This is a genomic window from Amycolatopsis sp. (genome assembly GCF_035546795.1).
In the GTDB taxonomy this organism is placed as follows: Bacteria; Actinomycetota; Actinomycetes; order Mycobacteriales; family Pseudonocardiaceae; genus Amycolatopsis_E.
Genome location: NZ_DASZWC010000020.1, coordinates 112,707 through 170,239, shown reverse-complemented (window position 1 = coordinate 170,239; position 57,533 = coordinate 112,707). Strand labels below are relative to the sequence as shown.

51 protein-coding genes (2 of these 51 cut by a window edge) are annotated in these 57,533 nt (G+C 71.1%); 37 read left to right on the top strand and 14 right to left on the bottom strand.

The features are described from left to right. Positions 1 to 754, top strand: partial view of a winged helix-turn-helix domain-containing protein gene (locus VHD82_RS14335; RefSeq protein WP_325702584.1) — the 3' portion only. It extends 449 nt beyond the left edge of the window; 754 of the gene's 1,203 nt are visible here — the last part of the coding sequence; the start codon falls outside the window, past its left edge; its stop codon occupies positions 752 to 754. A 56-nt stretch (positions 755 to 810) separates the two neighbouring features. Beyond that, positions 811 to 1,971, top strand: coding sequence for an epoxide hydrolase (locus tag VHD82_RS14330; protein ID WP_325702581.1), 1,161 nt, complete (start codon positions 811 to 813; stop codon positions 1,969 to 1,971). Between the two features lie 116 nt (positions 1,972 to 2,087). Here VHD82_RS14330 and VHD82_RS14325 read toward each other — a convergent pair whose 3' ends face one another. Both VHD82_RS14325 and VHD82_RS14320 read right to left on the bottom strand, forming a co-directional pair. Further along, on the bottom strand, positions 2,088 to 2,993 hold the full coding sequence (locus VHD82_RS14325; RefSeq protein WP_414637510.1) for a DUF4097 family beta strand repeat-containing protein: 906 nt from the start codon (positions 2,991 to 2,993) through the stop codon (positions 2,088 to 2,090). Beyond that, entirely contained in the window at positions 2,990 to 3,517 is a 528-nt protein-coding gene (locus tag VHD82_RS14320; protein ID WP_325702575.1) for a toxin-antitoxin system HicB family antitoxin, read from the bottom strand. The genes VHD82_RS14325 and VHD82_RS14320 overlap by 4 nt, the downstream gene beginning before the upstream one ends. A 123-nt stretch (positions 3,518 to 3,640) precedes the next feature. Between VHD82_RS14320 and thyX the strand changes: the two genes are divergently transcribed. From thyX to VHD82_RS14285, 7 genes are all read left to right on the top strand, one after another. Next, positions 3,641 to 4,393 (top strand): FAD-dependent thymidylate synthase, encoded by a 753-nt coding sequence (gene thyX, locus VHD82_RS14315; protein WP_325702572.1) that lies wholly within the window; start codon positions 3,641 to 3,643, stop codon positions 4,391 to 4,393. Further along, on the top strand, positions 4,390 to 4,782 hold the full coding sequence (locus VHD82_RS14310) for an ACT domain-containing protein (protein WP_325702569.1): 393 nt from the start codon (positions 4,390 to 4,392) through the stop codon (positions 4,780 to 4,782). Before thyX ends, VHD82_RS14310 begins: the two co-directional genes overlap by 4 nt. Before the next feature lie 205 nt (positions 4,783 to 4,987). Next, a complete protein-coding gene (locus VHD82_RS14305; RefSeq protein ID WP_325702567.1) occupies positions 4,988 to 6,226 on the top strand; it encodes an Nramp family divalent metal transporter in 1,239 nt (412 codons plus the stop codon). 78 nt (positions 6,227 to 6,304) lie between these two features. Beyond that, positions 6,305 to 7,795, top strand: coding sequence for a serine/threonine-protein kinase (locus VHD82_RS14300; protein ID WP_325702565.1), 1,491 nt, complete (start codon positions 6,305 to 6,307; stop codon positions 7,793 to 7,795). Between the two features lie 129 nt (positions 7,796 to 7,924). Next, entirely contained in the window at positions 7,925 to 8,938 is a 1,014-nt protein-coding gene (gene dapA / locus VHD82_RS14295; RefSeq protein WP_325702562.1) for a 4-hydroxy-tetrahydrodipicolinate synthase, read from the top strand. Further along, positions 8,935 to 10,641, top strand: a complete 1,707-nt coding sequence (locus VHD82_RS14290; protein ID WP_325702559.1) for a ribonuclease J — start codon at positions 8,935 to 8,937, stop codon at positions 10,639 to 10,641. Before dapA ends, VHD82_RS14290 begins: the two co-directional genes overlap by 4 nt. 126 nt (positions 10,642 to 10,767) lie before the next feature. Continuing rightward, a complete protein-coding gene (locus VHD82_RS14285) occupies positions 10,768 to 12,450 on the top strand; it encodes a substrate-binding and VWA domain-containing protein (protein ID WP_325702556.1) in 1,683 nt (560 codons plus the stop codon). Here VHD82_RS14285 and VHD82_RS14280 read toward each other — a convergent pair. Both VHD82_RS14280 and wrbA read right to left on the bottom strand, forming a co-directional pair. Beyond that, positions 12,402 to 13,397: an EamA family transporter gene (locus VHD82_RS14280; protein WP_325702553.1), complete on the bottom strand. Its 996-nt coding sequence runs from the start codon at positions 13,395 to 13,397 to the stop codon at positions 12,402 to 12,404. The genes VHD82_RS14285 and VHD82_RS14280 overlap by 49 nt on opposite strands. Positions 13,398 to 13,455: 58 nt before the next feature. After that, positions 13,456 to 14,067 carry an NAD(P)H:quinone oxidoreductase gene (gene wrbA, locus VHD82_RS14275; protein WP_325702550.1) on the bottom strand — a complete coding sequence of 204 codons (612 nt, stop codon included), beginning with the start codon at positions 14,065 to 14,067 and terminating at the stop codon, positions 13,456 to 13,458. An 88-nt stretch (positions 14,068 to 14,155) separates the two neighbouring features. Between wrbA and VHD82_RS14270 the strand changes: the two genes are divergently transcribed. Together VHD82_RS14270 and VHD82_RS14265 are read left to right on the top strand one after the other, a co-directional pair. Then, the gene (locus VHD82_RS14270; RefSeq protein ID WP_325702547.1) at positions 14,156 to 15,442 is read left to right on the top strand and encodes an MFS transporter; all 1,287 of its coding nucleotides are present in this window, start codon (positions 14,156 to 14,158) and stop codon (positions 15,440 to 15,442) included. Then, positions 15,439 to 16,791, top strand: a complete 1,353-nt coding sequence (locus VHD82_RS14265; RefSeq protein ID WP_325702544.1) for an LLM class flavin-dependent oxidoreductase — start codon at positions 15,439 to 15,441, stop codon at positions 16,789 to 16,791. The genes VHD82_RS14270 and VHD82_RS14265 overlap by 4 nt, the downstream gene beginning before the upstream one ends. 10 nt (positions 16,792 to 16,801) lie before the next feature. On the opposite strand, the gene VHD82_RS14260 is transcribed toward VHD82_RS14265, so the two are convergent. Next, the gene (locus tag VHD82_RS14260; protein ID WP_325702541.1) at positions 16,802 to 17,611 is read right to left on the bottom strand and encodes a lysophospholipid acyltransferase family protein; all 810 of its coding nucleotides are present in this window, start codon (positions 17,609 to 17,611) and stop codon (positions 16,802 to 16,804) included. Between the two features lie 128 nt (positions 17,612 to 17,739). Between VHD82_RS14260 and VHD82_RS14255 the strand changes: the two genes are divergently transcribed. Beyond that, on the top strand, positions 17,740 to 20,232 hold the full coding sequence (locus VHD82_RS14255; RefSeq protein WP_325702538.1) for an FtsK/SpoIIIE family DNA translocase: 2,493 nt from the start codon (positions 17,740 to 17,742) through the stop codon (positions 20,230 to 20,232). A gap of 98 nt (positions 20,233 to 20,330) precedes the next feature. Then, a complete protein-coding gene (locus tag VHD82_RS14250; protein ID WP_325702534.1) occupies positions 20,331 to 21,224 on the top strand; it encodes an SDR family NAD(P)-dependent oxidoreductase in 894 nt (297 codons plus the stop codon). Here the strand turns inward: VHD82_RS14250 and VHD82_RS14245 are convergent. Both VHD82_RS14245 and VHD82_RS14240 read right to left on the bottom strand, forming a co-directional pair. After that, the gene (locus VHD82_RS14245; protein WP_325702531.1) at positions 21,221 to 21,844 is read right to left on the bottom strand and encodes a hypothetical protein; all 624 of its coding nucleotides are present in this window, start codon (positions 21,842 to 21,844) and stop codon (positions 21,221 to 21,223) included. The two genes, VHD82_RS14250 and VHD82_RS14245, sit on opposite strands and share 4 nt — an antisense overlap. 173 nt (positions 21,845 to 22,017) lie before the next feature. After that, on the bottom strand, positions 22,018 to 22,530 hold the full coding sequence (locus VHD82_RS14240; protein WP_325702527.1) for an amino-acid N-acetyltransferase: 513 nt from the start codon (positions 22,528 to 22,530) through the stop codon (positions 22,018 to 22,020). A gap of 87 nt (positions 22,531 to 22,617) precedes the next feature. Here VHD82_RS14240 and VHD82_RS14235 point away from each other — a divergent pair, with 87 nt between their 5' ends. From VHD82_RS14235 to VHD82_RS14200, 8 genes are all read left to right on the top strand, one after another. After that, positions 22,618 to 26,412 (top strand): AAA family ATPase, encoded by a 3,795-nt coding sequence (locus VHD82_RS14235; RefSeq protein WP_325702524.1) that lies wholly within the window; start codon positions 22,618 to 22,620, stop codon positions 26,410 to 26,412. Between the two features lie 5 nt (positions 26,413 to 26,417). Beyond that, positions 26,418 to 27,827 carry a 30S ribosomal protein S12 methylthiotransferase RimO gene (rimO, locus tag VHD82_RS14230; protein ID WP_325702521.1) on the top strand — a complete coding sequence of 470 codons (1,410 nt, stop codon included), beginning with the start codon at positions 26,418 to 26,420 and terminating at the stop codon, positions 27,825 to 27,827. Continuing rightward, positions 27,824 to 28,450, top strand: coding sequence for a CDP-diacylglycerol--glycerol-3-phosphate 3-phosphatidyltransferase (pgsA, locus tag VHD82_RS14225; RefSeq protein ID WP_325702518.1), 627 nt, complete (start codon positions 27,824 to 27,826; stop codon positions 28,448 to 28,450). Before rimO ends, pgsA begins: the two co-directional genes overlap by 4 nt. Next, positions 28,447 to 28,911: a CinA family protein gene (locus tag VHD82_RS14220; RefSeq protein ID WP_325702515.1), complete on the top strand. Its 465-nt coding sequence runs from the start codon at positions 28,447 to 28,449 to the stop codon at positions 28,909 to 28,911. The genes pgsA and VHD82_RS14220 overlap by 4 nt, the downstream gene beginning before the upstream one ends. Before the next feature lie 95 nt (positions 28,912 to 29,006). Further along, entirely contained in the window at positions 29,007 to 29,447 is a 441-nt protein-coding gene (locus VHD82_RS14215; protein ID WP_325702512.1) for a helix-turn-helix transcriptional regulator, read from the top strand. A gap of 249 nt (positions 29,448 to 29,696) precedes the next feature. After that, positions 29,697 to 30,533, top strand: a complete 837-nt coding sequence (locus VHD82_RS14210) for a PspA/IM30 family protein (protein ID WP_325702509.1) — start codon at positions 29,697 to 29,699, stop codon at positions 30,531 to 30,533. Positions 30,534 to 30,553: 20 nt separating this feature from the next. After that, the gene (pspM, locus tag VHD82_RS14205; RefSeq protein ID WP_325702506.1) at positions 30,554 to 31,465 is read left to right on the top strand and encodes a phage shock envelope stress response protein PspM; all 912 of its coding nucleotides are present in this window, start codon (positions 30,554 to 30,556) and stop codon (positions 31,463 to 31,465) included. Positions 31,466 to 31,630: 165 nt separating this feature from the next. Further along, entirely contained in the window at positions 31,631 to 33,172 is a 1,542-nt protein-coding gene (locus VHD82_RS14200) for an allophanate hydrolase-related protein (protein WP_325702503.1), read from the top strand. On the opposite strand, the gene VHD82_RS14195 is transcribed toward VHD82_RS14200, so the two are convergent. The 4 genes from VHD82_RS14195 to VHD82_RS14180 form a co-directional block, all read right to left on the bottom strand. Continuing rightward, positions 33,144 to 34,187, bottom strand: a complete 1,044-nt coding sequence (locus VHD82_RS14195; protein WP_414637509.1) for a quinone-dependent dihydroorotate dehydrogenase — start codon at positions 34,185 to 34,187, stop codon at positions 33,144 to 33,146. The genes VHD82_RS14200 and VHD82_RS14195 overlap by 29 nt on opposite strands. A 26-nt stretch (positions 34,188 to 34,213) precedes the next feature. Continuing rightward, the gene (locus VHD82_RS14190; RefSeq protein ID WP_325702500.1) at positions 34,214 to 34,771 is read right to left on the bottom strand and encodes a GNAT family protein; all 558 of its coding nucleotides are present in this window, start codon (positions 34,769 to 34,771) and stop codon (positions 34,214 to 34,216) included. 518 nt (positions 34,772 to 35,289) lie between these two features. After that, positions 35,290 to 36,093, bottom strand: a complete 804-nt coding sequence (locus tag VHD82_RS14185) for a DNA-formamidopyrimidine glycosylase family protein (RefSeq protein WP_325702497.1) — start codon at positions 36,091 to 36,093, stop codon at positions 35,290 to 35,292. Next, positions 36,080 to 36,946 carry a ParA family protein gene (locus VHD82_RS14180; protein ID WP_325702494.1) on the bottom strand — a complete coding sequence of 289 codons (867 nt, stop codon included), beginning with the start codon at positions 36,944 to 36,946 and terminating at the stop codon, positions 36,080 to 36,082. Before VHD82_RS14180 ends, VHD82_RS14185 begins: the two co-directional genes overlap by 14 nt. Positions 36,947 to 37,010: 64 nt before the next feature. On the opposite strand from VHD82_RS14180, the gene VHD82_RS14175 reads away from it, so the two are divergent. The 3 genes from VHD82_RS14175 to VHD82_RS14165 all read left to right on the top strand — a co-directional run bounded on the left by VHD82_RS14175 (position 37,011) and on the right by VHD82_RS14165 (position 39,655). Beyond that, entirely contained in the window at positions 37,011 to 37,757 is a 747-nt protein-coding gene (locus VHD82_RS14175) for a methyltransferase domain-containing protein (RefSeq protein ID WP_325702491.1), read from the top strand. A gap of 42 nt (positions 37,758 to 37,799) precedes the next feature. Next, a complete protein-coding gene (gene dinB, locus VHD82_RS14170; protein ID WP_325702488.1) occupies positions 37,800 to 39,050 on the top strand; it encodes a DNA polymerase IV in 1,251 nt (416 codons plus the stop codon). A gap of 215 nt (positions 39,051 to 39,265) precedes the next feature. After that, positions 39,266 to 39,655, top strand: a complete 390-nt coding sequence (locus VHD82_RS14165; protein WP_325702485.1) for a DUF3040 domain-containing protein — start codon at positions 39,266 to 39,268, stop codon at positions 39,653 to 39,655. A gap of 72 nt (positions 39,656 to 39,727) precedes the next feature. On the opposite strand, the gene VHD82_RS14160 is transcribed toward VHD82_RS14165, so the two are convergent. From VHD82_RS14160 to VHD82_RS14150, 3 genes are read right to left on the bottom strand one after another with little or no spacing between them, the layout of a single operon-like run. Then, positions 39,728 to 42,220: a transglutaminase TgpA family protein gene (locus tag VHD82_RS14160; protein ID WP_414637508.1), complete on the bottom strand. Its 2,493-nt coding sequence runs from the start codon at positions 42,218 to 42,220 to the stop codon at positions 39,728 to 39,730. Further along, positions 42,217 to 43,503, bottom strand: coding sequence for a DUF58 domain-containing protein (locus VHD82_RS14155; protein WP_325702483.1), 1,287 nt, complete (start codon positions 43,501 to 43,503; stop codon positions 42,217 to 42,219). Before VHD82_RS14155 ends, VHD82_RS14160 begins: the two co-directional genes overlap by 4 nt. Before the next feature lie 6 nt (positions 43,504 to 43,509). Beyond that, positions 43,510 to 44,592, bottom strand: coding sequence for a MoxR family ATPase (locus VHD82_RS14150; protein ID WP_325702481.1), 1,083 nt, complete (start codon positions 44,590 to 44,592; stop codon positions 43,510 to 43,512). A gap of 292 nt (positions 44,593 to 44,884) precedes the next feature. Here VHD82_RS14150 and VHD82_RS14145 point away from each other — a divergent pair, with 292 nt between their 5' ends. The 13 genes from VHD82_RS14145 to ftsW form a co-directional block, all read left to right on the top strand. After that, the gene (locus VHD82_RS14145; RefSeq protein WP_325702478.1) at positions 44,885 to 45,235 is read left to right on the top strand and encodes a hypothetical protein; all 351 of its coding nucleotides are present in this window, start codon (positions 44,885 to 44,887) and stop codon (positions 45,233 to 45,235) included. Next, on the top strand, positions 45,228 to 45,752 hold the full coding sequence (locus VHD82_RS14140; protein ID WP_325702475.1) for a DUF3558 family protein: 525 nt from the start codon (positions 45,228 to 45,230) through the stop codon (positions 45,750 to 45,752). Before VHD82_RS14145 ends, VHD82_RS14140 begins: the two co-directional genes overlap by 8 nt. 8 nt (positions 45,753 to 45,760) lie before the next feature. Continuing rightward, complete coding sequence (locus VHD82_RS14135; RefSeq protein ID WP_325702472.1) at positions 45,761 to 46,315, top strand: PE-PGRS family protein; 555 nt, start codon at positions 45,761 to 45,763, stop codon at positions 46,313 to 46,315. After that, positions 46,312 to 47,046, top strand: coding sequence for an ESX secretion-associated protein EspG (locus VHD82_RS14130; RefSeq protein WP_325702469.1), 735 nt, complete (start codon positions 46,312 to 46,314; stop codon positions 47,044 to 47,046). The genes VHD82_RS14135 and VHD82_RS14130 overlap by 4 nt, the downstream gene beginning before the upstream one ends. Before the next feature lie 298 nt (positions 47,047 to 47,344). Further along, a complete protein-coding gene (gene mraZ, locus VHD82_RS14125) occupies positions 47,345 to 47,776 on the top strand; it encodes a division/cell wall cluster transcriptional repressor MraZ (RefSeq protein ID WP_144754478.1) in 432 nt (143 codons plus the stop codon). 190 nt (positions 47,777 to 47,966) lie between these two features. After that, positions 47,967 to 48,917, top strand: a complete 951-nt coding sequence (gene rsmH / locus VHD82_RS14120) for a 16S rRNA (cytosine(1402)-N(4))-methyltransferase RsmH (RefSeq protein WP_325702458.1) — start codon at positions 47,967 to 47,969, stop codon at positions 48,915 to 48,917. Between the two features lie 91 nt (positions 48,918 to 49,008). After that, positions 49,009 to 49,689, top strand: coding sequence for a hypothetical protein (locus VHD82_RS14115; protein ID WP_325702455.1), 681 nt, complete (start codon positions 49,009 to 49,011; stop codon positions 49,687 to 49,689). Then, positions 49,690 to 51,588 (top strand): penicillin-binding protein 2, encoded by a 1,899-nt coding sequence (locus tag VHD82_RS14110; protein ID WP_325702452.1) that lies wholly within the window; start codon positions 49,690 to 49,692, stop codon positions 51,586 to 51,588. Positions 51,589 to 51,709: 121 nt separating this feature from the next. Then, positions 51,710 to 53,251 (top strand): UDP-N-acetylmuramoyl-L-alanyl-D-glutamate--2,6-diaminopimelate ligase, encoded by a 1,542-nt coding sequence (locus VHD82_RS14105; RefSeq protein WP_325702627.1) that lies wholly within the window; start codon positions 51,710 to 51,712, stop codon positions 53,249 to 53,251. Beyond that, positions 53,248 to 54,708, top strand: a complete 1,461-nt coding sequence (locus VHD82_RS14100; protein ID WP_325702449.1) for a UDP-N-acetylmuramoyl-tripeptide--D-alanyl-D-alanine ligase — start codon at positions 53,248 to 53,250, stop codon at positions 54,706 to 54,708. Before VHD82_RS14105 ends, VHD82_RS14100 begins: the two co-directional genes overlap by 4 nt. Continuing rightward, entirely contained in the window at positions 54,705 to 55,784 is a 1,080-nt protein-coding gene (gene mraY, locus VHD82_RS14095; RefSeq protein WP_325702446.1) for a phospho-N-acetylmuramoyl-pentapeptide-transferase, read from the top strand. The genes VHD82_RS14100 and mraY overlap by 4 nt, the downstream gene beginning before the upstream one ends. A 3-nt stretch (positions 55,785 to 55,787) precedes the next feature. Further along, positions 55,788 to 57,173 carry a UDP-N-acetylmuramoyl-L-alanine--D-glutamate ligase gene (murD, locus tag VHD82_RS14090; RefSeq protein ID WP_325702443.1) on the top strand — a complete coding sequence of 462 codons (1,386 nt, stop codon included), beginning with the start codon at positions 55,788 to 55,790 and terminating at the stop codon, positions 57,171 to 57,173. Next, a protein-coding gene (gene ftsW, locus VHD82_RS14085; RefSeq protein WP_414637507.1) for a putative lipid II flippase FtsW crosses the window boundary here: on the top strand, positions 57,160 to 57,533 show its start. 1,060 nt of this gene lie beyond the right edge of the window; 374 of the gene's 1,434 nt are visible here — the first part of the coding sequence; its start codon is at positions 57,160 to 57,162; the stop codon falls past the right edge of the window. The genes murD and ftsW overlap by 14 nt, the downstream gene beginning before the upstream one ends.

Here is a 57,533-nt window from a genome sequence, read left to right as displayed (position 1 = left end):
GGTCGGGGAGTCGCAGCGCACCCCGGGGCCGTGGTGGGACCGCTCGGAGGTGAAGAAGGTCTGCGAGTACCTGTTCGGCATCGGGCAGCTGACCACGGGCAGCCGGAAGTCGTTCGAGCGGCTGTACGACCTGACGGAGCGGGTCATCCCGCCGGAAGTGCTGAGTCGCGAGGTCACTCCCGAGCAGGGCGCGCGCGAGCTGATCACGCGCGCGGCCGCGGCGCTCGGCGTGGCCACCGAGCCGGATCTGCGGGACTACTACCGGCTCGGCCCGCAGATCAGCCGGCAGGCCACGGTGGATCTGGTCGAGGCCGGGGTGCTGGAGCCGGTCCGCGTGCGCACGTGGCGGGCGCCGGCGTACCGGTTCGCGGGGGCGCGGCAGCCGCGGAAGATCACCGGGCGCGCGCTGCTGTGCCCGTTCGACCCGCTGATCTGGGAGCGGGCCAGGACGGAGCGGCTGTTCGACTTCCGGTACCGCATCGAGATCTACGTGCCGGGGCCGAAGCGGGTGTATGGCTACTACGTGTTCCCGTTCCTGCTCGACGGGGAACTGGTCGCGCGGGTGGACCTCAAGGCCGATCGCGCGGAAGGCGTGCTTCGCGTGCCGGGCGCGTTCGCCGAGCCCGGTGCCGACATCGCGCGCGTGGCCCCGGAGCTGATGGCCGAGCTGCGCCTGATGGCCGAGTGGCTGCAGCTCGACCGGGTCGTGGTGGGGGAGCGGGGTGATCTCGCGCCGGTGCTGCGCAGGCTGTGACGCCGTCCGTCTATTGTGGACAGTGACCGGGCCTGTTTCCGGCTAGGCTCGCTGTCATGACGAACGCCGTACCCGAGCCGTTCACCTCGCGCACAGATCCCGCGGAGTCGGCGAACCTCCGCGCGCGGCTGCGCGCGACACGATGGCCGGACTCGCCCGAGGACGCCGGGTGGTCACTCGGCACCGATGTCGGATACCTCCGCGAGCTCGTCGCCTACTGGGCGGACGAGTTCGACTGGGCGGCGCAGGAGGCGGCGCTCTCGAAGCTGCCCCGTTTCCGTGTCACGCTCGGCGGTCTCGGGATTCACTTCGTCCACGTCCGTGCCGCGGCGGCAGGATCCGCGCTCCCGCTCGTACTCTGCCACGGCTGGCCCGATTCGTTCTGGCGGTACTCGAAGGTCATCCCGCTGCTCACCGATCCCGGCGCGCACGGCGGCGATCCCGCCGACGCGTTCGACGTGGTCGTGCCCGACATGCCGGGCTACGGGTACTCCGAACGCCCCACCGCGGAGATCCCCGACACGATCGCCGTGGCGGGTATGTGGGCCGAGCTGATGAGCGTGCTCGGCTATTCGCGGTTCGGCGCCGCTGGCGGGGACATCGGCAGCGGCGTGGCCCGTTTCCTCGCGCTCGACCACCCCGGCCGGGTTGTCGCGGTGCACCGCATGGACGCGGGATTGCCGGTCTTCACGGGCGATCCGGCGGCGCTGACGGCGGAAGAGCGCGACTTTCTCGACGAGGCCGCGGCCTGGGGTGCGGCCGAGGGTGCCTACGGCGCGATGCACCGCACGAAGCCACAAACGGCCGCCGTCGGGCTCACCGACTCCCCGGCCGGGCTCGCCGCGTGGATCGTCGAGAAGCTCCGGGCGTGGAGCGATTGCGACGGGGACGTCGAGCGGAGCTTCACCAAGGACGAGATCCTCACGAACGTCACGCTCTACTGGCTCACGGGCACGATCGGCTCGTCGATGCGCATGTACAACGTCAATTCCAGGATTCCGCGCGAGCAGCACGCCCGCCGGGTGGAGGTGCCGTCCGGCTTCTCGCTTTTCCCGGGCGACCTCATGCATCCGCCCCGGGCCTGGCTCGATCGCATCGCGAACGTCGTGCACGCGACGGAACAGCCGCGGGGCGGGCATTTCGCGCCGTTCGAGGAGCCCGAGCTGTACGTGCAGGAGTTGCGCGAGTTCTTCCGCCCCTACCGCGTAGCGACATAAGCGAGGGGTGTCCCCGAAGCCCGGCCGGCGGCTGCCGGCGATTGCGGCCTGTCCTCCGGATTCGCCGGGCGCGGCCCGGGAACTTCGGGAACACCCCCTGCCCCCTGGAAACCGCGCTACTGGGGTGCGCGGGTGAGCATTGCGGCACCGGAGCCGGTGCGGGCACGGATGCGCAGCGGCACCTCGCCCGCCGGCTGCTCCAGCTCCACGTCGAGTTCGCTGGAAACCTTGCCGCTACTGGAAGTCAGGTCCACCTCGGCGACCACGCCCGGCCGCACGCCGACCCGGATCTCGCCGGAACCGGTGATCAGCTCGAGCGAACCGGAAGCGGCGTCGGCCACGGACAGATCGCCGCTGCCGCTGCGCGCCATGATCTCGCCGGATGCCGCGCCCAGCCACACATCGCCGGTGCCGGTGGCCAGTGTCGCCGAGCCGGACAGCGAAGACGCCTCCACGTCACCGCTGCCGGTGCGCAGCTGCAGCCCGCCCAGCGTCGGGCCGAGCCGGATCGCGCCGGAGCCGGTGCGCACGATGGCCGGCCCGTCGACCCGGTCCAGCTTCACCTCGCCGGCACCGGTCAGCACGTCGGCACGCCCGCTGGCGCCGGTCACCGTGACGTCGGCCGAACCGGCCCGCACCTCCAGCCGCGAACCGGCGGGCGCGCGCACCACGACGCCGAGCGGAATGTTGCGCAGTGGCAAGGCTTTCGGCGCGCGGATCACGATGCGGTTGCCGGTCTGCTCCACCCGCGTCTCCCGCACCGCCTCGGCCGCGGAGCCGCGCAGGTCGCCGAACTGGTCGCCGAAGCGTTCGCTGACCCAGTTCAGCAGGTTGTTCATCCCCTGTGCCCACGGCTCGCGGACCTCCGGGTCGTGCCGCACTTCGACGATCGCCTCGGTGGTGTCCGGCTCCAGTTCGACGGTGATCCGGCCGAGCGTGACGCTCACGTCCAGCTCCACCGGCCCGTCCACGAGGAACACCTGGCTTTCCACCAGTTCCTCCGGTTGCTCGGTCATGGTCATCCCTTCACCCAGCCATGCAGGTGCGAGTCGGTGCTGCGGCCCTGGCGGGATTTGCGCTCACCCTTGCCGGGGAACTGGGACGAGCCGTGCAGCGCCCCCTGGACCGCCTGGGAAATGAACGTGTTCAGCGAAACCCCCTGCGCGGCGGCGGCCTGCTCGGCCTGCCCCTTGATCTGCTCGACCATGCGCAGGGTCATCCGGGCGATGTTGTCGCTGCCTTCGCCCGACATCAGCGGGTTCGGCGGTGGAGGCGGTGGCGGTGGGGGCGCCTGCTCGGCGCCCGGCGCGGAGGTGACCACGACGCGGACGTCCCGGCCGTCGAGCCGGACCTCCACGACGTGCTCCGGCAGATGCGTGGTGACCTCGGCGGCGAGGTCGGCGAGCGCGTTCATCAGCGCCAGCCGCACCGCCGGCTCCAGTGCCGCGGAGAGCACGGCCGCCGCCCGCCGGGTCTGCTCGTCACCGGCGGACGCGGTGGCGGCGAGATCCTCGCGGAGGCTGGTGATGTACGGCGTCAGATCCATGACACCACTATGACGTCACCTGTGGTGTCAGTCAAGGTGCGAAATGGTGCCGGGGCGCCTTCACCGGGACCAGGCCGGTGGCCGGTTACGCTGCTGGGGACGCAAAGGGGAAGGAGCGCGAACGTGGCCGAGACGGTTTCGCCCAAGGTGCAGTTGATCGCGAAGACAGAGTTCTTCCCGCCGGAGGATGTGCCGTGGTCCACCGACGCCGACGGCGGCCAGGCGCTGGCCGAGTTCGCCGGCCGGGCCTGCTACCAGTCCTGGAAGAAGCCCAACCCGAAGACCGCGACCAACGCCGGGTACATCGACCACATCATCGAGGTCGGCCACCTTTCGGTGCTGGAGCACGGTTCGGTCAGCTTCTACATCACCGGCATCTCCCGCTCGCTGACGCACGAGCTGATCCGGCACCGGCATTTCTCGTACTCGCAGCTGTCCCAGCGCTACGTCCCCGAGCGCAACGCCGCTTTCGTCGAGCCGGACGTCATCGCGCAGGACCCGGAGCTGCACGAGAAGTTCCTGAAGGCCGCGCAGGCCAGTGTGGACGCCTACACCGACCTGCTCGCCGGGCTGGAGGAGAAGTTCGCCGACGCGCCCAGTGCCACCCTGCGCCGCAAGCAGGCCCGCCAGGCCGCCCGCTCGGTGCTGCCGAACGCCACCGAGACCCGCATCGTGGTGAGCGGGAACTACCGCGCCTGGCGGCATTTCATCGCCATGCGCGCCACCGAGCACGCCGACGTCGAGATCCGCCAGCTGGCCGTGGAATGCTTGCGGCATCTGCAAAAGGCGGCGGGCAACGTGTTCGCCGACTTCACCATCTCGACGCTGCCCGACGGCACCGAAGTCGCTTCCAGCCCCAAGGTGCTCGAGGGGTGAAACGGCTCGCCATCGACGTTCAGCCGGGGGAGTACACCGTCGCGAGGCTGGCGCCGGACGCGGCGGTTCCGCCCGGGTTCCTCGACGGGCCCGGGTTCGTCTCGGTCACCCGCACCCCGGCGGAACTGTCCATCATCTGCGCCGCCGGGGACGTGCCGGAGGGCGCCAGCACGGAGGCCGGCTGGCGCCTGCTGACAGTGCGCGGCCCGCTGGCGTTCATGCTCACCGGCATCATCGCGGCACTGGCCAGCGAGCTGGCGGCGGCTGGGGTCGCGCTGTTCACCCTGTCCACCTTCGACACCGACCACGTGCTGGTGAAGAAGGCCGACCTCGATCGCGCCGTCCAGGCGCTGCGAGCCGCCGGGCACGAAGTGGCGCTGCCTGCCTGACAAAAGCCGCGAGCAAGCCCAGCTGTGTTTCCCATTACCAATCCGACGGCAGTGACGGCGGAAATGGGTTTCTCTGCGCAGGCCGGGCTGCGGATCCGTATCCGCCTGCTTTCGGCTGGATCGGTAACCGTCCTCTATACACGGAAGTTCGCCACGCCTAACATTTGAGTTGGGGCAGGCGACAACGGGGCGGGGAGGTGGCTCGATGGCACTGACGGAGGCGGACCGCTCGAAACCGGCGCGGTTCCGCGCCGGCACGGCGCTGCTCGGGCCTGCCTTCGTCGCCGCGATCGCCTACGTCGACCCCGGTAACGTCGCGGCGAACGTCAGCGCCGGTGCCCAGTTCGGGTACCTGCTGGTCTGGGTCATCGTGGCGGCCAACCTGATGGCCGCGCTGGTGCAGTACCTCTCGGCCAAACTCGGCCTGGTCACCGGCCTTTCGCTGCCGGAGGCGATGCGCGAGCGGATGCCGCGCGGCGGGCGGCTGGCCTACTGGGCACAGGCCGAGCTCGTCGCGGTGGCCACCGACCTGGCCGAGGTGGTCGGCGGCGCGATCGCGCTGAACCTGCTGTTCCGGTTGCCGCTGCTGGCCGGCGGGCTGATCACCGGCGTGGTCTCGATGGCGCTGCTGCTGGTGCAGGACCGGCGTGGCCAGCGGCCGTTCGAGCGGGTGGTGACCGGGCTGCTGGCGATCATCGCGATCGGCTTCCTGGCCAGCGTGTTCGTCGAACCGCCCGACGCCGCGGGGCTGTTCGGCGGTCTGGTGCCGGGATTCGACGGCTCGGAAAGCGTGCTCATCGCGGCGGCCATGCTCGGCGCGACGGTGATGCCGCACGCCGTCTACCTGCACTCCGGCCTGGCGCGCGACAGGCATGGCCACCCCGAAGGCAGCAGGCTCAAGCGAATGCTGCGGATCACCCGGGTCGATGTCGGGCTCGCGATGCTGCTGGCCGGTGCGGTGAATCTGTCGATGCTGCTGCTCGCCGCCGTCAATCTGCAGGGACTGTCCGGAGTGGATTCGATCGCCGGCGCGCACGCGGCCGTTGCCACGACGCTCGGCGGCGCGGTCGCGCTGCTGTTCGCGCTGGGCCTGCTCGCTTCCGGGCTCGCCTCCACCTCCGTCGGCGCCTACGCCGGCGCGATGATCATGCAAGGCCTGCTGCGCAAGCGGATTCCGATCCTGCTGCGCAGGCTGATCACCCTCGCGCCCGCCATCGTGGTGCTCGCGATCGGGGTGGACCCGTCGCGCGCGCTCGTGGTGTCACAAGTGGTGCTCTCGTTCGGCATCCCGTTCGCGCTCATCCCGCTGGTGCGCCTGACCAGCGACCGCCGGCTGCTCGGCGACGCGGTGAACCACCGCGTGACCACGGCCTTGGCCTGGCTGGTCGCGGCCGTGATCGTCGTGCTCAACGTCGCGTTGCTGTACCTCACTTTCGCGGGCTGACCTTGCGGGGAACCGCCCGGGCGTCCGGGTGGTCGGACTACCATCCGTGCAGTCCGCACCGAGGAAGGGCCCCGCCACGTGACCAACGAGCAGACGACGCAGCGGGCGAACACGCCCACCCCCCGGGTGATCGCGGGGCGCTACGCCTTGCTGGCCGAACTCGGCCGCGGCGGGATGGGCGTGGTCTGGCGCGGCGAGGACAGGGTGATCGGTCGGCAGGTCGCGATCAAGGAGCTCCGGCTGCCCGACGGCGCGGAGGACTCCGTACCCGCCGAACGCGTGCTGCGCGAGGTGCGCACCGCGGGCAGGCTCAACGACCCGGCCGTGGTGACCGTGTTCGACGTGGTGTCCGAGGGCGGCGGCACCTTCATCGTGATGGAACTGGTCGAGGCGCCGACGCTGTCGGAACTGGTGCGCCGCAACGGCCCGCTGCCCGCCGCGCAGGCCGCGTCGATCGGCATGCAGGTGCTCACCGCGCTGCAGGCGGCGCATGGCAACGGGATCGTGCACCGCGACGTCAAGCCCGGCAACATCATGGTCTCGGCCAACGGCCGGGTGAAACTCACCGATTTCGGGATCGCGCAGGCGATCGACGATCCGCGGCTGACCACGAGCGGGATGATCGTCGGCTCGCCGGCGTTCATGGCCCCGGAACGGGTCGAGGGCAAGGAGGCGCTGCCCGCCTCGGATCTGTGGTCGCTGGGCGCCACGCTGTACTTCGCGGTGGAGGGCGTGCTCGCGTTCGAACGGCCGACCACGGCGGCCACCCTGCACGCGATCGTGAACGAAATCCCTTACCTGACAAGGATTCAGGGCCCGCTCGCGTCGGCGATCATGGGCCTGCTGGTGGCCAGCCCGGACGGGCGGATCAGCGCGGCGCAGGCCAACCAGCTGCTCGGCATGGCCGCCACGCCGCCCGCGCAGCACACTCCGCCGGCCGGCCACACCGCGCTGTGGCCGGCCCCGATGCCGACGATGCAGGCCCCCGCGCCGCCGAAACCGGGGCGGCGCAAGCTGTTCGTCTCGCTCGGCGCCCTCGCCGCGGTGGTGCTGCTGGCGGCCGGGTTCTTCCTCGGCGACTGGTGGGGCACGCCCAGGTCCACAACGGACCCGGCGATGCTGTCCACCTTGACCTACGGCGCCGGGGGAGACCTTGCCTCGTTCGGCACGAGCAGCTCCTACAGCTGTTACAACGGCAGGCTCACCCCGGGCTACAACATCTCCTCCGACAACGCGGTCAGCTGCGACAAGGCGCACGACTTCGAGCTCTACGACACTTCCACCGCGCTCGGCAACAGCTCCAGTTCGGACGCGGTGGCCGCGAGCTACCCGGGCACCGACGCTCTGGCCCGCGCCGCCGAGGGCCGGTGCGCGATGACCTTCAACTCGAACGTGATCGACACGAAGGCCCGGCCCGAGCTGAACTTCCGCGCGCTCATCCCGACAAAACAGCTGTGGGAGCAGGCGCCCGGCGAAACCTACAGCCCGGCCGCGCGCAGCATCTACTGCGCCGTCACGCGCAAGGACTCGACGCAGCTGACCGCGGGCGTCGCCTACGACGTCAAGTAGCGGGAGAAGTTCCGGCCGCGCGGGGCGCTCGCGCGGGATTCTCCGGCCACCGCCGCCGCTCGCCTGCGGATCGTGCCGTTCCGGCAGGTCGTCGCGGAGAAGCGGCCCCGAACGAGGTACCGTCAGGGCATGTCCACTCCACCTACCGCAGCCCCCGGCAGGCCGTTCGGGCGCGTGCTCACCGCGATGGTCACCCCCTTCGACGAGCAGGGTGGCGTGGACCTGAAGCGGGCGCAGGAGCTCGCCGAGCACCTGGTGGACCTCGGCAACGACGGGCTGGTCCTCAACGGCACCACCGGCGAGAGCCCGACCACCACCGACGCCGAGAAGTCCGACCTGATCCGCGCCGTGGCCGAAGCCGTCGGCGAACGCGCGACCATCGTCGCCGGGGCCGGCACGTACAACACGGCACACAGCGTGGAACTGGTGCAGCAGGCCGAAAAGGCCGGCGCGCACGGCGTCCTGCTGGTCACCCCGTACTACTCGCGGCCTTCGCAGGCCGGGCTGATCGCGCACTTCACCACGGTCGCGGACGCGACCGGGCTGCCGGTGATGCTCTACGACATCCCGCCGCGCTCCATCGTGCCGATCGAGGTCGACACCTTGCGCCGGCTCGCCGAGCACCCGCGGATCCTCGCGGTCAAGGACGCCAAGGGCGATCTGCTGGCAGGCAGCGAGGTCATCGCGAACACGCACCTGGCCTACTACTCCGGCGACGACGCGCTTAACCTGCCGTGGCTCTCGGTCGGCGCCACCGGCGTGGTCAGCGTGATCGGGCACGTGGTCGCGGGCCGCATCCGCGCCATGCTCGACGCGTACGAAGACGGCGACACCTCCACCGCGCGCACCAACCACCGCGGGATGCTGCCGGTGTTCCGGGCGATGTCCCGGGTCGGCGGCGTGGTGTTCTCGAAGACGGCGCTCGCGCTGCGCGGCCACCCGGTGGGCGGGCCGCGGCTGCCGATCGTGCCGGCGACCGAGGACCAGGTGGAGGCTATCGCCGCGGACCTCACCCAGGCCGGGGTCCCCCTTGACGACACCCACGGCGGTGACTGGCACAGTTCGAGGGTCGCGCAAGCGGACTCGGCGGCGGCCTACGTCGCGCCGACCACCCACACCAGCGTAGGGACCATTCCTAGGTGACACAGCTTTCCCCGAAACCAGCAGGACCCGGACCGACCAACACCCCGCCCGCCCTGCCCGAAGGCGCGCTGCGCGTCGTCGCGCTCGGCGGCATCGGTGAGGTCGGCCGCAACATGACCGTTTTCGAGTACGGCGGCAGGCTGCTCATCGTCGACTGCGGGGTGCTCTTCCCCGAGGACGCGCAGCCCGGCGTGGACCTGATCCTGCCGGACTTCCGTGCCATCGAGGACCGGCTGGACGACATCGACGCCCTCGTGCTCACCCACGGGCACGAGGACCACATCGGCGCCGTCCCGTTCCTGCTGCGGATGCGCCCGGATCTGCCCGTCTACGGTTCGCGGTTCACCCTCGCGCTGCTGGAAGCCAAGTGCCGCGAGCACCGGCAGCGGCCGAAGCTGAACGAGGTCACCGAGGCCGAACGACGCACGGTGGGCCCGTTCGAGCTGGAGTTCTTCGCCGTCAACCACTCCATCCCGGACGCGCTGGCGGTGGGCATCCGCACCCCGGCGGGCGTGGTGCTGCACACCGGTGACATCAAGCTCGACCAGCTGCCGCTCGACGGCCGCCTCACAGACCTGGCCGGGTTCTCCCGGCTCGGCGACGAGGGCGTGGACCTGCTCTGCATCGACTCCACCAACGCCGAGGTACCCGGGTTCGTCACCCCCGAGCGCGACATCGGCCCGGTGCTCGACGACGTCATCGGCCGGGTCACCCAGCGGGTGATCGTGGCGTGTTTCGCCAGCCACGTGCACCGCGTGCAGCAGGTGCTGGACGCGGCGGTGCGGCACGGTCGACGGGTCGCGTTCGTGGGCCGCTCGATGGTCCGCAACATGGGCATCGCCGCGGACCTGGGGCTGCTGTCCATTCCCGAGGGCCTGCTGATCGATCTGGACCAGGCGGTGAACCTGCCGGAGACGCAGGTGCTGTTCGTGTCCACCGGTTCGCAGGGCGAGCCGCTGTCGGCGCTGTCGCGGATGGCGCGCGGGGAGCACAGGCAGATCTCCATCCGCGCCGGGGACACCGTGGTGCTGGCCAGTTCGCTGATCCCGGGCAACGAGACCGCGGTGTTCGGGGTGGTCAACGGTCTGGTGCGGCTGGGCGCGCACGTGGTACACCAGGGCAACGCGAAGGTACACGTGTCCGGGCACGCGTCCGCGGGCGAACTTCTGTTCCTGTACAACGCGATCCGCCCCAGCAACGTGATGCCGGTGCACGGCGAGTGGCGGCATCTGCGCGCCAACGGCGAGCTCGCGGTGCGCACCGGGGTGGCGCCGGAGAACGTGGTGCTGGCCGAGGACGGGGTGGTGGTCGACCTGGTCGACGGCCGCGCCCGCGCCATCGGCCGGGTCGAGGTCGGGCACGTGTACGTGGACGGCCTGTCGGTCGGTGACGTCGGCGAGTCCACCCTCTCGGACAGGCTGGTGCTCGGCGAGGGCGGGTTCATCGCGATCACCGTGGTGATCGACTCGGCGACCGGCCGCGCGGTGGGCACGCCGTCGTTGTCCGGGCGCGGTTTCTCCGACGACCCCAAGGCGCTCGACGCCGTGGTTCCGTTGGTGGAGATGGAACTTTCCCGCACCGAGGCCGAGGGCATCACCGAGAGCCACCGGATCGCCCAGGCGGTCCGGCGGGTGGTCGGCCGCTGGGTCGCCGAGACCTACCGTCGCCGTCCGATGATCGTGCCGACGGTCATCCCGGTCTAGTCCACCGGCGATCTTCGTCCTGATGGCGTAACGGGGACTGCTGCCACTGGTGCATCCGCGACGCGGTTTTCGCTCTAACCTTTACCTGGTTATCGATCCGACCGGTCGCGCGATCCGCAGGAGGCGATGCCGGTGGGCCAGCACGAGTCCGCCACCGGAGCCGGGCGACGACGTCGTAAAGCTGTCCTGGTCACCGCCCTCGTGCTGGTTCTGGGCGCCGCGAGCTGGGTGACCGTCGACGTCGTGACCCGGGACAAGGGCTGTCCCGCCACCGACGTCGTGCACATCGACGCGACCGCGGAAGTGGCCGCCGTGGTGGACCGGGTCGGCAGGCAGGTCGCCGGAGGACAGTGCTTCTCGTTCGAGGTGGACCAGCGGGACTCCGCCGCCGTGGCGCAGTCACTATCCACTTCGGACGGTTCGCGGCGGCCCGACGTGTGGATCCCGGACTCGACGGTGCGGCTGCGCGAGACGCACACCGCGGGCGCGGCCGACGTGCCCGAGTCCGGCTCCTCGATCGCCACTTCGCCCGTGGTGTTCGCGGTCACCGAGGCCGCGGCGAAAACCCTTGGCTGGCCCGGAAAACAGCCCAGCTGGGCCGGTCTGCTCGGTTCGTCGATCAGCATGGGCATGGTCGATCCCGGCCAGGACCCGGTCGGTGTCTCGGCGTTGCTCGGCGCGCAGAAAGCGCTTCCCGCCGGCGCGGACCCGGTGGCGGGAAGCGCCGCCGCGCTGCGCCGGCTCTCGCCGATCACCCTGCCCGGAGTGGACGATCTGTACGCGCGGCTGCCGTCCGCGGGCAGTTCGAAGCAGCCGATCAGCGCCCTTCCGGCGTCCGAAGTCTCGGTGCTGAACCACAACAGCCGGTCCGCGGTGGCCGCGACGACCGATCAGCTGATCGCGGTGTACCCGCCACAACCGGTGCCCTCACTGGATTTCCCGTTCACGGTGCTCGACAACGCGGGGCAGGCGCAGCGCGACGCGTCCGCGAAACTCCTGCGCGCCCTGTTGGCTCCGGACGCGCAGTCACAGCTCGCCGGCGCCGGGCTGCGCACCCCGGACGGGCGCACGCTGCTCGAACGGCCGCGGGACACGCACGTCAGCGGCCGGGATCAGCCGTTGGCCCCGATGCCTTCGGACGACGAGCTGACCGCGGTGCTCGGGCAGTGGGCCAAGATCAACCTCAGTTCGCGGGTGCGGGTGCTGATCGATGTCTCCGGTTCGATGAACGCGGTCGTGCCCGGTTCCGGCGGCCAGACCAGGATGCAGCTGACGGCCGACGCCGCCGCACGGGCGTTGACCCTGTTCAAACCCACGTCGGAGCTGGCGTCGTGGATCTTCTCGACGAACCTGGACGGGGACAGGGACTATCGCGAGATCATCCCGATGTCGCCGATCAGCGCGCAGCTCGCCGCCGGCGCGCCGGACAAGCTGCGCGCGTTGCGGGCCACCCCGGACGGGCAAACCGGGCTGTATGACTCGGTACTCGCCGCGTACCGGACCGCGCGGAGCGAATGGCAGGCCGGCCGGCTGAACCTGGTGATCGTGCTGACCGACGGGCGCAACGAGGATCCACACGGGATCACCCGCGAGCAGCTGCTGGCGGAACTGGCGAAACTGCAGGATCCCAAGCGTCCCTTGCCGATCATCGGGATCGGGCTGGGCACCGACGTCGATCCCGGCGAGCTGCGGGCGATCACCGCGGCGACCGGCGGGCACACGTTCGTCGCCCCGGACGCGACCAGGATCTCCGACGTGTTCTACGGGGCGCTGGCCGGTCTTTCCTGTGCCACGCCGAGCTGTTCGTGAGCCGCGTCCCGCACGAACTGTCTACTGTGGACGTTTTGCACGATGGTCGCGCCACCGAGCAGGACGACCGCGCCGAGCAGCTGTGGCCAGGTGAGTGACTCGCCGAGCAGCGCCCACGCGGTGGCCGTCGCGACGAGCGGTTCGAGCAGGCCCACCACGGACGCGACGGATGCCGGGAGATGCCGCAGCGCCGACGTGCCCAGCGCGTAGGCGAGCACGGTGGAGAACAGGGCGACCGCGACCAGCAGCACCCACACCGGCGGCTGCCACGGCCCCAATCCGGCGGGGGCGCTCAGGACGGCGGCCGGGAGGGTCCACGGCGGCGCGACCGCGCACACGGCGATCGCGCCGATCACCATGCCCCAGGTGACCACGCCCAGCGGATCCCGGGTGGTGGCCCCGTGCTCGCCGAACAGGAAGTACCCGGCCGAGCAGACGGCGGCGCCCAGCCCCGCGAGCAGGCCCATCGCGTCCAGGCTGAGCCCTTCCCAGATCCGGGCGACGAACGCGAGCCCGGTCATCGCCAGCGCGATGCCGAACCACATCCGGCCGGGCAGTTTCGTGCCCCGCAGCCGGGTCCACAGCGCGATCAGCACCGGTGACGTGAACTCCAGCAGGATCGCGACGCTGACCGGCAACCGCCCCGCCGCCACGAAGTAGCACAGCTGCACCCCGGCCACGCCGAGCAGGCCGTACCCGGCCAGCAGTGGCCATTCGTGCCGCCGCACCCGCAGCAGCCGCGGCCGGAACACCGCGGCCACGACCACCAGGACCAGTGCCGCGAGGCCGATCCGCGCGGCCGCGACCTGCTCGGGTGAGAGCCCGGCCAGCATCGCCGGTTTGGCTATGGTGCCGGAGCTGCCGAAACAGACCGACGAGAGCACGATCAGCAGCGTCCCCCGGCCGCGGTGCGGTGCGCGGGCGGGCGTGGCGAGGTCGGTGGCCATTTGCCCCAGGCTAAGCCGTGACCCCCGGTTCGCCTAACCGGTTTTTCGCGGTTGGCGGTTATGCGCCGCGCAGGCCGGTGGCGATGTGGCCGGTGATCGTGGCCAGCCGGGTGCCCTGGATGCGCAGGGCCTCCAGCGCCTCCTTGTCCGGCTCGGCGGATTTCCGGGAGACGAACGAGCCGCCGTACGGGTTGCCGGACTCGAGCAGGTGCGGCTGCGCGTAGCCGAGCGGCACGACTATCGCGCCCCAGTGGTAGAAGATGTTGTTGATCGCGAGCAGGGTGGACTCCAGTCCACCGTGCGCCGTGGACGCCGTGGTGAACGAGGTGGCCACCTTGTCCGCGAGCTTTCCCTTGGCCCACAACCCGCCGGTGCTGTCCAAAAAGGACTTGATCTGCGCGGCGGGGCCGCCGAACCGGGTGGGGCTGCCGACCGCGAGCCCGTCGGCCCACTCCAGGTCGTCCAGGGTGGCGAACCCGGCGTGCGGGCCGGAGTCGACGTAGGCCTGCCAGCGTGGGTTGGTCGCGACGGCCGCCGCCGGTGCGGTCTCGGGGACCGTGCGCAGGCGCACCTCCGCCCCGGTTTCCCGCGCGCCGTCCGCGAGCGCGGACGCGAGCTGTGCGGTGTTACCGGTGGCGCTGTAGTAAACGACGAGAATCCGAGTGCTCACCCTTGCCAGCCTAGGCGATCATGACCTACCGTCCCAGAGTCTGGACGGTACTGTTTGACAGGGTGAAACGGCCGTACCGTTTCCGGGCGTGACGACCACAACTCCGGTTCCCCAGCGCAGCGCCCCGCGGACGGCCGCGCTCGGCAGCATGATCGGCACGACCATCGAGTGGTACGACTTCTACCTCTACGCCACCGCCACGGCCCTGATCTTCAAACCGCTGTTCTTCCCCAACATCTCCTCGACCGCCGGCACCCTCGCCACCTTTGCCACTTATGCCGCCGGCTTCGGCGCGCGACCGGTGGGTGCCGTCATCTCGGGCCATCTCGGCGACCGGATCGGCAGGCGCACGGTACTGGTCGGCGCGCTGCTGCTGATGGGCGTGGCCACCACGGCGATCGGGGTGCTGCCCACGTTCGCCCAGGTCGGCATCCTCGCGCCGGTCCTGCTGGTGCTGCTGCGGATCCTGCAGGGGCTGGCGGTCGGCGCCGAATGGGGCGGCGCCGCGCTGCTGTCCGTCGAGCACGCGCCACCGGGCAAACGCGGCCTGTTCGGCAGTTTCCCGCAGATCGGCTCGCCTGCCGGGATGCTGCTGGCCACCGGTATCTACGCCGCCGTGCGGGCGCTGGCCGGGGACGACGGGTTCGTGTCCTGGGCCTGGCGGCTGCCGTTCCTGATCAGCGTCGTGCTGGTGGCCATCGGGCTGGTGATCCGGCTGCGCCTGACGGACTCGCCGGCGTTCGAGGAAGTCAAGCAGCGCAACGAAATCGTCCGGTTGCCGGTGCTGGAGGTGCTGCGCACCCAGCCGCGGAACGTGCTGCTCACCACGGGCCTGCGACTGTCGCAGATCGGGTTGTACGTGCTGCTGACGACGTACTCGCTCACCTATCTGCAGGGGCCTTTCGGTAAACACAGCCAGGTGGGGCTGTTCGCGGTGATGGTGTGCTCGGCGCTGGGCCTGCTCAGCACCCCGCTGTGGGCGCACTTGTCCGACCGCTACGGCAGGCGGCCGGTCTACCTGTTCGGCTCTGTCGCCGGCGTGGCCGGGCTGGTGCTGTTCTTCCTCGCCGCGGACTCGGGTTCGAAGATCGCGGTGGTGCTGGCGATCGTGTTCGGCGTGAACATCGCCCATGACGCGATGTACGGGCCACAGGCGGCGTGGTTCGGCGAACTGTTCGAGACCCGCGTCCGCTACAGCGGGGTGTCGCTGGGCTATCAGGTTGGCGCGGTGCTTTCCGGCGGGTTCGCCCCGCTGATCGCGGCCGCGCTGCTGGTCGCGGGCGGCGGCAGCCCGTGGCTGATCGTGATCTACTTCGCCGTGCTGGCCGTGCTGACGTTCGCGTCGGCCTTTTTCGCAAAGGAGACCGCCCGGTGAGCCGGATCTACCTCAACGCCTTCGACATGGCCTGTGCCGGGCACCAGTCGGCCGGGCTGTGGCGGCACCCGGAGGACCAGGGACATCGCTACACCGACGTGAAGCACTGGGTGGAGCTGGCGAAGCTGCTCGACGAGAGCGGGTTCGACGCGCTGTTCCTCGCCGACGTGCTCGGGGTCTACGACGTCTACAACGGCTCCCGGGACGCCGCGGTGGCCGACGCCGCGCAGGTACCGGTCAACGACCCGACGCTCGCGGTGTCGGCGATGGCGGCGGCCACGGAGCGGCTCGGCTTCGGGCTCACCATTTCGCTCACCTACGAGCAGCCGTACCTGCTGGCCCGCCGGCTGTCCACTTTGGACCACCTGACCGGCGGCAGGGTGGCCTGGAACATCGTCACGTCCTACCTGGAGAGCGCCGCGCGCAACCTCGGGCTGGACAGTCAGATCCCGCACGACGAGCGGTACGAGATCGCGGAGGAATACGTCGACGTCTGTTACCAGCTGTGGGAGTCGTCGTGGGAGGACGACGCCGTGGTGCGCGACGTCGGGCGCGGCGTGTACACCGATCCGGCGAAGGTGCACGACATAAACCACAAGGGCAGGTACTTCACCGTGCCGGGCCCGCATCTGTGCGAGCCGTCCCCGCAGCGCACGCCGGTGCTCTTCCAGGCAGGCGCGTCGCCGCGCGGCATGAAGTTCGCGGCCGCGCACGCGGAGGCGGTGTTCGTGTCGGGGCCGTCGCCGAAGGTCGTGCGCAAGTCCGTGGACCGGCTGCGCGCCGCGGTCGCCGAACGGGGCCGGGACCCGCGCTCGGTCAAGATCTTCACGATGCTCACCCCGGTCGTCGCGGAGACGAGCGAGCAGGCGCGGGCCAAACTGCGCGAGTACCAGGAGCTGGTCAGCGTGCCGGGCGCGTTCGCGCTGTTCGGCGGCTGGACCGGGGTGGACCTGGCCGAACTGGACGTGGACGAGCCGCTGACCTACACCGATTCCGACGCCAACCGCTCGGCGCTGGCGTCCTTCACCACCGCCGACCGGGCGTGGACGCCGCGCGAGCTGGCGGGGTTCATCGGGCTCGGCGGCCGCGGCCCGGTCATCGCAGGTTCGCCCGCCGAAGTCGCCGACGAGCTGGAACGCTGGGTGGACGAGGCCGACGTGGACGGATTCAACCTCGCCTACGCGACCACGCCGGGCACCTTCGCCGACTTCGCCCGCTGGGTGATCCCCGAGCTGCGCCGGCGCGGCCGGGTTCCCGGGCACACGGAGCCGGCCACGCTGCGGGAACGCCTCGGCTCCCCGTCGCCGCGGCTTTCCGCGCCCCATCCCGGGGCGGCGTACCGCCGGTGACCCGCGGGCACTAAGGGCGCCAGGGGCTCACGGTGTCGGTGGGCCTCGTCGGATCGTGGAACTTCGGGCGGTCCGGCTCGGACGTGCGCAGCGGCACGAGCCCGTCGACGATCGCGCGCATGATCTTGGCGTGCGCGCGTACGCCGGCGCCCGGCCGCTCCGGGTCCACATCGGACAGATCGACCGGGCGCCCGAAATGCACCTGGAACTTCGGCCGGCGCAGGGGAGCGGTGAATCCCGAACGGGCCAGCGGCAGCAGGTCGGCGGGGCCTTCGACCTTCTCCGTGCCCCAGTAGACGGCCTCGTGCGCGCCCCACTGGCTGATCGGCAGCACCGGCACGTTCGCGGCCAGCGCCAGCCGCGCGGCGCCGGTCTTGCCACGCTCCGGCCACAGCCCGGGATCGTGGCTGATCCGGCCCTCGGGGTAGACGATGATCGGGCTCGTCGTGGTCCGCATCGCCTCGACGGCCTGGCCGAACTGCTCGATCGCGCCGGCCTTGCCCCGGTCGATCCGCAGATGCCCGCTCGCGCGCAGGGCCGGGCCGAGCACCGGGGCGTCGAGCAGCCCGCCGGCGAGCAGGAACCTCGGCGCGATGCCGATCTGCTTGCACGCCGCGATCAGCACGAACGCGTCGAACACGCCGATGTGGTTGGCCGCCATCAGCAGCGGCTTGCCGCGCAGGTGAGCGGGGATCCTGCCGGTCACCCGCAGCCTGCCGACCAGGTGCACGAGGCCGCTGTCGACCGTCGACATCGCCCGCCAGATCGGGGGCGTGCCGCGGCGTGGCGCCCCGTTTTGCTCGTCGTTCGGCCTGAACATGAGCAGAGCATGTCAGACGCCCGATCTTCACCGGGATGGCCTACTGGACGCCGTACTGTGGCGAAAGTTCGGGATGCGCCGCGAGTGGCGGGTGTGACTCATGGGTTCGGCCGGTTACCGTAGAAGGCATGGCTGGTTCGACGGCGACGAGGAGAAACACCACGAAGCGGAGCGGCAGCAAGAGCCCGGCGCGGAAATCGCGCGGGGCTTCGAAGCCGCGGTCCGGTTCGACTCGTTCCGCTGCCCGGAAACCAGCGGCGCGGCGCTCGTCGGGCGGCGCGTTCGCCAAGGCGGTCCGCGGCAGCTGGACGCTGCTCGCGCGCGGGGCCGGCGGTCTCGCGCGCACCGTCGGGCGCAGCCGGGAGCTGGAGCCCGAACACCGTCGCGACGGGCTGGGCCTCGGCCTGATCGCGCTCGCCCTGATCATCGCCGTCGGCGTGTGGTGGCGGGCGGCCGGCCCGATCGGCCAGTACCTTGAGATCGGCACCCGCACCGTGTTCGGCGCCGGGGCGGTCGCGCTGCCGCTGGCGCTGGTGGTCGCCGCCATCGCGCTGATGCGTTCGGAACCCCGGCCGGAGACCAGGCCGCGAATGGTCATCGGCACCCTGCTGGTGATGTTCGCCCTGCTGGGCCTGCTGCACCTGTTCAACCGGCAGCCGCAGAGCAACGACTACCGCATGTACGCCGGCGGCCAGCTCGGCGCGCTCTCCGGTGGGCTGCTCGCGCGCGGCGTCACCACGTGGGTCGCCGCGCCGCTGCTGGTCCTCGCGCTCGGCTACGGGGTGCTGATCTTCACCGGCACCCGGGTCCGCGACATCCCGCAGGCGCTGCGCGAATGGGGCCTGGACCCCGAAGAGCGCGAGCGGATGGCGGAGGAGCAGCGCGCGTTCAAGGAGGAGCAGGAGGCGGCGGTCACCGAGGCCGACCCGAAGGCCGTGTGGCTGCGCAAACCGTCCCGCCGCCGCCAGGCCAGCGCCGATTCCGATGGCGAGCAGCTGGACATCGAGGCCGCGCTCGCCGAGCCGCCGACGCCGGCGCGGCCGCCGAAGGTCAAGGCCGCCGAAGTCCCGGAGAAGAAGCCGAAGAAGGCGGCCGAGCCCGCGCTTTCGGTCACCCGCACCGTCGAGGGTGACTACCAGCTGCCGTCCGCGGAACTGCTCACCCTCGGGGACGCGCCGAAGACCCGCAGCAAGGCCAACGACGCCATGATCGAGGCGATCACCGGCGTGCTGGAACAGTTCAATGTGGACGCTCAGGTCACCGGCTTCACCCGTGGCCCGACGGTCACCCGCTACGAGGTCGAGCTCGGCCCTGGCGTGAAGGTCGAGAAGATCACCGCGCTCACCAAGAACATCGCCTACGCGGTGGCCACCGACAACGTGCGCCTGCTGGCGCCGATCCCCGGCAAGTCCGCGGTCGGTATCGAGGTGCCGAACACCGACCGCGAGATGGTGCGCCTCGGCGACGTGCTGCGCTCGCCGAAGGCGGTCAAGGACAACCACCCGATGGTCGTCGGGCTGGGCAAGGACATCGAGGGCAATTTCGTCACCGCGAACCTGACGAAGATGCCGCACCTGCTGGTGGCCGGGTCCACCGGTTCCGGTAAGTCCAGCTTCGTCAACTCGATGCTGGTCTCCCTGCTGGCGCGGGCGACGCCGGACGAGTGCCGGATGATCCTGATCGACCCGAAGATGGTCGAGCTGACGCCGTACGAGGGCATCCCGCACCTGATCACGCCCATCATCACCCAGCCGAAGAAGGCGGCCGCCGCGCTCGCCTGGCTGGTGGAGGAGATGGAGCAGCGCTACCAGGACATGCAGGCCAACCGGGTCCGGCATATCGACGACTTCAACAAGAAGGTCAAGTCGGGGGAGATCACCGCCCCGCCGGGCAGCGAGCGCGAGTACCGCCCGTACCCGTACATCATGGCGATCGTCGACGAGCTGGCCGACCTGATGATGACCGCGCCCCGCGACGTCGAGGACGCGATCGTCCGGATCACGCAGAAGGCGCGCGCCGCGGGCATCCATCTCGTGCTGGCCACACAGCGCCCGTCGGTGGACGTCGTGACCGGCCTGATCAAGACGAACGTCCCGTCGCGGCTGGCCTTCGCGACGTCCTCGCTGACCGACTCGCGGGTCATCCTGGACCAGCCGGGCGCGGAGAAGCTGATCGGCATGGGCGACGCGCTGTATCTGCCGATGGGTGCCGGGAAGCCGGTCCGCGTACAGGGCGCGTTCGTCGGCGACGACGAGATTTCCGCCGTCGTCAACTTCACCAAGGACCAGGCGCAGCCGGAGTACGCCGACGGTGTCACGGCCGCGAAACCCGGTGAGGCGAAGGAGATCGACCCGGAGATCGGGGACGATCTTGATGTGCTGATCCAGGCGGCCGAGCTGGTCGTGACCTCGCAGTTCGGCTCGACCTCGATGCTGCAGCGGAAGCTGCGGGTCGGCTTCGCGAAGGCGGGGCGTTTGATGGACCTGCTGGAAAGCCGTGGGGTGGTGGGCCCGTCGGAAGGATCGAAGGCCCGCGATGTCCTCGTGAAGCCGGACGAGCTGGAAGGCGTCCTGTTCATGATCCGTGGCGGCGACGCGGCCCCGGCGGACGACGAGGACTAGATACCGATCTCCGCGACGGTGACCTTGTCGAACCCGCGTTCCGGGAACAGCCGCCGTGCCGCGCCGGCCGGCGCCTGGCTGCCTTCTATTCTGCGGAGATGACGACCGCAGCCGAGAAAACCGTCCTGGTCACCGGAGGCAATGCCGGTATCGGGTACTTCGTCGCCGAGCAGCTGGCCGGAGCGGGGGCGAGCGTCGTCCTGGGAAGCCGCAGCGACGCCAAGGCGGAAGCGGCAATGGGGGCGATCCGCTCCCGGGTACCCGGGGCCCGGCTGCGCCGCGTCCGGATGGATCTCGCCGACCTGGCGTCGATCAAGTCCTCGGTGGACGCGCTCGAGCTGGACAGCCTCGACGCGGTCGTGTGCAACGCCGGCGCGTTGCTGGACGGGCCGCGCCGGCAGACCGCGGACGGGCACGAGCTGACGTTCGCCACCAACCACCTCGGGCATTTCGTTCTCGTGCGGTGGCTCCTGCCGCTGCTCGCGGCCGCGCCCGCGGGCCGGGTGGTGACGACCGGGAGTTTCGTGGGCAAATCGGCGCAGCTGGACCTGGCCGATCCGCAGAGCGCGCGCGACTACGAGCCCAAGCGTGCGTACGCCCGGTCGAAGCTCGCACAGATGCTGTTCGGCTTCGAGCTCGACCGCCGGCTGCGCGCCGGGGGAAGCACGGTGGCGAGCGTCGTGAACCATCCCGGCGGCGCGCTGGACTCGCTGACCCCGTCGCGGCCGCCGGTCCACGTGCGCACCGCCGGTCAGCGCGCGCGGAGTCTGCCCGCCGGACTTGTCTTGCAGGGCAAGGAAGCCGGGGCGCGACCAGCGGTACGGGCGGTGCTCGACCCGGCCGTCACCGGCGGTCAGCTGATCGGCCCGAGAATGTTCGGCCTGCGCGGGCGGCCACGGATCGAGCCGGTGCGCGGGCAGCTGGCCGACACGACACTGGCCGCCCAGGTCTGGGCGGCCAGCGTGGACTTGACCGGTGTGGAGCCCGTTTAGACCGGGCAGCCCCCGGCGACAGCGCCAGCCGGCGTGTCAGCGCCCGGTGCGGTGCAGCCGGTGCGCACCAGGTGGCCGTTGTGCGAAAGGTAGGTCTCCCAGTACAGCGGCGCACTGGCGAAATCCGGCTCGTACGTGCTCTGCCGGACGATCGCGTCGGGCTCGCCGTCCCCGTTCAGGTCACGGGCTTCGGCGGTGACGCCTTCCACCTTGTCCGTCACGGTGATCTTCGCGCCCAGTTGCACCGCCGCCACGGCTCCGGCGTGCGCGCCGTAGCCGAAAGACACGGTGCAGCGGTCCGACGCGCACACCGCACCGGTCACCGTCGCGTAGGGAAAGCCGTCCGTGCCCTGGACCTGGGTGCTGTCCTTCAGCGCGGCGCCGTCCCAGTACGCCAGGTACGCCGACATCCCCCTCTGCAAGCCTTCCAGCCGCGAACCGCCGGGCAGCGCAACGGAGAAAACGCTTTCACACCCCTGCTCGCAGCCCGGCACGACGGCCTGTGCCGGCGCGGCGACCGGGGTGACGGCCCCCGCCGTCGTACCCGCGGCCGCCGACGACACGGCCAGCACCGCGACCCCCGCCGCGGCGACCATCCACTTGCGATACCCCCGGATCATGCGGCCCTCTCTTCAAGGACGCGGCAAGCCGCGGCCGTGTCTTTGGCCAGCATGGTGTTTGATGATTCGGACCTGCAAGCAGTCCTCATGCGGCCCTCTCTTGATGGTTCGACCTTCTCCACCCTCAAGACGCGCGGGCCGGGGGGAGGTTGCGTAACGTCCTTAAAGGACTTTCAGAATTCGAGCAGCATACGCGAGTTGCCGAGGGTGTTCGGCTTCGCGTAGGGGAGTTCGAGGAACTCGGCGACACCGGGGTCGATCGAGTGCCGCATCTGGTCGTAGACCGGTTGCGGCACCGGGGTGCCGTCGATCTCGCGGAACCCGTGCCGGGCGAAGAAATGGGTCTCGAAGGTCAGCACGAACACCCGCCGCAGGCCCAGCTCCCTGGCCAGCTCCACCAGCCGGTCCACGAGCTTGTGCCCGATGCCCTGCCCGCGCGCGGCCTTGTCGACGGCGACGGTGCGGATCTCGGCCAGGTCCTCCCAGAGCACGTGCAGGGCGCCGCAGCCGCGCACCTCGCCGTCGACCTCGGCGACCCAGAACTCCTGCATGTCCTCGTACAGGGTGACGAGTTCCTTCTCCAGCAGCACCCGCCCGGCGTCCGCGTCGACCAATGCCTTGATCTTGCGGACGTCCGCGATCCGGGCCCGGCGGATCACGACCTCGCTGACTGGGTCCTGCTGCACTTATCGACCGTATCCGGACGGTACGGGCGTTGTCGCGGTGGGTTCCGCCACGTCCGGGCCTGCTCGTATGCTGCGGGACGGGTTGCCGTGAACGAAGAGGGGGGCGAGTTGACGCGCGCGGGGTGGGATCCGTTCTCCGAGGCCGAACGGCAGGCGTCGATGGGGCGCACGACGATGCTGGCCACGCCGGACGGGGTCGCCTGGCTGCTGGTGCCCGGCAGGCCGTGGCAGTGGCGCAGGCAGGGCCCGTGGCAGTACGGCCAGCCGCCGCTGAATCCGCAATGGCGCGCCACAGCGCGCTATCTCCCGCCGCCTCCGCCGACGCCGGCGCAGCCGATGCCGCAGTTCCAGCAGCAACAGCCCCCGCCACCCCAGCCGCGTCAGCCCCCGCCGCCCCAGCAACCGCCGCCACCGAGACCGGCGTTCGAGAAGCTGCCCAACGGCTCCTCGTTCGTGTGCGGACCGGAGTCCGCGCTGGCGTACCTGGACAAAGCGGTCCGGATCGTGCAGTGGGCCGAGGGCACCCGGCATGCCGACGATCCGCGGAAACCCAAGCCCGCCAACCCGAACGGGCCGGGCCTGCTCGACGAGGTCGCATCGGTGATGAACTCCGACGCACTGCGCTTCATCGCCCGCGCCAACCGGGTCCGCCGGTCCCGCCAGGAGCGCGAGGACGCCGCGCCACAGCCGCCCGGCGGCCCGGTCACCGTCGAGGAACCCAACCCGATCCTGCTGTTCACCGGCCCGCCGCACAGCGGGCATCGCCGTCTCTACCGCGCGGTGCACGACGAGCTGGCCAACCGGGACGTCACCTTCAGCGGCTACATCACGTGGTCCGGTCCGGAGATCCTGCAGAGCGCCGAGAGCACCGGGCAGCCGGTCGACGTCGGCCTGAAGAACGCGATCGACGCCGAGGAGAGCCAGAGCAACCCGCTGCTGTTGCTGATCGAGAACGTCGACGCGCTGCTGGACGCGAACGCGCCCGGCGTGGCCCGCGTGCTCGACCAGCTCGCGCACGACCAGAAAAGCTGCCGTCTGCTGGTGCTGGCCGGTTCCGAGCGTGTGCTGTCCACGCTGACCACGGAGTCCCCGCGGCTGTCGTCCCGGCTGCTCACCTACCGCACGCCCGATTTCGCCCAGCCCGCCAACGGTGCCGTGCTGCTCGACGTCCTGCTGGCCGAGCGCAACGCCGCGGTGTCACAACCGGCCCGCGAGGTGCTCAGCCGCGTCGCGCGCGAACTGCGCGAGCCCGACGCGCGTGAGATCGAGGCGCTCGTCGGCACCGCCGCGCAGAACGCGATCGGCCGTGGCGCCGTGCTCGCCGGCCGCCCGCAGATCGACCTGCCGGACGTCGAGGGCCTGGGCGCGCGCCGTGCCGAAGGCGCGCCGGACGTGGAGCAGCTGCTGGCCGAACTCGACGCGATGATCGGCCTCGACGCGGTGAAACAGCGGGTGCGCGCGCTGGTCGCCGAAATGAACGTGGACGCGCAGCGCCGCGCGGCGGGCCTCAAAGTCGCCACCCGCAGCCGCCACCTCGTCTTCACCGGGAACCCGGGCACGGCCAAGACCACCGTGGCCCGGCTGGTCGCGCGGATCTACCAGGCGCTGGGCGTGCTGCCGAAGGGGCAGATGATCGAGGTGGGCCGCGCCGAGCTGGTCTCGGAGTACGTCGCGCAGACCCCACAGAAGACCCGTGCGGTGGTCGAGCGGGCGATGGGCGGGGTGCTGTTCATCGACGAGGCGTACAACGTCGTGCAGGAGTCCGAGGAGGACCACGGGCACGAGGCGATCGCGGAACTGCTGGTGCAGATGGAGAACCACCGCGACGATCTGGTGGTCTTCGCCGCCGGCTACCCGAAGGAGATGGACGAGTTCCTGGAAGCCAACCCCGGGTTGCGCTCGCGGTTCTCCGGCCGGGTGGATTTCCCGGACTACACCAACGACGAGCTCGCCGGGATCTTCGCGCTGATGGCCGGCCAGCAGGGCTACGAACTGTCGCCGGGCTTCCGCGAGGCCCTGCCGGAGGCGATCCGCCGGATCCCGCGTGGCCGTGGCTTCGCCAACGGACGCTCGGCGCGCGGGTTGCTGGAGGCCACGATCAGCCGCCAGTCCACCCGGATCGCCGCACGAGCCCACAGCGAGCCGAGCGCGCTTTCCCTTCTGGTGGCCGAAGATCTGCCCACCGACGCGGGGGTGGGCCAGTCCGACGACGCCGGTCCCCGCCGCGGTCTCGAAGATCTACTGTCCGAATTGGACGGAATGATCGGGCTCGTCCCGGTGAAGCAGCGGGTGCACGGGCTGGTCGACGAAACGAAGGTGGACGCGCAACGACGGCAGGCCGGGCTGCAGGTCGCGCCGCGCAGCCGCCATCTCGTCTTCACCGGCAACCCGGGCACGGCCAAGACAACGGTGGCCCGGCTGATGGGGCAGCTCTTCCGGGAGCTGGGCGTGCTGCCTTCGGGGCATCTGGTGGAGGCGTCACGCTCGGATCTCGTCGCCGAGTTCACCGGGCAGACCGCGCCCAAGACCCGCGAGATCTGCGAACGGGCCATCGGCGGGCTGCTGTTCATCGACGAGGCCTACAACCTTGTGCAGGACTCCGACGACGACTTCGGCCGCGAAGCCGTCACGGAATTGCTGGTACAGATGGAAAACCACCGGGACGACCTGGTGGTGATCGTGGCGGGCTACCCCAAGGAGATGGACGAGTTCCTGGAGTCCAACACCGGGCTGCGGTCCCGCTTCGCGGGCCGGGTCGAGTTTCCCGACTACTCGGCCGAAGAGCTGGTCGCCATCTTCACTTCGATGGCGCGGAAACAGGGGTACGAGTTCGCCCCCGACTTCGCCGCGGCACTGCCGGAGGCGATCCGCCGGATCCCGCGTGGCCGTGGCTTCGCCAACGGGCGCTCGGCGCGCGGGTTGCTGGAGGCCACGATCGGCAGGCAGTCGAGCCGACTGGCCCGCCGGCCGCAGGCCGATCCGGCGGCGCTCGTCCAGCTGACCGCCGCGGATCTGCCGGTCGACTCCGGCGTCGGCCAGACCGACGCGAGCGGGCCGCGGCGCAGCCTCGAAGACCTGATGACCGAACTGGACGGGATGATCGGGCTCAGCCCGGTCAAACAGCGGATGCGCACGCTGGTCGCCGAGACGAGGCTGGACGCGCGGCGCCGCTCCGCCGGGCTGCCTGTCGCCGCCCGCAGCCGCCACCTCGTCTTCACCGGCAACCCGGGCACGGCCAAGACGACAGTCGCGAGACTGATGGGCCAGCTCTACCGCGAACTCGGGGTGCTCCCGTCGGGTCACCTCGTCGAGGCGGCGCGGCCGGATCTGGTGGCGGAGTTCGTCGGGCAGACCTCGCCGAAGACCCGCGAGATCTGCGAGCGCGCCGTGGGCGGGGTGCTGTTCATCGACGAGGCGTACAACCTCGTGCAGGACTCGGACAACGACTACGGCCGCGAAGCCGTCGCGGAGTTGCTGGTACAGATGGAAAACCACCGCGAAGACCTGATCGTCATCGCGGCCGGGTACCCGGCCGACATGGATCGTTTCCTCGACAGCAACGCCGGGCTGCGCTCGCGGTTCGGCGGCACGGTGGACTTCCCCGACTACACCGACGCCGAGCTGGCCGCGATCTTCACCGCCATGGCCACGAAACAGGGCTACCGGCTGGCGCCCGAGCTCGAAGCCGGGCTGCCGGCCGCGATGGCGCGCCTGGACCGCGGCCCCGGCTTCGCCAACGGCCGGTCCGCGCGCGGGCTGCTGGAGCAGGCGATCGGCGCGCAGGCGTTGCGGCTGGCGGGTCCGGACGTGGATCTGGAGAGCCTCGCCGACGACGACCTTGCCGTGCTGACGGTGGCCGACCTGCCAGGCCAAGTACCCTGATTGGCGTGTCTGCTGCCACCGATCCGGTCCCTGCTCGCCGCGTCTCGCTGCTCACCCTGGGCTGTGCGCGCAACGAGGTCGACTCCGAGGAGCTGGCGGGCAGGCTGGCCGCCGGTGGCTGGGAGCTGACCGAGGACCCGGGGGAGTCCGACGTGGTGGTGGTGAACACCTGCGGGTTCGTCGAGTCGGCGAAGAAGGATTCGGTGGACACCCTGCTCGCCGCGTCCGACACCGGCGCCAAGGTCGTCGCGGTGGGTTGCATGGCCGAGCGCTACGGCGCCGAGCTGGCGGAAAGCCTCCCCGAGGCGGACGCGGTGCTCGGGTTCGACCACTACCCGGATCTGGCCGAGCGGCTCGGTTCGATCGTCTCCGGGCACAAGATCGAATCGCACGTGCCCTCGGACCGCCGCAAGCTGCTGCCGATCAGCCCCGCCGAGCGCCCGGCCGCGGCCGGTGACGTCACGGTGCCCGGCCACGGCTGGATCCCGCGCGCCCGGCTCGGCTCCGGCCCGGTGGCCGCGCTGAAGATCGCCTCGGGTTGTGACCGGCGCTGTTCCTTCTGCGCCATCCCGTCCTTCCGCGGTTCGTTCGTCTCCCGCCGTCCGGACGAGATCCTGGCCGAGGCGGCGTGGCTGGCCGGTGCAGGCGTCAAGGAACTGTTCCTGGTCAGCGAGAACTCCACCTCGTACGGCAAGGACCTGAGCAAGGCCGACGGCGGCACTCGCGCGCTGGAGCGGCTGCTGCCGCGGCTCGCGGAGATCGAAGGCATCGAGCGCGTGCGGGTTTCGTACCTGCAGCCCGCGGAGACCAGGCCGGACCTGGTCCGCGCGATCGCCACCACCCCGGGCGTCGCCGACTACTTCGACCTGTCCTTCCAGCACTCCAGCGAGACCGTGCTGCGCCGGATGCGCCGGTTCGGCTCCACCGATTCGTTCCTCGCGCTGATCGACCAGATCCGCGAACTCTCCCCGGCGGCGGGCATCCGCACCAACGTGATCGTCGGCTTCCCCGGGGAGACCGAGGAGGACGTGGCCGAGCTGGAGCGCTTCCTCACCGGCGCGCGGCTGGACGCGGTCGGCGTCTTCGGCTACTCCGACGAGGACGGCACGGAGGCCGAGTCGTTCGAGGCCAAGGTCGACCCCGAGCTGGTCGCCGAGCGGGTCACCAAGATCTCCGCGCTCGTCGAGGAGCTCACCGCGCAGCGCGCCGAGGACCGCATCGGTGATCTGGTGGACGTGCTGATCGAAGAGACCGGGGACGAGGTGGTCGGCCGCGCCGCGCACCAGGCGCCCGAGGTCGACGGCGCCTGCATCGTGCTCGACGCCGACGAGGCCGTGATCGGGGAGATCGTCCGCTGCCGCGTGGCCGACAGCGAGGGCGTGGACCTGATCGTCCGGCCGGAGACGCTCGGATGAGTGCCGCCGACGAGCCGGCGGGCGCGGAGGCCGCCGGCCCCGTCCCACCGGCCGCCCGCGTCTCCAACCTCAACGTCGCGAACTTCCTGACCCTGTCCCGGCTGGTGCTGGTGCCGGTCTTCGTGCTGGCGCTGTTCGCCGGCGGCGGCAGCGACACCGGCTGGCGTTACGTGGCCACAGTGCTGTTCGCCATTGCCTCGCTGACCGACCAGGTGGACGGCTGGGTCGCCCGCCGCTACGGGCTGATCACCGACTTCGGCAAGATCGCCGACCCCATCGCGGACAAGGCGCTGACCGGGGCGGCCCTGGTCGGGCTGAGTGCGCTCGGCGAGCTGTCGTGGTGGGTGACGATCGTGATCGCGGTCCGCGAGATCGGGGTGACCCTGCTGCGGTTCTGGGTGATCCGGCACGGCGTGATCCCGGCCAGCCGCGGCGGGAAGGCCAAGACCCTGACCCAGATCGCGGCGATCGTGGCGTACCTGCTGCCGCTGCCATCGGGCGCCGACCCGGTGTGCTGGGTGCTGATGGGCATCGCGGTGCTGCTGACCGTGGTGACCGGGTTCGACTACGTGCTGCGCGCGGTGCGGCTCCGGGCGGCGGGCCGCGCCGTGGCCAAATCATGACGCTGGCCCGCAAGATCGTCACGCGGCTGATCGAGCGCGGGGAAACGGTGGGCACCGCCGAGTCGCTTACCGCCGGGCTGGTCTGTGTGACGTTGACCGAGGTGCCCGGGTCCAGCGCGGTGGTCCGGGGTGGTCTGGTGGTGTACGCCACGGACCTGAAGAACTCACTGGCCGGAGTGGACCAGGCGCTGCTGGACGAGCACGGCGCCGTGCACCCCGAGGTGGCCGCGCAGCTCGCCGAGGGCGCGCGGGTACGCTGCGGCGCGGACTGGGGGCTGGGCCTGACCGGGGTCGCCGGGCCGGATCCGCAGGACGGGGTGGTGCCCGGCACGGTGCACATCGGGCTGGCCGGCAACGGCCTGCGCACGGTCCGGACCTGCTGGTTCGAAGGAGATCGCGGCCACGTGCGAACCGAATCGGCACTGGCCGCGTTGTCTTTACTGGGGGAACATCTGGCGTAGGCCGGGCGTTCGCCCTTGGCGTACGGCTGTGTCAATCGCTGCGGCGAGGGGCCCGGTCTGGGTAACGTGGTCGGTACCAGGAAGGGAGGCGCGTGATGACCGTGCTGTTGCGTGAGGCGATCGGTGATCGGCTCCGTCATGCCCGCACCAACCAGCGTCGCACGCTGCGCGATATCTCCCGCGCCGCCAGGGTCAGCCTCGGCTACCTGTCCGAGGTGGAGCGGGGCCAGAAAGAAGCCTCCAGCGAGCTGCTGTCCTCCATCTGCGATGCGCTCGAGCTTCCGCTCGCCGAGCTGCTGCACAACGTGGCGGCGGACATCTCCGCGCTGGACACCGTGGACGTGGCCACCATGCGGGCCGACGGCGAGAAGCCGGGCGAACCGCGCGAGGCCAGGGCCGAGGCGGGCCGGCTCGAAGGCGGCCGCATCGTGGACGGCGTGATCGGCAACGACCTCGCCGACCTGCGGGTATCCGGTCAGCGGATGGGCCCGGCGCTGCGCACCACGATCAGCGCGCCCAAGATGGTCGCGGCCTGAGCGAAGGCATGGCAGGAGGCCACCCGTACGGCATCGGATGCCGGGCGGGTGGCCTTCCTCCGTCTCCACCCGCGGTGCGTTCAGGGTCGTCCCTGAAATCCCCCGGGGTCGCCTGGTACCGGACGCGCTGACCTGACACGATGGAACCCACGCCGAGGTCGGTGCGTTGCAGGGTTAGGGGAGTGCAGCGCCCCATGACCGTCGGGTCAACTTGGGACTAGTGGGACGTTAAGAAGGCAGGCGGAACAGATGGCCAACCCGTTCGTGAAGGCCTGGAAGTACCTGATGGCCGCGTTCTCGTCGAAGATCGACGAGCACGCCGACCCGAAGGTGCAGATCCAGCAGGCCATCGAGGAGGCGCAGCGCAACCACCAGGCGCTCTCCCAGCAGGCCGCGGCGGTGATCGGGAACCAGCGGCAGCTGGAGATGAAGCTCAACCGCCAGCTCGGCGAGGTGGAGAAGCTGCAGGCTTCGGCGCGGCAGGCGCTCGTGCTGGCCGACGAGGCCCGCTCCAAGGGCGACAACGAGAAGGCCACCCAGTACGAGAACGCCGCGGAGGCCTTCGCCACGCAGCTGGTCACGGCCGAGCAGAGCATCGAGGATCTCAAGACGCTGCACGACCAGTCGCTGCAGGCGGCCGCGCAGGCCAAACAGGCCGTCGAGCGCAACGCCACCATGCTGCAGCAGAAGCTGGCCGAGCGCACCAAGCTGCTTTCGCAGCTGGAACAGGCCAAGATGCAGGAGAAGGTCTCGGCCTCGCTGAACCAGATGTCGGAGCTGGCGGCCCCGGGCAACACCCCGTCGCTGGACGAGGTCCGCGAGAAGATCGAAAAGCGCTACACCACGGCGCTCGGTTCGGCCGAACTGGCGCAGAACTCGGTCCAGGGCCGGATGCTGGAGGTCCAGTCCGCCACCACCGAGCTGGCCGGGCACTCGCGCCTGGAGCAGATCCGCGCGTCGATCAAGGGCGAGCCGGTGGCACAGGTGACCGATGGCTCGGCTTCGGCCCAGCCGTCGTCCTCGCAGGCCGACATCCAGCGTGAGATCCAGGCGCGCGTGCAGGCCGAGCAGAAGAACCAGGCCTGACGGCGAAGAGGGGGCTGGGCATGGGGTCGGGCAGGCGCGATTTCGACGAGCTGGCCGCCAAGCTCGAGAAGCACATCGACCGTCTGCCCGACTACGCCCAGCGAGCGCAGGAGAAGCTTCAGCGCTACTTCCCGCCGGAGCAGGGGCAGCGGGCCACCGTGCGGCCGAACCCGCTGCGCCGGCCGGTCGCGCAGGCCGCTCCGTTCGCGTCTGTGCCCGTGTTCGCCGAAGCACGCGCGAAATGGGCGCAGTGGAACACCCCGGCGGCGAAGTTGGAGCGGCGCAAGCGCCGGGCGTCGCGCGCGCTGACGCTGTGGATCCTGCTGACGATCCTGTGCGGGTTGTACGCCGTCGCGGCCGGGACGGGGCTGATCGTCGCCACCTCCAGCGCCCAGTACGGCTCGGTGGCCGCCGCGCTCGTGACGGCCACTCTCGGGGTGCGGTCCGGGCTGCGGCTGCGGCAGCTCAACCGCACTGAGCTGCCGCCCGAAGCCGCGCGGCCGCGCCGGTTGCCGCCGGTGAAGTCGGTCGCGCGTGCGCCGATGGAGCGGCTGGCCGAATGCGAGGAATCGCTGGCCGAGCTGCTGCGCCAGCTTTCGGCGTCCTCTTTGGTGGCCGGGGAGTCCGTCGAGGACGCCCGCAAGACGGCGGGTGAAGCGGCCGCCGCACTGCGTGCGCTCGCGGATCGCGTGCAGGCGGTCGAACGCGCCCGCGATTCCGCGCCTGCGGCGGATCGCAAGGCGCTCGATTCCGCCGTCAAGAACCTGGCGGATCAGCTGAACGAAGGTCTGGACGACTACTCCGGACTGGTCGCGGCGGCCGGCCGGGCCGTGGCCGCGGGCGGTCATGGTATGCAGCAGTCGAAAGAAGCGCTTACCGACGCGACGGACAGGCTGGCGGGGCTGGCCATCGCGCTCCGCGAGGTTTCCTGACTCCACCCGGGCGAAGCGTGCCCGGCTTGGCCGCACCCGCCGTCGCGCCGAGTCACGAAATCCGGAAAGGCCCGCGAAATAGCGGATCCCAGGGGATTTGTCGATACCTGCGCGTAACGTGAGACTGCTGGTGCCCGGAATATCCGCTGCTTACCGTCGGAGGGTATGGACACGCTGCCACTGCCCCCAGAACCCGCGCCACTACCCCCGGCACCGGTCAGTGCACACCGGCAGGTTCTCGCCGCCATGGACCGGCTCGCGGAACTCGACCGGCCGGAACTCTGGATCACGCTGCGCTCCGCCGAGGACGTACTCGTCGACGCGAAGGCCGTCGATGAACGCGTCCGGGCCGGGGAGGAGCTGCCGCTGGCGGGACTTCTCGTTGCGGTACAGGACAATGTCGACGTTGCCGGGTTGCCGACGACGTCGGGCTGCCCGGCATACACCTACACGCCCGAGGCGAGCGCTGTCGCGATCGGACGCCTCACCAAGGCGGGCGCGGTCGTGCTGGGCAAAACCGCACTCGAACCGTTCGCGACGGGCACGTCGGATGCCACCGCGGCCGTCGCCGGGCTCGGCCTCGTCGACGTCGCGATCGGCGCGGACCCGGCCGGAGCCGGCCAGGTATCGGCGGCCCGTGAGGGCGTGGTGGGCCTGAAACCGACGCTGGCCCTGGTGCCCGGCACCGGGGTGGTGCCCTCGGTTCCGTCGTTCGACGGGGTCACGGTGTTCGCGCGCACCGTCGCGGACGGACAGCGGACGCTGGAAGTCCTTACCGGGACGGATGTCTGGCCCGAGGACGTGCGGCTCGCCGCCGGGGACAGACCCCGGATAGCCGTGCCCGCGCAGGTCGGCTTCGCCACGGTGGTGGAGGATCTGCTCGCGGCCGGCGCGGTGGTGGAGTCCGTCGATCTCACGCCTTTCCTCGAAGCCGCAAGGGTTTTCGGTGGAAGTGTGACCGCGGTGGAGCGGTACGCGGCGCTCGGCGAGTTCGCCGGGACCGCGGACCTCGCGCCCGAGTTACGCGAAAAACTCCTGGCGGGTAAGGAGATTCCCGCGCACCGGTTCGTCGCGGACCGGGCACGCCTGGACGGGCTGCGCGTCCGGGCCGCCGAGGTGCTCGCCGGATTCGACGCCGTGCTACTGCCCGCGCTCCCCGAATACACCGGCTTCCTCAACGCGCTCGACCTGGCCGCCGTCACCGTGCCGCCCGGGGTGAGCGTGGTGACGCGGGCGTTCGACGACCAGGTGGCGCTCGACCTCGCCGCCTTCCTCGCCGGGGAGCAGATCAGGAAGCCTTACCCGGCAACGGGAATCGACCTCGTCGTGTTCGGGGCGCATCTGCGCGGGCAGCCGCTCAACCGGCAGCTCACCGAACTCGGCGCCCGCTTCCGCGGCGACGTGCTGACCGCCGAGCGGTACCGCATGGTCGCGCTCGCCGACCGGCAGCCCGGCATCCTGTCCGTGGCCGAAGGCGCTCCGCTGGTCGGCGAACGGTGGACGATCTCGCCCGCCGGGCTCGGCCGCTTCCTCGCCGGACTGTCGGGACCGCTCTCGCTCGGTGAGATCGAACTCGACGACGGCAGCACGGCGATCGGATTCCACTGTGAACAGCAGGCCGCCGCGGGCGCCGTGGACATCACCGAGTTCCGCGACTGGCGAGCGTACCTGCGCTACGTCACCGCCACCCGGCCAATGACCGGTTGACCTCGCGCACCAGCCCCGGTCCCTTCAACGCGAACCCGGTGTAGAGCTGCACCAGGCTCGCGCCCGCATCGAGCATTTCGCGCGCGTCGGAACCGCCGAGGATCCCGCCGACGCCGATGATCGGCAGCCTGCCCTCGGTGTGCTTGTGCACGAACCGCACGACTTCGCGCGCCCGCGCGGCCAGCGGCCTGCCGGACAGGCCCCCGGTTTCCTTGCCCACCACCGCATCGCGGCCGGTGAGCCCCTCCCGCGACAACGTGGTGTTCGTCGCGATCAGCCCGGCCACGCCGTGGGCGGCACAGACTTCGAGCAGTTCGCCGAGCGCGGAGTCGGTCAGGTCGGGGGCGACCTTGACCAGCAGGGGCGTCGGCGTGCCTTTCGCCAGCGACGCGGACGCGGCCCGCAGCTCGGACAGCAGCTCCGCCAATGCCGATTTGTCTTGCAGCGCACGGAGATTCGGCGTGTTCGGCGAGCTCACGTTGACCGCGAAGTAGTCCGCGTACTCGTACAGCGTGCGCAGCGAAGAGCAGTAGTCCTCGACCGCGTCCTCCAGCGGGACCACTTTGGACTTGCCGATGCTCACGCCAAGCGGGACCGGCGGCTTGCCGCTCGCCGCGAGCCGCGCCGCGAGCGCCTCGGCGCCGGCGTTGTTGAAGCCCATCCGGTTGACGATCGCGCCGCTCTCGGCCAGCGTGAACAGCCGCGGCTTCGGGTTGCCCGGCTGCGCCAGCCGCGTCACCGTGCCGACCTCGACGAACCCGAACCCGAGCGCGGGCCACGCGTGCAGCGCGCGGCCGTCCTTGTCCATCCCGGCCGCGAGCCCCACCCGGTTGGGAAAGCGCACGCCGAACACCGTGGCCGGATCGTCGGCGGCGAACCGGCGGCGCAGCACGGCGGGCGTCGAACGCAGCAGGCCGAGCGCGCGGACGGTGCGCTCGTGCACCACTTCGGGGTCGTCGGCGGACAGCCGGTACATCACCGGGCGGATCAGCTTCTCGAACAGCACGCCTGTCATCTTCGCTCAGCCGTGCCGAGCGGGCGTCACCGCCGGGTCCACTCCGTGGCGAGCATCGCGTAGACCAGCTCGTCGGTCCACTCGCCCTTGACCCGCTCGTTCTCCCGCAGATGGGCTTCGCGGCGCATGCCGAGGCCCTCCATCAGCGAGGCCGAGGCGATGTTCCGCGCGTCGCAGCGGCCGAAGATCCGGTGCAGCCCCAGCCCGTCGAACCCGAGCTTGAACAGCTCACGGGCGGCCTCGGCGGCGTAACCCCGGCCGTGGTGGCGCGGGTTGAGGATCACGCCGATCTCTCCGCTGTCGTGCTCCGCGCTCGTCCAGTGCAACGTCAGGTCGCCGATCAGCTCCTTGGTGTCCGCGAGCTCGACGGCCAGCGCTAGCGTCTGCCCCGGCTCGGCCAGCGCGTCCGACCCCGTCTTGCGCGCCAGCGCCTCCGCGCTCTGGGCGCGGGTGTGCGGCTCCCAGTAGAGGTACCGCGCCACCTCGGCGTGCGAGTGGATGGCGTGGAACGCCGACAGGTCGCCCCTGGTGAACGGGCGCAGGTTCAGCCGGGCTGTCTTGATCGGATAGGTGGGCCGGAGCACAGAGTGCAGAGTATCCCTCACCGGCCCCGTGACAGGCGGTTTCGCGCGAGAAAATCGGGAAAACGTGCGGAGTCGCGGGGCGATGGCCGTCGATCACCCGGCCGGGCGCGGGTAAATTCGGCAGATTCACCGTCCAAAGAGCACGGACGGCTACGTACCGTGGGATGCGGATGCCGCACCGTGTTTCCGGAACGATGGAAAAGGAGAAACCCCCGGCGTGTCTCCTGAACGCCGTCAGCCGTTCAGGCCCGAGCCGGACTGGTGCTCGGGACGCCGGGGGCCCGGTGACTGCCTGGTATTCGCCAACAGGCCACCACTGTCCTGTCGCGGCGAGCGACTCGCGCCGCCGCGGCCTACCCGCCGGAACACCCGGCGTGGCCAATGCAGGATGGTCCGCTAGCGGACGGCCACCTCACGAGTCCTGTTGCTATCCAACTTTGGACCACCTCCTCTCTCGTGTACTGCCAACGCTATTCAGATCCGGGGCGCTCGGCAACAAGATTTACCGGTGGCCAGGATCACCGTGCGGGCACGGGTCCGCGCTGGCACCGGGGACAGCACCAGGTGGGCCGTTTGTGCACGTCAACGCCCTGCTCGGCGACCCGCACCCGGCCGCCGCAGCGGAAGCAGCCCGCCCGCGTCCGTTCGTAGACCCAGTTCTGCCGGCCACGGCCGAGGTCTCCGGTGGTGCACTGGTCGTGCCGCCAGGCGTTGACCAGCAACAGCTTCCGCGCGAGCCGGACGGCCCCGCGAGCGTCCACTTCGGACACCGGGGTCCACGGGGTGACGCCGAGCAGGAAGCAGATCTCGACCTTGTACAGATTGCCCACGCCGGCCATGATCCGCTGATCCAGCAAGGCGAGCCCGAGCTCCCGGCGCCCGTCCGCGGCCAGCGCGGCGACGGCCCGGTCCTCGTGCTCGTCCGTCCATTGTGGATCCAGCAGGTCAGGCCCGAGATGACCGACGAGCCGGGATTCCTCGGCGGTGGGAAGGAGTTCGAGGTCGTGCAAGCGGAAACCCACCGCACTCACGTCCCCGGCGTCGAGGATCACGCGGACCTGGTGCGCCGGATGGCGCCACCGCGCGCCGGGCGCGTAAACCTCCCACGAGCCGTCCATCTTGAGGTGGCTGTGCAGGCTCAGCTCGCCGGAGAACCGGGTGAACAGGTGCTTGCCGACGGTGCGCACGCCGAGCACGGTGCGCCCGCTCAGCTCGGCGGTGGACAGCGCCGGATGCCGGAAATCACTGCGGGACAAGGTTTTCCCGGCGAGTGCCCGGTCGAGTGTCTTACCGGCCAGGAAGACCGTGTCACCCTCGGGCATCGCCCGCGACCGTCTCGATCGGGCCGGTGGTCTCGGCCTCGGTCTCGTTGTCGATCCGGTGCCGCCCGGCACGGGTCGAGCGCAGGATCTTGGCCAGCACCATGTTGAACGTCAGCGCGATCTCCTGCGCGCCGGGGGAGTGCCACTCGTGGATCGGGCTGCACGCGCCCTGCGCCTGCTGGATCGCCATCCGGTCCGGGATCGCCGTCGGCATCACCAGCCCGCCGAAGGACTCGCGCAGCTCGGCGATCCGGAACTGGTGCTCGTGCGAGCGCGGGCGCAGCCGGTTCACCAGCACGCCCACGGCCCGCAGCCCCGGGTTGTGCTCGTCGCGGATCTTCTCGATCGCCTCCAGCGCGCGCTGCGCACCTGCGACCGCGTACATCGTCGGCTCGGTCACCAGGATCGCGCTGTCCGCGGCGACCAGCGCCGATTTCGTCAGCCGGCCCAGCGACGGCGGGCAGTCGAGGATCACCAGCTCGTACGGCTTGTCCCCGAGCGGCGCGTCGTGCAGCTCGTCCAGTGCGCGGGAAAGGTTCGTCAGCCTGCGCTCGTCCGGGCCGGGCTCGTTGAGCAGCTCCAGCTCCTCGGCGCCCACCAGGACGTGGATGTCGGGGCTCCACACGCTCGCGGCGATGGCCTGCTGCAGCACCGCGCGATGCGGGGTCTCCAGGACGTCGGCGAGCGTGGCGTCGGTGTACGGCGGGTCGAGCGAGGCGGTGGCGTTGCCCTGCGGGTCGAGATCGGCCACCAGCGTCCGGATGCCCCTGCGCATGGCGGCGGAGGCGATGCCGAGGGCGACCGTCGTTTTGCCGACGCCTCCCTTGAGGCTGAGTACGGCGACCGTGTGCACGGGTTCGAGGGTAGCCGGATACCGCCACACCAGTTCCTCCTCCTTGTTATTACGCTGTCCCACCATGCGAACGGAGATCGGGGCGGCACGCGGGTCCACCGCGGTCAGGCGGGTGCTCGAAGACGAACTGGCCCGGGTGCGGGCGGAGCGCGCGCGGGAACCGCACGTCGTCGACGTCGGCGGCGGGACCGGGGTGTGGGCGGTCCCGCTGGCCGCCGCGGGCTGCCGGGTCACCGTCGTCGAGCCGAACCAGAACGCGCTGGCCACGCTGCGCCGGCGCGCGGAGGAGACGGGAGTCGCCGGACGGATCACGGTGGTGGCCGACGACACCGACGCGCTGAGCGCGCGCGTCGAGCCGGGCTCGGCGGACCTCGTGCTCGCGCACGGCGTGCTCGAAGTGGTCGACGACCCGCGCCGGGTCGCCGCGGCGTTGGCAGCGGCCGTGGTCCCCGGCGGCGCGGTGTCGGTACTGGCCGCGAACCGCTACGCCGCGGTCCTGCACCGGGCGCTGGCGGGGCGGCTGGCCGAGGCGAAGCAGCTGCTGACCGGCGCCGACGGCGTGCTGCCGGACGACGGCGAGAGCCTGCTTCGCCGGTACGGCACGGAAAGTCTGCGCGTGCTGCTGGAGTCGGCTGGGCTCGAGCTGGAGCTGCTCCAGGGCGACGCCGTGGTCGCGGACTCCGTCGGCGAGGCCGAGTCCGAGCTGTTCACCGCCGACGAACTGGCCGAGTTCGAAGAGGTGGCCGGCGTGGTCTCGCCGCTGCTCGACATCGCCAGCAAGCTGCACGCGCTGGCCCGCCGCCCGGCGTAGCCAAGCCGGAATTGTCGGTGGGGCCGGTTAGGCTCGGCGGCGATGGGAAGAAACGCCGGGCTGCCCGCCGGACACGAGCGATTCCGGGCCACCGCGGAGCACACGCCGGACGACACCGGCTGCGGTCTGCTGCACGTGGACATGGACGCGTTCTTCGCCGCGGTGGAGCTGCGCACCCGGCCGGAGCTGGCGCACAAGCCCGTGGTCGTCGCGGGTGCCGGGCCGCGCTCGGTGGTCACCTCGGCCAACTACCCGGCGCGCGAGTTCGGCGTGCGCGCGGCGATGCCGGTGGCCGTGGCCAGGCGGCTGTGCCCGCAGGCGGTGTTCATCCCGCCAACGCCCGGGCTCTACGGCGAGGTCTCCCGCGGCGTGATGGCGATCTTCCGTGAGCTCACCCCGCTCGTCGAGCCGCTGAGTCTGGACGAGGCGTTCCTTGACGTGAGCGGCGCGCTTCGCAGGCTCGGCGCCACCCCGGCGGAGCTGGCCGGGCTGGTCCGCCGCCGCGTGCGCGCCGAGCACGCGATCACCTGCTCGGTCGGGGTCGCCGGGGTCAAGTTCATCGCGAAACTCGCGTCGGGCATGGCCAAACCCGATGGGGTGGTCGTGGTGCCGGTGGCGCAGACGCTGGAGTTCCTGCACCCGCTGCCCATCTCGGCGCTGTGGGGCGTCGGCAAGCGCACCGAGGAAAGCCTGAGCAGGCTCGGCCTGAACACGATCGCGCAGGTCGCGGTCACCCCGCTGAGCCGGTTGCGGCGCGCGGTGGGCAACGCGGTCGCCGAGCACCTGCACGCGCTGGCCAACGGGCACGACGAGCGCGGCGTGGTGGTCGACTCGCCGGACAAGTCGATCGGCGCCGAGCACACCTTCGACACCGACCAGCGTGACCCCCGCGTGCTCGAACGCGAGCTGCTGCGGCTTTCGGAGCGGGTGGCGGCGAGCTTGCGCGCCAAGGACGTGCGCGGCCGGACGGTGTCGATCAAGGTCCGCTTCGCCGACTTCAGGACGATCACCAGGGCGCGCACGCTCGCCACCGCCACCGACGTCGCCCGGGTGATCCACGCCACCGCGGTGGCGCTGCTCGCGGAGGCGGCGGCTGGGGCCGAGATCAGGCTCCTCGGCGTGCGCGTCGAGGGGTTGTCCGGTACGGATGAACCCGAACAACTCAGCTTCGAGCGGGCCGAGCCCCGCTGGCGGGACGCGGAGGTCGCCGCCGACGTGGCCCGGTCGAAGTTCGGTGCCGCCGCCATCCGGCCCGCTTCGCTCCTGTCACCCGGGCAGGCGAAGCGGAAATAGGCCCCGGGTGAACCGGCGGGGGCCCGCCTACGTGACCATGACAGGTCCGCGGAACTCCAGATGAATCAAAAGGGGACAGCTTCTGCGGGATCGGGTAGTCGTCCGCGCGCCGGACTCGTATCCTGGGAGAGACACACCCCGCTCCGGGGTGTCGATGTTGGGTCCAGGACGTTGCGCGGCCCGGCGCCCGCGACAGCTGTGCCGGAGGAGGAAAGATGCCACTCTCCGAGCATGAGCAGCGGCTGCTCGATCAGATCGAGCGCGAGCTCTATGCCGAGGACCCCAAGTTCGCGTCTACGGTGCGTGGTGCCCGGTTCCGCCGGCCCGCCCGCCGCCGTCGAATCCAGGGGATCGCGCTGTTCGTAGTCGGGGTAGCCCTGCTCGTGGTGGGCGTGATGGTCAAGGCGCTGTGGGTCGCCGAGATCCCGCTCGCGAGCGTGTTCGGATTTCTGGTCATGTTCTTCGGGGCGCTCGTCGCGCTCATGTCGGGACGGCACCCGGCCGCCGAGGCCAAGGGCGGCAAGGGTGGTGCCACGGCGAAGGCGAAGAGTTCCTTCACCCAGCGCATGGAAGAACGCTTCCGCCAGCGCTTCGAAGACCAGTAGGCACGGCGAAACAGCCGGCTTCGCGCCCGGGACACAACCCCGGGACGGAAGCCGGCTTTTTGGCGCCCTGACTTACTCCGGCTTGCGCCTGCGGAACACCGAGCGCGGGAAGAGCCTGCCGCGCCAGGACATCGGGGCGTTGCGGCGCAGACTCTCCCGAACCCCTTCGAAGGCCGAGGCCAGCCGAGGATCCTCGCCGCCGCTCCCCGGCGCGTACCAGGAACGCTCGACCAGGCCGACCACCGTCCGCAGGTTCTCCTGCCCCGGCTGATCCAGATGATGCTTGCGCGCCACGTGCTGCGCCGCCGTCCGCACCGTGTCCGCCGAGGAGATCGGCACCCCCCGGTCGGCGCACTCGTCCAGCAACTCCGCCCAGGCCGCACTGGCCGCGCCGGGTTCGTGCGCGGCCACCGAACGTCTGCGCCGCTGCCGGTGGACTTCGCGGATGATCGCCGGGGCCAGCCCGCCGCCGGCCAGCACGAGCAGGATCAACGCCAGCGACCAGTGCACCAGCCAGGCCGACATCAACACCGCCAGCAGCCAGGCTCCGGCCGCCGCCAGCGGCAGCCAGCGCGTCGCGCCGCCTCTGCCCATCCGGCCGGCCAGGAACGCGCCGACGGTCAACGCGATCGCCAGCAACACGATCACCAGCGCGACCCAGCCCGTCCAGCCCGGTGCCGAACCCGGCGCGGACGCCTGCTGGCTGTTGTTCGCGCCGTTTTCGCCGTCCTGCGCGGTCGGCGCGCCGGTGGGGGCGAGGTGCGTGGTGGACACGCTCGGCACTTGCTGGCTGTCGCTCGCCGACGGGTCGCTCGACGAGCTGCCCGACTGCAGGTACGGCGGGACGTAGCCGCGGCCGTCCGAGCGGGGCGTCGGGTCGAAGCTGACCCAGCCGAGATCGGCGCCGAAGTAGACCTCGACCCACGCGTGCGCGTCCTGCGAGGTGATCATCCGGTAGTCGCCGTCGGTGTAACCGGTGGTGAAGCCGACCGCCACCCGCGACGGGATGTGCAGCACCCGGAGCATGACCGCCATCGCCGAGGCGAACTGCTCACAGAACCCGCGCTTGCCCTTGAGCAGGAAGTCGGCCAGCGCGTCGGAATCGGTGGCCGCCGCCGTCTGGGTGTCGTAGGTGAACCCGTTCTCCGCGGTGAAGTACCGCCAGATCGCGCTGGCCTTGTCGAACGTGCTGCTCGCGCCCGCGGTCAGCTGCTCGGTCAGCGACACCACGCGCGGGTCGACGCCACTGATCTGGGTGTACGCCGAGGAAATGTCGCGGGTGGAGGTGCTCGCGTCCTCCAGCGCGTCCTTCGAAGGCTCGGTCAGTGAGGTCGTCTCGGTGTAGGGCTGCACGTGCTGCTTGCGTTCGCTGAACACCGCGCCGCTGACCGGGTCGTAGAACCAGCCGGGCTGCACGCCCTGCAGCCCGCGCAGCGCGCCGTAGAACGGCAGCCACACGTCGACCCAGTTGACCGGCTCGATCTGGATCTGCCGGGACTCGCCGGTGCCGTCGTCGCCCGGCGCGGCCGGCAGCGTCTGGTTCGCGGGATAACCGGCGGGCATCGGCCCGTCCGGCAGGCTCCAGCCCTGGTTGGGCCGGTAGGTGTCCAGGGTGAACGCGCGCAGCAGGCGTTTGTCGTTGCCCAGTCCGCGCACCCGGAACAGGTCCACGGTGCTGCCCTGGTCGAGCATCCCGCGCAGCGACGTGAACGGGTTGACGCCCAGGCCGCCGGAGCCCGAGCCTGTCCCGTCGTGCCCACTGCCGGGCAGCCGCCCGACCGTGCCGACCGCGGTGATCGCCGAGCCCGCGACGAGGCCGAGCACCAGCGCCAGCGACACGACGACCACCGGCACCGAAGCGGCGGCGGGCGAGCCACCGAGCCCGGGCGCGTCCCGGTTGCGCCAGCGGCGGTGGCGGTGATTTCCGTCCACCGCAAGCAATCCGGCGAAGGCGGCGGCGCCGAGCAGGAACGTCCACCACGGCAGCATCGAATCCGACAGCGACGCCGGGACGGCGTACACGCACAGCAGCACCAGGCCCGTCGCCGCCGGCGCGGACGCGGCCACGGCGAGGGTGTCCACGAGCACCGCGACCATTCCGATCGCGATCGTGACCAGGCAGAGGATCGGCGGGGTGGGGTCGACCGGCGGCAGCCCGGTGCGGATCTGGTCGAAAGCCGCGGTGAGCACATCGTTGATCTCGCCGAACGCCGCCGGCCCCGGGATGATCGCCAGGATCCCGCTGCCGGTGAACACCCCGGTGATCATCAGCAGCACGACGATCAGCTGGACGAGCCCGACCACGAGCACCGGGGTGCGGATGGAGCGCAGGGCCAGCCCGGTGCAGGCGACCAGCACGACGGTCACCGCGACGTAGCCCAGCCAGCCGGCGCCACCGACCACGCCGGTCAGCGAGGTGGACGCGCACAGGGTGGCCACGCCGGCCGCGACGGGGGCGAGCACCGAGCTGCGCCACGCGGGCGGCGGCTGGACATAGCGCTTGTGCGGGATGTGCGGCTGCGGGTTCCCCGGCGGGGCCGGGGGAGGGGACAGCGTGCTCGTCACAGGGCACCGCCGATCAGCGCGCCGCGGCCGGCGGAGGTGCGGCACAGCTCGGCCCACACCTGCTGCATCGACGCCGCCGGCTCGGCGACCACCACGCCCCAGCCCGCCGCGCGCAGCAGGGCCGCGGACTCCCCGGTGGCGGCCGCGCGGTGCTCGGGGGCGCTGACCCCACCGGCGAAGGCGGGGGTGTCGAGCAGGACCGCGAGGCTGCGGGTGCCGCGTGGGCGGAAGCGCGCCAGTTCGCTGACGGCCTCGTTGCTCACCGTGCCCAGGATGGCGATCAGCTCCTGCCCCTCGGCCGGGTCGTGCCCGACGGTGAGATCGCGCTGGTGCGCCGGCTGGAGCGCGGCCAGCGAATCCAGGATGAGGTTGTCCGCGCTGCCCGAGTCCTCGCCGCCGTAGCCGCCGGGCACGTCGGCCAGCAGCTTGCCGTGCTCGCTGACCAGCCGGATCCGGTGCCCGGCCTTGCGCACGTGCAGGCAGACGCTGGCGGCGAAGGAGATCGCCCACTCGAGGCTGGCCACCGGGCCGGTGCCGTGGTGCGCCGCCGCGCGGTGGTCCAGCAGCACCGTGGTGCCGCCCCGCCACGGCCTTTCCTCCACCCGCACCATGATCTCGTCGCGGCGGGCGGTGGAGCGCCAGTGCACCTTGCGCAGGTCGTCGCCCTGGCGGTAGTGCCGGACGATCACGTCGCTCTCGCCCTGGCCGGCGTGCAGCCGGATGCTGCCGTCGTCCCCGGCGCCGATGCCGGCACCACTGGGCAGGCCCCACAGCCCGGCCACCCGCGGCGTGACGATCAGGCGGGAATGCCCGATCAGCTCGCGGTCGAACTCGCACAGCCCGAACGGGTCGGTCAGGGTGGCGCGCAGCGGGCCGACCTGCTGGATGCCGCGCAGGGCCGGCTGAATCGGGTAGCGCAGCGCCACCGCGCGCCCGGCGGGCAGGCGTTCCACCACGAACCGCGGGCGCGAGCCCAGCGCGTAGGGCACGCCGTCCTCCAGCAGCACCTCGCCCGCTGGCAGTTTTCCGTTGCGCCACAAGGTGAGTTCGACCTCGGAGGAGGATCCGGCAGACACCCGGTCCGGCAGCATCCGGCGGGCGGCGCCGATCCGCACCCTGGACGCGGCGATGAACAACGCCACCAGCAACGGCAGCGCCACCACGAACACCGCGACCCGCAACAGATCGCGCTCGTTGAGCACCACCGCGCACACCGCGGCGGCGACGCCCGCGGCCAGCAGGCAGCGGCCTCGTGTGGTCAGCCCCGAAAGCGACCGCAACATGACCGGTTACCGGCGGTTCTGGCCGTTGACCGGCGCCCCCTGGGGCACCGGTATCCGGCCGAGCACCGAACGGACCACGTCGGTGGCCGAACGGCGCGCGGCATGCGCCTCCGTGGTGAGCACCAGGCGGTGGGCCAGCACCGGGACCGCGACCGCGTGCAGGTCGTCCGGGACCACGTAGTCCCGGCCCGACAGCGCGGCCTGCGCCCGGGAGGCGCGCACCAGCTGCAGGGTGGACCGCGGCGAGGCGCCCAGCCGGATCTCCGGCACCTGGCGCGTGGACGCGACCAGGTCCACCGCGTAGCGGCGCACCTCGGGCGCGATGTGCACCGCGCGCACCACCTTGATCAGCCGGTTGACCGTCTCGGCGTCGGACACCGGCTGCAGGTCGGCCAGCGGGTTGTGCCCCGCGTGCTCGTCCACCATGGCGAGCTCGGCCTGCTGGTCGGGGTAGCCGATCGAGACGCGCGCGGTGAACCTGTCGCGCTGCGCCTCGGGCAGGGCGTAGGTGCCCTCCATCTCGATCGGGTTCTGGGTGGCGATGACCATGAACGGGTCGTCGAGGTGGTAGGTGGTGGTGTCGACCGTGACCTGCTGCTCTTCCATGCATTCCAGCAGCGCCGACTGGGTCTTCGGCGAGGCGCGGTTGATCTCGTCACCGACCACGATGTTCGCGAACACCGGGCCGGGCCGAAACTCGAAGTCCCCGGTCTGCCGGTTGTAGATGGACACCCCGGTGACATCGCTGGGCAGCAGGTCGGGGGTGAACTGGATCCGGCTGACCGTGCAGTCGATCGACCGGGCCAGTGCCTTGGCCAGCGAGGTCTTGCCGACCCCCGGCACGTCCTCGACCAGCAGATGCCCCTCGGCCAGCAGCGTGACGAGCGCGATGCGCACCACGTCGGGCTTGCCGACGAGCACGCGTTCCACGTTGGCGGCGATCCGCCGCATCGTGTCGTGCAGCTCGTCGAGGGAAACGGTGCCGTGACCGTTGTAGCCGGGCGCGCCGGACGGGTAGTACGGCGCTTGCCCGGATGCCTGTTCGCCGGTGTATCCGCCGGGCGTCGCAGGCTGTGTCCTCGACGTCACTCGACCTCCTGGTGCCGAAGCCCTTCGCGTGCTTGTTACGGGCGAGGCCCGCACGCCCCCCGATTGTGGCGGCGCGGAAGCGTCTCACAGACCGGGTGCGGCAGTTCGGTGAGGACCTGTAACCGCTGTCCGGCTGTGACCCAGCCTGCCACCAAGTGTGTCAAACTCCCGCCGACCGCGTGAGAGAACCCTCATTTCGAATTTTCGCGGCTTCTTCCGCCGTACGGGATTTGTCGGCGGCGCGCGAGACCGTATGCTGCGGTGAGGATCCGGTCGGCTACGGAGAGGTGCGATGACCGAGACGCAGGCGGGGCCGGGCGCCGGCGCAGGCGCCTTCGCGGTCTCCCCGGAACTCGCCGCCACCGCGTTCGCCCAGCTCACCCAGCTGCAGGACACCGTGGGCGAGATGGTGCGCGAGGCCAGGGTGCTCGCCAGGACGGTGCCACTCGGCGGTGGCTACGCCGAGGAGATCGGCCGGTTCATGGCGCGGTACGGCATCGACGGGCCCGGCTCGGCCGGGGATCAGCTGGCCAGGTTCGGCCAGCAGCTGGGCCGCCTCAAGGACAACATCACCAAGGCGCTCGAGCAGTACCGGGAAACCGACGACTCGGCCGGTGACGGCGTCGACTGCAGTGGTGGCTAAGCGGGTGGCGGGTGCGCTCGCCGCCGGAGCCCTGCTCACCGGCTGCGGGGCGCAGGCCGCACCGACCGGATCCGGCGAGCCTGCCGTCAGCACCACCAGCCCCAGCCCATCGCCGACGGGTTTCGCCGCGCTCGCCCCGTGTGAGCTGCTCACCCCGGTGGAGCGATCCACGGTGGGGCTGACTTCCGCCGGCACGGACAAGACGATCGGCGCCGGCCGCGCGTGCGACTGGACCGAGACCGGCACCTTCGGGCTCACCATCACGCTCGACGGCACGGCCGCGCTGAGCGATCTCCAGGTGGACAAGGGCACCGGCACCAAGCTGACCGTCGGCGCGCATCAGGCGGTCAAGGTCGCCGACAAATCCGCCGCGGACGGCACCTGCGCGATGCTGCTCGCGGCGGGGGAGAAGGCCAGCGTGCAGATAGACGTGTCCAATTCGGACTTCCATGACACCGCGCTGGCCTGTCAGCGCGCGCAGACCGTCGCCCGGTTCGTCGAGCCGAAACTGCCGTAGGGGAAGTGATGACCGAACAGCGTGTCCCGGAGCCGGTGCGGCGGTACGAGTCGTACTCCCACGAAGCGATGGCGGCGGAGGTCGCGGCCGGCAACGACCCGTCGGCGGCCGGCCAGATCGGGCAGCAGTGGGCCGGGCTGGGCGCGCAGCTGCGCGAGACGATGCAGGCGCTTGGCACGATCGCCGAGCGGAGCCGGGAATCGTGGCAGGGCCCGGCGGGGGACGCGGTGCGCGCCACGCTCGCCAAGGCCGCGGGCTGGTCCGAGCAGGCCACCGAGGTGTCGCTGGCGCTGTCGGACGCGGTCAACCAGCAGGCCGGGATAGCCGCGCGGGCGCGCGCCGAGATGCCGCCGCCGGTGGCCTACGACCCGGTGGCGATGATCCGCGAGGCGGCGGCCGGTACGGTGCTCGACCGGATCGGCCTGTCCGACGCGATGACGGCCAAGCGGGAGGAAGCCGAAGCCGCACGCGCCAAGGCGATCGACGTGATGAACGCTCGGGACGGCGCGCTGCGGGCCGCGGTGCCGGGCCGTTCCTTCGACCCGCCGCCGGAACTGTCTTGATCCGGGTTTCGGCTTCGGCCTTCGACATCCTCTGGCAGGACCTGGGGTTCACCGGCCTGCCCGCCCCGCTCGACGTGCGCAGCGTCGGAGTGACCGAGCACGAGCGTGCCGACATCCGCGAAGCGGTCTACGGGAATCTGGCCGAACGCGGGCTGTATCCCGGCGGGCGGCTGGACCCGGCGCTGGCCGAGCGGCTGGCGGTGCTGGCCGAGGCCGAGGTGTATGTCGAATGCGAGGCGCTGACCGACCTGGCGGACGAGGCACCGCTGCGCGCGGTCGCCGCCGCGGGCGGGAAGCGGGCGGTGCTGGCCGCGCAGCCGAGCCGGACCATCGGGCTGTCCGCGATCCGGGACACCGAGATCTTCTCCGCGATCGTGGACCTGATGCCGCCGCTGGAACCGGGTCCGGGGTTCGGGGTCACGCTGCCGGCGTCGGCATTGCGCGGGGAGGCCGCCGATCCCGTGACCGACGGCGGGACGGGCACGCGGGCGACCCAGATCCGTGAGGTGCAGGCGATCCAGGCGCGGCCGGTGCTCGGCGCCGGCCAGTTCTCGGTCCGGGTGCGCGAAGGTGGCAGGCTGCGGCGGGCCGGTGGCGTGAGCTGGTTCCGCACCGACGCCGGCGCGTACTTCGGTGCCGTCGCGCCCGGCCGCGGAGGTCAGGACTGGGTCACCCTGGCCCCGGCCGACTCGGCGCGCCTGTCCGCTCGCCTCGCCGACCTGCTCGGCTGACCCCACGTCGCCCGTTCCCCCACCAACCCCCACCGCGCCGCCCACGATCACCCACCCAGCCCCCGTCGCGGCCGTCCGTGCCCCTCGGAGTGCGGTTTCCGGGGCCGGATACCCCCGGGCCGGGGGAGGAGCGAGCCGGGTCCCCCACCTTTCCCCCACCTGGCACCACCGGCTTTCACCTGCGGAAACAGCGCAACGTTCGCTCGGAAGTGGACTTTTGTGCCGTTGACTGTGGTGAAAAGTGGGGTACGGTGGTGCTCAGTGGGGCAGTAGGGAGGCCCCGTGGGAGGTGGGGCCGGTGTTCCTCGGTACCCACACCCCGAAACTCGATGACAAGGGGCGGCTCACGCTGCCCGCGAAGTTCCGGGACGCGCTGGCAGGTGGGCTGATGGTCACCAAGGGACAGGACCACTGTCTTTACGTCTTTCCACGTGCCGAGTTCGAGCAGATGGCCCGCAAGGTGGCCGAGGCACCGTTCACGAACGAAGCGGTGCGGGCCTACCAGCGGTATCTGTTCGCCGGAACCGATGAGCAACGCCCGGACGGGCAGGGGCGCGTCGCGATCGCGCCCGAGCTCCGGCGCTATGCCGGGCTCAACAAGGAGTGCGTGGTGATCGGTGCGATCACCAGGCTGGAGATCTGGGACGCGCAGGCGTGGCAGACCTACCTGGAGGAGCACGAAGACAGCTACGCGAAGGCTCAGGAGGAGGTCCTGCCGGGCGTCTTCTAGACGGGCGGCAGTGGCCGCACCCACGCCGTCGGGGGGCGCGGGTTCGGCCGGTGAGTTGGTGTGGCTGGACCCCGGATTTCGTGAGGCCTCTGTCCGCTCAGTGGCCCTGGTGCACCTTCCCCGGCACCAGGTTCGCAGCGGGCGGGCGGGGACCTGACGGCATCCGGGCACACACGTACAAGGGGGTGGCATGGCAGAGCACGTTCCGGTGCTCCTCGGGCGCGTGCTCGAACTGTTCACCCCAGCACTCGCGGATCGCCCCGCCGTGGTCGTGGACGCGACCGTCGGCCTCGGTGGCCATTCCGACGCACTGCTTTCCGAGTTCCCGCGGCTGGAGCTGATCGCGCTCGATCGCGACCCCAGCGCACTGGAGAAATCCCGGGCCCGGCTGGCGAAGCACGGTGACCGGGTGCGGTTCGTACATGCGGTGTACGACCAGCTGCCCGTGGTGCTCGACGAGCTCGGTCTGTCCACTGTGGATGGTGTGCTGTTCGACCTCGGGGTTTCCTCGATGCAGCTGGACGTCGCCGACCGCGGGTTCGCCTACGCCAAGGACGCGCCGCTGGACATGCGGATGGACCCGACGGCCGGGATCACCGCGGCCGACGTGCTCAACACCTACCCGCCGGGCGAACTGGTCCGGATTTTGCGGGAGTACGGCGAAGAACGCTTCGCCCAGCGCATCGTGAAGGCCGTCGTGGCCGAGCGCGCGCGGGCGCCGTTCGACCGCAGTGAACGGCTGGTGAAGCTGCTGTACGACGCCGTGCCCGCGGCGAGCAGGCGCACCGGCGGGCATCCGGCCAAGCGCACGTTCCAGGCGTTGCGGATCGAGGTCAACGGTGAGCTGGACGTGCTGCGCTCGGCCATCCCGTCGGCGCTCGCGGCGCTGAGTGTCGGCGGCCGGATCGTCGTGGAGGCGTACCAGTCGCTGGAGGACCGGATCGTCAAGCAGGCCATCGCGGAACTGGCGAAGTCCCGCACCCCGCCGGGATTGCCGGTGGAGCTGCCCGGGCACGGGCCGGAGCTGAAGTTGCTGACCCGAGGGGCCGAGAAGGCCGGCGAAGCGGAGATCGAGCACAACCCGCGCGCCGCGTCGGTGCGGTTGCGGGCGGCTGAACGGATCAAGGAGGCAGCGAAATGAGGACTGCTTGCAGGTCCGAATCATCAAGCGCCATGCCAGCCGACGTCGTGACACAGCCGCGGCTCGCCGCGTCCGATCAAAGGAGGCTTGCATGACCGCACCGACCCGGACCCGGCGCCGATCCTCTTCCGAACCTTCGCGGCGCCGTGCGGGGCAGCCCAAGGAAACTCCCCGCGTCGAGCGGCCGGCGCGTGGCACCGGACAGCCGCGTAGCACCGCGGCCGAACGTGCGTACGCGCGTCGCGCGCAGCGCGCCGACGTGCAGCGGCGCGAGCCGCACAAGCAGCACACCAACCGCAAGTTTTCGTTGCGCTGGCCCAAAACCCGCGCTTCGTTCGTGCTGATCGTGATGACCTTGCTCGCGGTCGGCGTGATCACCACGCTGCTGCTGTCCACCCAGGCGATCGCGGATTCCTACCGGCTGGAGCAGATCCGGCAGGAGAACGCGAACCTCGCCGAGCAGTCCGAGCAGTTGCAGCAGGGCGTGACGAAGGCCGAATCGGCCTCGTCGCTGGCCGCGCGCGCCAAGGCGCTCGGCATGGTGCCCGCGGGCGACCCGGCGCACCTGGTGCAGAACGCGGACGGCTCGATCACCGTCGTCGGCAAGCCGGCCAAGGCGGTGGGCGCCGCGCCCCCGCCCGCTCCGTCCACGCAGAACACGCCGCCGCCCGCCGACACCGGCACGACCCAGACCGGCGGTACCGCGCCGATCGAGGGCGACGTGGCGCAGGGTGACCAGCAGGAGGCGGCGAACCAACCAGGAGGTCAGTAGATGGCAGGCCGCGGCGAGCAGCGCCGGAGGACGTACACGGCGCGCGTCCGTCAGGTGGCGGGCAGGCCCACCGTCGCCACCGGCAAGGGACGGTACGTGGCGGTCCGGGTGATCCTGGTCGCCGTGCTCGTCGTGGCCGGGCTCAGGCTGGTGCAGGTGCAGGGTTTCCAGGCGGAAGCCCTGTCCGCGAAGGCCGAGAGCCAGCGCACCACCACGATCACCATCCCCGCGCAGCGCGGGGCCATCGTGGACCGCAACGGCGTGCAGCTGGCTTTCAGCGTGGAAACCCGTGCGCTGTCGGTGAACCTCAAGCTGATGCGCCGCAGCTGGGCCGACTACGCGGTCAAACATCCGACACTGGGCCAGAACTTCGAGACCCGCGCGGCGGCCGCGGCGAAGTTCATGGCGGCGAAGCTGCCGGGCAAGACCACCGAGACCGAACTGCTCGCGGACTTCCACAAGAACCAGGACTTCACCTACCTCGTGGACGGGGTGGAGCCCTCGGTCGCCGACGAGATCGTCAAGGAGTTCCCGGAGATCGGCAGCGAGACGCGGTCGGCACGGGAGTACCCGGGTGACGATCTGGCGTCCAATGTGGTCGGACTGGCGAACTGGCGGATGGACGATCCGGACGTCTCCAAGCACAACCTGCACGGCATCGACGGACTGGAGCTGACCCGGGACGCCGATCTCGCCGGTACGCCGGGGAAGCTGGTGGCCGACACCCCCGAGGGCAGCGACAGCGTCGTCATCCCCGGCACCGAGCGCGACGTGCAGCCGGCGACCCCGGGCAACAACCTCGAGCTGACGATCGACTCCGACGTGCAGTACGCGCTGCAGAGCCAGCTTTCCGACTATGTCGCCCAATCGCACGCCAAGGGCGGCAGCGCGGTGGTCATGGACGCGAAGACCGGCGAGATCTACGCGCTGGCCGACGACCGCACGTTCAACCCGAACGATCCGTCCACCTACACCGCGGACCTGATGAACGACCAGGCCGTGACCACCCCGTACGAACCCGGTTCGGTGAACAAGATCGTGACCGCGACGGCGGCGATCGACAGCGGGGTCACCACGCCGGACGCGGTCAACGTGGTGCCGGGGACGCTGAAGGTGGCCGACCACACGGTGCACGACGCGTGGACGCACGGCACGGTCAACTACACCACCACCGGGATCTTCGCGAAGTCCTCCAATATCGGGACCCTGTTGCTGGCGCAGAAGGTCGGCCCGGACAAGTACCTGGACTACCTCAAGAAGTTCGGCATCGGGCAGAGCACCGGGCTCGGCCTGCCCGGCGAGAGCCGCGGCTACGTGCCCGCGCGCGGCACCTGGACCGGCACCACGTTCGGCAACCTGCCGATCGGGCAAGGGCTTTCCATGACCGTGGTGCAGATGGCCGGGATGTACCAGGCGATCGCGAACAACGGGCTGCGCGTGCAGCCGCGCATCGTCAAGGACGAGGTGAAACCGGACGGCACCGTGGTGCCCGAACCGGCGCCGCAGACCACGCAGGTGGTCAGCCCGCAGACCGCCACGACGGTGCGGGACATGCTGCGCGCGGTGACGCAGAACGGCAAGAACGGCAACAGTGGCACAGCGCCGACGGCGGCGGTCGAGGGGTACCAGATCTCCGGCAAGACCGGCACCGGCCAGCAGGTGAACCCGGCGACCGGGGCGTACAGCGATTCCCTGTACAACATCACCTTCGCCGGGATCCTGCCCGCGGACAACCCGCGGTTCGTCGTGGGCATCCGGCTCGACGCGCCGGACACCACCTTGCCCGCAGGGCATTCCGCGGCGCCGCTGTTTCACACCGTGGCGTCCTACCTGGCTCAGCGCTACCAGATTCCGTTGTCACAGACGGCTTCTCCGGTCGTGCCGCTCGTGATCCCGTGACCCCTCCCTCACGGCGGACAGGGCCGTGAGGGAGCGCGGCGTGGCGTGGGTAACCTTCCCAGCTGTGTCTGTCAACAACGACGGGCCCGACGCTACGCGCGGGCAGGTCCCGGACGCCCCGGTGAAAGCCGTGGTCGCCCCGCCAAGGCCGCAGCGCATCGAGCCGGTCCCGCTCACCACACTGGCCGCCCGTGCGGACGCGCGCCTCATCGCCGAGGCCTACGACACGACGGTGACCGGTGCGACGCTGCGGGCGCAGCACGTGCTTCCCGGCGACCTGTTCGCCGCGCTGCCGGGCGCGCGGGTGCACGGCGCGGACTTCGCCGCGGACGCGCTCGCCGCGGGCGCGGCGGCGATCCTGACCGACGAAGCCGGTGCCGCACGGCCCGCGCTGCGCGACGCGCCCGTGCCGGTCATGGTGCACAGCGATCCGCGCGCGGCGCTGGGTTCGGTCGCCGCCTGGATCTACGGGGAACCTTCGCTGAACCTGGCGGTGCTCGGCGTGACGGGCACCGCGGGCAAGACGACCACCTCGTACCTCGTGGAGTCCGGGCTGCGGGCCGCCGGCCGCACCACCGGGCTGATCGGCACCATCGAGACCCGGATCGCGGGGGAGCGGCTGGCGAGCGCGTTCACCACGCCCGAGGCGCCGGATCTGCAGGCGCTGTTGGCGGTGATGGTGGAGCAGGGCGTCACACACGTGCCGATGGAGGTCTCCAGCCACGCGCTCGCGCTCGGCCGGGTCAACGGCACCCGGTTCACCGTCGGGGCCTTCACCAACCTCTCCCAGGACCACTTGGATTTCCACCGCGACATGGAGGAGTACTTCGCCGCCAAGTCGCTGCTGTTCGACGGCCGCTCGACCACCGAGATCGTGGTGGTCGACAGCGCCTGGGGCCAGGCCCTGATCACCCCGCACACGATCACCGTCTCCACCGAGCCGGGCACCGACGCGCAGTGGACGGCGGGCGAGCTGGCGGGCGACGCCACCGGCGAGCAGTCGTTCACCCTGCACGGGCCGGACGGGAAGACCGCGCGCGCCACGCTGCCGCTGCCGGGCACCTTCAACGTCGTCAACGCGCTGCTGGCCGCCGCGATCCTCGACACCACCGGCGTTCCGCTGGACGACATCGTGCGCGGGCTCGCGTCGGTCGAGGTTCCCGGCCGGATGGAGCGTGTCTATCTCGGCCAGGAGTTCACGGCTGTGGTGGACTACGCGCACAAACCGGCGGCCGTAGCCGAGGCGCTGGACGCACTGCGCGCCCGCGCCGACGGCCGCGTGATCACCGTGCTGGGCTGCGGCGGAGACCGCGACACCGGCAAACGCCCGATGATGGGCGAGGCCGCGGCACGGCGCAGCGAGGTGCTGATCGTGACCGACGACAACCCGCGTTCGGAGGACCCGGCGCTGATCCGGGCGGCGATGCTGACCGGGGCGCGCGCCGCGCGTGCCCAGGGCAAGGTGCTCGAGATCGGGGACCGGCGCGCGGCCATCGAGAAGGCCGTCGAGCTGGCCCGGCCCGGGGACGTGGTGCTGATCGCGGGGAAGGGGCACGAGACCGGCCAGGAGCTGGCCGGGGTGGTGCACCCCTTCTCCGACCGTGACGAGCTGGCGGCCGCCATCCGCCACCGGCTCGAGGGACAACCAGGAGTATCCGCTTGATCTCGCTCACCCTGGCGGAGATCGCCGGCATCGTCGGCGGCAGGCTGCACGCGACCGACGGGCGACCGATGGTCACCGGGAGCGTCGAGTTCGACTCGCGCAAGCTCACACCCGGCGGCCTGTTCCTCGCCCTGCCCGGCGAACGCGTCGACGGGCACGACTTCGCCGCCGGCGCTGTCGAGGCCGGGGCCGCCGGTGTGCTGGCGGCCCGTGCAGTGGACGCGCCGTCGGTGATCGTGCCGCCGCTGCCGCCGGGCAAGGCCCACACCGGCTCGGTCGCGCTGACCGGGGATTCCGACGGTTCCGGCGCCGCCGTGCTGGCCGCGCTGGGGAAGCTGGCGCGGTACGTGGTCGACGTGCTCACCGAGGGCGGGCTGACGGTCGTCGGGGTCACCGGTTCCTCCGGCAAGACCTCGACCAAGGACCTGATCGCGCAGCTGCTGGAACCGCTGGGCCCGACGGTGGCGCCGCCCGGTTCGTTCAACAACGAGCTGGGCCATCCGTGGACGGCGCTGCGGGCCGACGAGACCACCCGCCACCTCGTGCTGGAGATGTCCGCGCGCGGGCCGGGGCACATCGCCGAACTGGCCACGATCGCCCCACCGAAGGTCGGGGTGGTGCTCAACGTCGGCAGCGCGCACGTGGGCGAGTTCGGGTCCCGCGAAGGCATCGCCAAGACCAAGGGCGAGCTCGTGGAGGCCCTGCCCGCCGACGGGCTCGCCGTGCTGAACCTGGACGACCCGCTGGTGTCGGCGATGGCGAGCCGTACCAGGGCGCGCATCGTCGGCGTCGGCGAGCATCCGCAGGCGCAGGTGCGCGCGGAGGACATCACCCTCGACGAGAACGCGCGTGCGTCCTTCCGGCTCGTGACGGCGCAGGGCGCGGCTCCGGTGACGCTGCCGCTCTACGGGGAACACCATGTGGGCAACGCGCTTTCGGCCGCCGCGGTCGCGCTCGAACTCGGGTCCACTGTGGACGAAGTCGCGGCACGGCTGTCCGGTGTGCAGCGGCGTTCCGCCCGGCGGATGGAGGTCACCACCCGCGCGGACGGGGTCACCGTGCTCAACGACTCCTACAACGCCAACCCCGAGTCCGTCCGCGCCGCGCTCAAGACTCTGGCGTCCGCCGGCCGCTCGCGACGATCTTGGGCGGTACTCGGTGAAATGGGTGAACTCGGGCCCGATAGCGTGTCGGCGCACGACGAGATCGGCCGCCTGGCGGTCCGGCTCAACATCAACCGGCTCGTGGTGGTGGGAGAAGCGGCCGCCGCCATGCACCAGGGCGCCAGCCACGAGGGCTCCTGGGGCGACGAGTCGGTCCTGGTGCCCGACACCGACGCCGCGGTGGCACTGCTGCGCGAGGAGTTGAGCCCCGGGGACATCGTGCTGGTCAAGGCTTCCAAGGTCGCCGAGCTGTGGCGGGTGGCCGACGCGCTGCTTGAGGAAGGTGTTGCGTGATCAGCATTCTGATCGCGGCCGCGATTGGTCTCCTGGTCTCCATCCTGCTGACCCCGTACCTGATCCGGGTGTTCTCGCGGCAGGGTTTCGGCCAGGAGATCCGCGAGGAGGGGCCGGCAGGCCACAAGTCCAAACGCGGCACCCCCACGATGGGTGGTGTCGCGATCATCGTCGCGATGGTCGTCGGCTACTTCGCCGCGCACCTGGTGAACTGGATCGGCTCCGGCAAGGACGGGCCCTCGGTGTCCGGGATGCTGGTGCTGTTCCTGTCCGTCGGGCTCGGTGTGGTGGGGTTCCTCGACGACTTCATCAAGATCCGCAAGCAGCGCAACCTCGGGCTGAACAAGACCGCGAAACTGGTCGGGCAGCTGGTGGTCGCGGTCGCGTTCGGCGTGCTGGCGCTGAACTTCGCGGACCGGTTCGGGCTCACCCCCGCGTCGCTCAACCTCTCCTACGTGCGTGACCTGGCGCTGATCACGTTCCCGTCGGTGCTGTTCGTGCTGTTCTGCTACGTGGTGATCTCCGGCTGGTCCAACGCCGTGAACTTCACCGACGGGCTGGACGGGCTGGCGGGCGGCACCTCGGCGATGGTGCTGGCCACCTACGTGGTGATCGCGTTCTGGCAGGCCAGGCTCGCCTGCTCGGTCACCCCGCAGGCCGCTTGCTACGACGTGCGGGATCCGCTGGACCTGGCGGTGGTCGCGGCCGCCGCCACCGGCGCCTGTTGCGGGTTCCTGTGGTGGAACGCCGCGCCGGCCAAGATCTTCATGGGCGACACCGGTTCGCTCGCGCTCGGCGGGCTGGTCGCCGGACTGTCCATCTGCACCCGCACCGAACTGCTCGCCATCGTGATCGGCGGGCTGTTCATGGTCGAGATGATCTCGGTGGTGCTGCAGATCGCGGTCTTCCGCACGACGCGCCGAAGACTGTTCCGGATGGCGCCGTTCCACCATCATTTCGAGCTCGCCGGGTGGGCGGAAACCACGGTGATCATCAGATTCTGGCTGCTGGCCGCCATCTGCTGCATGTTCGGCCTCGGCCTGTTCTACAGCGAGCAGCTGGGCGCGGGGGGCTGAGAGGTGTTCGCCGGACGTCACGTCCTGGTCGCCGGTGCCGGGGTCACCGGGAAGTCCGCGGTGCCGGCGCTGCTGGAGCTGGGCGCACGGGTCACCGTCACCGACGGGAACGCCGCCCGGCTGGCAGAACTCGAGGGCCTCGGCGCGGAGCTGGTGCCCGGGCTGGCGGAACCGCCCGAAGGCGTCGGCCTGGTGGTGACGAGCCCCGGCTGGCGGCCGTCGTCGCCTCTGCTGGTGGCCGCCGCCGCGGCGGGCGTCGAGGTGATCGGTGACGTCGAGCTGGCGTGGCGGCTCGGGCAGACCATGGACGAACCGCCGAAATGGCTCGCCGTGACCGGCACCAACGGCAAAACCACCACGGTCGGGATGCTGGAGTCGATGCTGCGCGCGGGCGGGGTCAACGCGATCGCCTGCGGCAACATCGGGTTCTCCGTGCTCGACGCCGTGCGCGGCGGCTACGAGGCGCTGGCCGTGGAGCTGTCGAGCTTCCAGCTGCACTGGTCGAGCACGCTCGCTCCGCACGCGTCGGTGGTGCTCAACGTCGCCGAGGACCACCTGGACTGGCACGGCTCACTGGCGGCCTACGCCGCCGACAAGGGCAAGATCCACAAGCATTCCGCCACCGTGGTGCGCAACGCCGAAGACGCGTGGTCGTCGCGGCTCGCCGCGGAACACGGCAACGCCCGGCAGGTCGCGTTCCGCCTCGACACCCCGCGTCCCGGCGAGCTGGGCCTGGTGGAAGACCTGTTGATCGACCGCGCTTTCGTGGCCGACCCGGCACACAACGCCGAGGAGCTATGCGCGGTCGCCGACGTGCGGCCCGCCGGCCCGCACAACCTCGCCAACGCGCTCGCCGCCGCTTCGCTGGCCCGCGCGTACGGCGTGTCCACCGAGGCCGTGGCCAAGGGGCTGCGCGAGTTCCGGCCCGGCGCGCACCGCGCGGTGGAGGTGGCCGAGGTCGCCGGGGTCCGCTACATCAACGACTCCAAGGCCACCAACCCGCACGCGGCCGCCGGCTCGCTGCTGGCCCATCACACGGTCGTGTGGATCGCGGGCGGATTGCTCAAGGGCGCTTCGGTGGACGAACTGGTCGCCGCCGTGGCATCCCGCCTGCGTGCGGCGGTGCTGCTGGGCGCCGATTCCGAGGTGATCGCGGCCGCTCTCGCGCGACACGCGCCGAATGTCCCCGTCCATCGGGTGCCCCCGGGTGACGATGAGCCCATGTCTAGCGCGGTTGAGGCGGCCCGGGTAGTGGCACGTCCAGGTGATGTCGTGCTGCTGGCCCCCGCCGCGGCGTCGATGGACATGTTCCGCGACTACGCCCATCGAGGCGAGGCCTTCGCCGACGCGGTGAGAAACCTCCCGGATGGCGCGAGTGACCGCGGTTGAGGAACGGCCCGAGGCAGGAGAGCGCAGGCAGCGCCGCAAGCGGGACCAGTCCGAGCGCAAGCTGGGCGGCGTCTACACGACGCTGACGGCCTGGCTTTCGCGGCCGCTGGCGGATTTCCACCTGGTGCTGGCGCTGACCGGCGTGCTCACCTGCATCGGGATCGTCATGGTGCTGTCGGCTTCGTCGGTGTCCTCTGTGGACCCGGCCACCGGCGCCGGGGTGTACAGCCAGTTCAAGAAACACCTCGTTTTCGTGCTCACCGGCACGGTGGTGTTCTGGATCGGGCTGCGGCTGCCGCTCAAGCGCACCCGGGCGCTGTCCTCGATGGCGGTGCTGATCTGCCTGCTGATGCTGGCGCT

Excerpts from the sequence above, each read along its gene's own strand:
- VHD82_RS14330 (WP_325702581.1), top strand. The coding sequence starts at position 811 with ATGACGAACGCCGTACCCGAGCCGTTCACCTCGCGCACAGATCCCGCG.
- VHD82_RS14325 (WP_414637510.1), bottom strand. The coding sequence starts at position 2,993 with ATGACCATGACCGAGCAACCGGAGGAACTGGTGGAAAGCCAGGTGTTC.
- VHD82_RS14320 (WP_325702575.1), bottom strand. The coding sequence starts at position 3,517 with ATGGATCTGACGCCGTACATCACCAGCCTCCGCGAGGATCTCGCCGCC.
- VHD82_RS14305 (WP_325702567.1), top strand. The coding sequence starts at position 4,988 with ATGGCACTGACGGAGGCGGACCGCTCGAAACCGGCGCGGTTCCGCGCC.
- dapA (WP_325702562.1), top strand. The coding sequence starts at position 7,925 with ATGTCCACTCCACCTACCGCAGCCCCCGGCAGGCCGTTCGGGCGCGTG.
- VHD82_RS14285 (WP_325702556.1), top strand. The coding sequence starts at position 10,768 with ATGCCGGTGGGCCAGCACGAGTCCGCCACCGGAGCCGGGCGACGACGT.
- VHD82_RS14280 (WP_325702553.1), bottom strand. The coding sequence starts at position 13,397 with ATGGCCACCGACCTCGCCACGCCCGCCCGCGCACCGCACCGCGGCCGG.
- VHD82_RS14260 (WP_325702541.1), bottom strand. The coding sequence starts at position 17,611 with ATGTTCAGGCCGAACGACGAGCAAAACGGGGCGCCACGCCGCGGCACG.
- VHD82_RS14255 (WP_325702538.1), top strand. The coding sequence starts at position 17,740 with ATGGCTGGTTCGACGGCGACGAGGAGAAACACCACGAAGCGGAGCGGC.
- VHD82_RS14250 (WP_325702534.1), top strand. The coding sequence starts at position 20,331 with ATGACGACCGCAGCCGAGAAAACCGTCCTGGTCACCGGAGGCAATGCC.
- VHD82_RS14245 (WP_325702531.1), bottom strand. The coding sequence starts at position 21,844 with ATGATCCGGGGGTATCGCAAGTGGATGGTCGCCGCGGCGGGGGTCGCG.
- pgsA (WP_325702518.1), top strand. The coding sequence starts at position 27,824 with ATGAGTGCCGCCGACGAGCCGGCGGGCGCGGAGGCCGCCGGCCCCGTC.
- VHD82_RS14220 (WP_325702515.1), top strand. The coding sequence starts at position 28,447 with ATGACGCTGGCCCGCAAGATCGTCACGCGGCTGATCGAGCGCGGGGAA.
- VHD82_RS14215 (WP_325702512.1), top strand. The coding sequence starts at position 29,007 with ATGACCGTGCTGTTGCGTGAGGCGATCGGTGATCGGCTCCGTCATGCC.
- VHD82_RS14210 (WP_325702509.1), top strand. The coding sequence starts at position 29,697 with ATGGCCAACCCGTTCGTGAAGGCCTGGAAGTACCTGATGGCCGCGTTC.
- pspM (WP_325702506.1), top strand. The coding sequence starts at position 30,554 with ATGGGGTCGGGCAGGCGCGATTTCGACGAGCTGGCCGCCAAGCTCGAG.
- VHD82_RS14200 (WP_325702503.1), top strand. The coding sequence starts at position 31,631 with ATGGACACGCTGCCACTGCCCCCAGAACCCGCGCCACTACCCCCGGCA.
- VHD82_RS14195 (WP_414637509.1), bottom strand. The coding sequence starts at position 34,187 with ATGACAGGCGTGCTGTTCGAGAAGCTGATCCGCCCGGTGATGTACCGG.
- VHD82_RS14185 (WP_325702497.1), bottom strand. The coding sequence starts at position 36,093 with ATGCCCGAGGGTGACACGGTCTTCCTGGCCGGTAAGACACTCGACCGG.
- VHD82_RS14175 (WP_325702491.1), top strand. The coding sequence starts at position 37,011 with ATGCGAACGGAGATCGGGGCGGCACGCGGGTCCACCGCGGTCAGGCGG.
- dinB (WP_325702488.1), top strand. The coding sequence starts at position 37,800 with ATGGGAAGAAACGCCGGGCTGCCCGCCGGACACGAGCGATTCCGGGCC.
- VHD82_RS14165 (WP_325702485.1), top strand. The coding sequence starts at position 39,266 with ATGCCACTCTCCGAGCATGAGCAGCGGCTGCTCGATCAGATCGAGCGC.
- VHD82_RS14155 (WP_325702483.1), bottom strand. The coding sequence starts at position 43,503 with ATGTTGCGGTCGCTTTCGGGGCTGACCACACGAGGCCGCTGCCTGCTG.
- VHD82_RS14145 (WP_325702478.1), top strand. The coding sequence starts at position 44,885 with ATGACCGAGACGCAGGCGGGGCCGGGCGCCGGCGCAGGCGCCTTCGCG.
- VHD82_RS14135 (WP_325702472.1), top strand. The coding sequence starts at position 45,761 with ATGACCGAACAGCGTGTCCCGGAGCCGGTGCGGCGGTACGAGTCGTAC.
- rsmH (WP_325702458.1), top strand. The coding sequence starts at position 47,967 with ATGGCAGAGCACGTTCCGGTGCTCCTCGGGCGCGTGCTCGAACTGTTC.
- VHD82_RS14115 (WP_325702455.1), top strand. The coding sequence starts at position 49,009 with ATGACCGCACCGACCCGGACCCGGCGCCGATCCTCTTCCGAACCTTCG.
- VHD82_RS14110 (WP_325702452.1), top strand. The coding sequence starts at position 49,690 with ATGGCAGGCCGCGGCGAGCAGCGCCGGAGGACGTACACGGCGCGCGTC.